The organism is Streptococcus australis, assembly GCF_019930045.1.
Lineage (GTDB): Bacteria > Bacillota > Bacilli > Lactobacillales > Streptococcaceae > Streptococcus > Streptococcus australis_D.
The window spans coordinates 1-42327 of the sequence record NZ_JAHZQQ010000013.1; the positions used below are offsets into that span (position 1 = coordinate 1).

The following is a 42327-nucleotide window of genomic DNA, read 5'->3' on the forward strand; positions in this document are numbered from 1 at the left end:
AGCTAGCTCAAACAGCTGGAAGAACACTCGCTTAATCAGAGGAATGACTTTGTTGCACTTGACTTGACAATTGGGGGATTGCTTCTTCTTAAAATCGCGCTAGATTATTGTTCAGTTTGTTGTGTTACAGCTGGTGTGGTAGCATTCGAAACCTGAGGAACCTCATTGGACTGATACTGAGGGACTTCTGCGGGAACGACTTGTTGAGGTTGACCTGTTTGGCTAGCTTGATTCGTATCAGTTGATTGAGTATTCTGATTGGTCTGCATTCCGTAATAGTCTACAATGTACTGAATACGAGCTTGAAAGGCCTGTTTCTTGGTTTCGTCCTTCACTTTTTCTACAGCCTCTTGCGCAGCGGTTAAGGTTTCTTGAGTTGCTGTGGTTTCAAAATGAGCAACTGCTCTTTCAGCCGCTTCAGCGATTTTCGCTTCCTCTTCTTCTTTGGCTTTTTTAGGGTCTTTCTTCTTAATAGGAAGAGAACCTGTTTTTTTGGTTTCTTGCTTCACTACTGTAACTTGGTCTGCAGAATTTTTACGAACCGTATAAAGCCCACCGACAAGAACTCCTGTCAAGATGAATATCGTTGCCAATCGAAGCCACAGGGGACTACGATCAAAACGGTCTAAAATTGTTTTCATTTTCCTTTCTCCCTCTCCAGCCTTAGTTCTTATCGAAAATATTTCCGATTTCTACATCAATTTTATTTTCTGCTACATCAATGTTGGTCACACGTAGAAGTGACTTGTGATCGAATAAATCTTTACTTCTAGCCGAAGCATTGTCCGCAAAAATAGCGACTCCTGCCAACTCTGAATCGAACTCAGCTAAGAGGCTAACCATCCCACTGATCGTTCCCCCTCCTTTAAGGAAGTCATCGACAATCAAGACACGGCTTCCAGCTTTCAAACTACGTTTGGATAGGAACATTTTCTCAATCCGATCGCCACTGGAACCAGATACGTAGTTGACACTGACCGTTGAGCCTTCTGTAATTTTCAAATCGCGTCGTACAATGACAAAAGGAACATTTAAGACATTGGCTACCGCGTTTGCTAATGGGACACCCTTAGTGGCTACCGTCATGACAGCATCGATTTTTTGATCTCGGAAGGCCTTGGCAATAATGCGACCAATATTATTTAAGATTTTTGGATCACTTAGCAAATCCGAAAGGTAGATATAACCACCTGGTAAAATCCGGTTACTTTCTGACAATTGATTGCACAAATTTTGGACGATTTCTTTTGAATCTGCATCCGAAATCGATGGTGTAAAGATGACCCCTCCACCTGCACCGGTAAGAGTTTCAATGCTTCCAATTTCCATTTCTTCAAAGGCCCGTTTAATAATGACAATGTCCTCAGAAATAGATGATTTGGCAGATTCGTATCTTTCGGCAAATGTATTTAAACTCGTCAATTCGTAGGGATGATTAATCAAGTAATTCGAGATTACAACCATCCGCTCACTTCTTCTTAGCTTCATTTTCTCTCCACATAGTTTTTTTATTGTATTATACCATATTATACCAAAAAACGAACATTGTTAGTCTCACAACATTCGTTTTTGGTTTTTTTACTAACAAACCAAGAGCAGGTTATTTAAGGCCAGTTTATTAGGAATCTTTTAAATTTGGCTTATAGAAGGAGCGATTGTCCAAGGCAAAAATCTTATTGGTCATTTCACCAGGGCCTACTAAAGCTAAGGCAGAAGTCATCATCATCATTTCTGCATCTAGGTTATCAATCATATGGATGATCTCGGCTTCCATGATTTTTGGACGAACCGGGCTACCATATTCTAGTAAACCATGGTGACTCAAAATCACATGGCGCAACACAATCACATCTTCTTTTTGATCGTAAATCTTTAACTCTTGTAAGACCTTGGTAATTTCTTCATCGATGAGAGCGATGTGCCCGATGAGGTTCCCTCGAACTGTATACTCTGTATTTTCAGGCCCTGATAGCTCCAGTACCTTGGCAAGATCATGGAGCATGATGCCGGCATAGAGGAGACTCTGGTTTAATTGAGGATAAACCTGAGAGATGCTCTCAGCCAAACGAACCATGGTGGCTGTATGATAGGCTAAGCCAGTCTCAAAAGCATGGTGGTTGGTTTTGGCTGCAGGATATGAGTAGAACTCTTTGTCGTACTTGCTGTATAGCGCCCGCACCACACGTTGCCAAACTGGATTTTCTATTTTGAAAATCATTCCCGATAGGTAATCTTTCAAATCGACTGGATTTACCGGAGGTTTTTCCTTAAAGTCTGCTGGATTTGATGGCTCCCCACTTTGAGGTAAGCGCAAGGTTAACTGATTGACCTGAGGCGTATTGTTGTAGACCTCCCGACGGCCACTCATATGAACCACACGCCCAGCCTGAAATTGCTCCACATTATGTGGCTGAGCATCCCACAATTTTCCTTCAATCGTGCCTGTCTCATCTTGGAAGACAAAGGCAAGATAGTTCTTTCCAGCACGTGTCTGACGAACATCTGCTGACTTAATGAGGTAGAAGCCTTCAAATAATTCGTCTTTTTTCATTTGATTAATTTTGACCATCATCTTCTCCATCTTCTAAATTCAATAGGCTTGCTATATCTAGATTCTCTGACGTTTCAATGTTTCGGAGTGTGCGCTCGATAGCATTTGTTCTTCGGTTTAAGAGGTCATCAATGTTGCCAGAGGCATGCTTCAACTGCCGTTGGGTCTTTTCTAAAACGCCTCCAAATTTTTGGAACTCCGTCTTGACGGATGCAAGGACCTTGCTAATATCATCCGCACTTCGTTGAATATTCAGGGTCTTAAATCCAACCGATAGGGAATTCAACAAGGCTGAAAGCGTACTTGGCCCCGCGACGACGATCTGTTCCTCTCTTCGGAGGCGATCAAAGAAGGCTGGATCGCGGACCACTTCTGAATAGAGGCCTTCCGTCGGTAAAAAGAGAATCCCAAAATTAGTGGTAGCAGGCGGATAGAGGTATTTTTGATGAATGTCCTTGGCAAATTGTTTGATACTAGCCAATAGGAGCTTGCGACAACGCTCAATCTCCTCTTTCTCTCCACTTTCATAGGCTTCTTCCAGTCGGTAATATCCCTCCAGAGGAAACTTAGAGTCGATTGGCAGATAGACGTATTCCCCTCTTACCTGACCAGGCATCTTGATTGCATACTCGACGCGTTCGCTGGAATGGGGAACTGTTACGAACTCTCTCTCGTATTGGGCGGGAGTTAGGATATCTTCGATGATCTGGCCCAGTTGGAGTTCTCCCATAATCCCACGGGTTTTGGTATTGGAGAGGACCTTATTGAGACTCCCCACATCTCTAGCGACCGTCTGCATTTCCCCAAGGCCTTTATTGACCGATTCCAATTGTTTGGAGACCGTCTCAAAGGAGGTTTGGAGACGACTGTGCAAGGTTTTTTCCAACTTTTCTTCGACCGTTTGACGCATCTGCTCCAACCGCAAATCATTGGAAGCTTGAATCTGTTGCATCCGCTCGTCCGTTTTGTCACGGTTTTTAGTGAAGTTCTCAGCAAGTTCTGTTCGTAAAGCAGTCGTTTGCTGATGCATTTCTGTCCGTAATTCCATTAGACGGTCACTGATCGCCATCTCTATCTGCTGGCCAGTGATTTGCTGAGCTTGTCGCTCTCTCTCAAATCGGTAATCCAGCTGATCCGAAAGATGATCTTCTTGATCCTCCAGTAAGTCACGGACCTGTTTGTTATCAGCTGTCCGTTGCTGGTAGAGCAAGAAGAGCAAGACAAGATTTCCCACTCCTAATACAAAAAGGATTAATTCCATCTTATTTCCCATCCTTGCTATAAATAATAAGGGCGTAGCCTCGATCAACGGTTAAGGTAATCGGCTGATTGATAAACTCGTTGGAACCATAAATAGCCTTTTTAAAATAATTGGTCTGATTTAGGGGATACTTGGCTCCTTCAATCTGGAAGGAAGCTCCCTCAACTGGCATAAAAGCTACATAGATATATCCTGCTATAGGCAGAATGGTATGGCAGCCTACTGGACGATAGCAGAGATAATTTTGTTGGTCCATCAAGTAAAGTTGCGACATAAAGGGTGCAATCTCTGGATCGCTGGGCAAAAAAACGCTGGCCAAGTGGTGATCCAGGCGACCACCAAAGGCTCCAAAAATTAGGATTTCCGCTTGAGGCCAACGTTCTAATACTTCCTTAATCGCTAATTCCAGATCCGTATCATTTTTTTCTGCTACCGAGGTCCGTAATTCATGAGCCGCAGATTGAATACTCTGGAATTCCTCTGGCTCGACAGAGTCAAAATCTCCAACTGCTAAAGATAGTTCCAATCCTTGCTCTAATAGGAAAAGGCAACCTGCATCCACTCCGACATAAACATCCAAGTCTAGCGGAATAGCTTCCACTCGGCCTCCAGCTACAATCGCAACCTTAGTCTTGGATGGCTGCTCGAAGGGTTTGAACTCGTTCATTCACATCTCCATTAAACACATAGGAACCTGCTACAAAGACGTTTGCTCCTGCTTCTTTCGCAGCGTGAATCGTCTTATCATCAATTCCCCCATCGACTTCAATATCGAAATCCAAGCTTTTTTCTTCACGCAATTGAACCAATTGACGAATCTTATCCATGGTTTCTGGCAGGAAGGCTTGCCCACCAAATCCTGGGTTGACAGTCATGACAAGTACTTGGTCTACCAAGTTCAAGATGTGTTGGATACTTTCAACAGGGGTCCCTGGATTGATGACCACACTTGGTTTTACCCCTGCCAAGCGAATTTTTTGAAGGGCCCCATGGATGTGTGGAGTCGCTTCTACGTGAATGCTAATGATATCTGCCCCGGCACGCGCAAACTCTTCAATATGTTGCTCAGGATTGGTAACCATCAAGTGGCAGTCAAACACTAGCTTGCTGTGAGGACGCATACTAGCAACTACACCAGCTCCAAAGCTGATATTAGGCACAAAGTGGCCGTCCATCACATCGATATGAGCGTACTCCGCACCAGATGCTTCTAATTTTTTCAATTCACTTTCAAAATTTGCATAATCTGCACTCAAAATAGAAGGGGCTAATTTCATTGTTTTCATATGTCATCCGTCTCCTCATTTAGGTAATTTTTTTGATACTTTTTTATAGGTTTCTCGCCTATTTTCTATCTCACTCAAAAACTGTAAGTAATCTTCAAAGCGGAAAGAAGCAATCCTACCTTCTTCCACTGCAGGTTTAACCGCACAGGATGGTTCATGGGTATGGGTGCAAGTCCGGAACTTACAATCCTGACTCACCTGGGCAATATCTGGAAAAGCATGATTAAGATCTTCCGCATTATCCACTTCATAATCTAAAGAGGAGAAGCCAGGGGTATCCGCAATTTTTCCTCCATTGAGATCATAAAAGCTGACCGCACGTGTCGTATGACGGCCTCGTCCGAGACTGTCAGAAATCTCTCCTGTTTCCAACTCCAACTCCGGAGCCAAGGTATTCAAGAGGGTCGATTTCCCCACTCCTGTTTGGCCCATAAAGACCGTCACCTGATCCTTCAAGAGAGGCAAGAGCTCTTCCTTGTCCGTGACAAAGTCATAGCCCATTTGGCGGTAGACTTCTTGAAAAGGAAGCATCCCAGCTGGTTCTTCTAGTAAGTCCATTTTGGAAATATAAACAACCGGATGAATCGCCTTTTGCTCCAAGAGGACCAAAAAGCGGTCCAATAAATTAACATTAAAATCGGGCTCTTTGGCAGACATGATGACAACAGCCTGGTCAATATTAACAATCGGTGGGCGGACTAAGCTATTCTTTCTTGGGAATATTTTTAAAATATAGCCTTCCGAATTTTCTTCGGCTGAAAATTCTACCTTATCTCCAACATAGGGAGTTTGTCCCTTTTTCCGGAAATTTCCTCGGGCGCGTGTTTGGTATATTTCCCCCTCGCACTCCACATAATAAAAACCGGCCAAGGCTTTAACAATCGTTCCTTGCAACTAGCACTCCTTTAAAGTTAATACTACCATTATATCAAAAAATATACGATAGCGCTTGCTTACTTGGGGATGAAAAAAGAAGTCCATTCAGTTTTTTTGAGCAAGATGCAGACAAGGGGTTGTAAACGTTTTCAGATAGGTTTATAATAGAGGAGACGGACATAATATATATGCCTATCGTGGGAAGTACAAACCATTTTATAGAAAGGAAGTGACGGAGACTGATACATTTCTTGACGAAGCTACCTGATTAGTAATGAAAGAAGCCCTCTTTTTGGTGCCTGATTTCTGACTTTCATACTAATCCCTGCCAGTTATAAGGAGGTCCTTTATGAGTTTTTCATTTCTTTCTAAGAGTAACCCTCTCGTTTCTAATGTAAAGAAAGGGAAGTTCTTAACCCCTTGGTTTTTAGCTCCCTTTATTCTCTATTACATCACCCAGTACATGTCTCCGATCAGTACTGCTTCCACAAACTTCTTTTTGAACAAACAAAGTTGGATTCCCGACTGGTGGAATATTCTGGATCTTTTGTCCTTCCTCTACACCATCATCGCCTTCTTCCTCTGGGTGAAACTCATTGAAAAACGACCGGTTCGAACCATGGGCTTTTCCAAAGGAAATGGTCTCTCCGAATTCGCTAAGGGGGTCTTGGTCGGCGCCATTATGATTACCACGGTATTAATCGTCTTCTTTATTACTGGTGATGTTCGTTTCGATCGCATTCAATTTAGTCTTCCTTTCCTCGTATCTTGGATCTTGGTTCTGATTGGCTATATTTTTCAAACGGCAGCAGAAGAAATTTATATCCGTGGTTGGTTGATTCCGATTATTTCTTATCATAAGAATGCTTACTTAGCTATCCTCATCTCTTCTACCATGTTCTCCTACTTCCACTTGAACAACAACGGAGCTTCTTGGCTCTCAACGGTTCACCTCTTTGTTTTCGGTCTCTTCACAGCTGTCTATGCCTTAAAGAGAGGAAATATCTGGGGACCTTGTGGCTTCCACTTCGCCTGGAACTTCATTATGGGCAATGTCTACGGCTTCCATGTCAGTGGCTTTGATAGTGAATCCTCTCTGATGTACTTCACGACTTCAAACCGGACCTTTATCACAGGTGGTGAGTTTGGACCTGAAGGCGGGATCCCTGGCTTAGTCGTCTTTCTCCTTGCTCTCTTATGGGCCATCTTTATTCTCAAAGATACCTCTGCAGAACAAGAAGAACTCTATCCTCAACTGAGTTATGAATAAGTAAAAGAAAGAAAAGGCTGGATTTTCCCAGCCTTTTTCTGTTTCCTCTATAGGTTCGATAAAAAGAAACATGCTATTTTTTCTTGGCATTTCTTTTAAAAAGAGTATAATAGAACTATGCGGAGGTGGTGGAACGGCAGACACGCATGCTTCAGGCGCATGTGCCCCTTCGGGCGTGAGGGTTCAAATCCCTTTCTCCGCATCTTGGAAAGGTGGCTCAGCTCGGTACAGCACCGGACTCGAAATCCGGCAAGTGGATTTTCTTCACGCGCGGGTTCAAATCCCGTCCTTTCCTTCTATCACTCAAAAAGACATGGGCTTTGTAGTCCATGTCTTTTCTATTATTTTATCCCTGCATCAAGAAGGCCATCTGCCAAGCGGGCGAAGTCTTCTAAGCTAAGTGCTTCTCCTCGTACAGAAGGTTGCAAACCGGCTGCTTGGATCCCGGCTTCCAGTTTGGCTTTGATTTCTTCGGTCTTGCCAAAGCGACTGGTCAAGTTGTTCCAAAGCGTTTTGCGGCGGTGGACAAAGCTAGCCTTGCTGACAGTGAAGAAGAAATCTTCATCCTTGACGGTTACTGCTGGTTCTTCACGACGCACCATCTTGAGGATAGCAGAGTCGACATTTGGCGCTGGCACAAAGACGGTACGTGGTACGATAAAGGCCACCTTAGCCGTCATATAGTATTGGACAGCAATGGACAAAGACCCATAAGCCTTGGTATTAGGTTCGGCTGAGATGCGGTCTGCCACCTCTTTTTGCATCATGACCACAAATTCTTGGAAAGGAATTTTAGACTCAATCAAGTGCATGAGGATCGGAGTCGTGATGTAGTATGGAAGGTTGGCCACTACTTTGATCGGAAGCTCTGGATTTTTAAACTCTGCGATGTACTGGTTGAGATCCACCTTGAGGATATCTTGGTTGACCACCGTTACATTGTCAAAATCACGCAAGGTATCCGCTAAGATAGGCACCAAGCGGTCATCAATCTCAAAGGCCATCACTTCTGCGGCATTTTCTGCCAAAAACTCAGTGAGAGCTCCAATTCCGGGACCGATTTCGATGACATTGACTTGCTTATCAATCTCAGCAGTATCGACAATCTTTTGAAGGATATTAGTGTCAGTCAAAAAATTCTGACCGAAGGATTTTTTAAAGGTGAAGCCATGGCGTTCAAGGACTGCCTTGGTCACACTATAATCTGCAATTCTCATTTTTTCTCTTTTCTAATCCGTTTAGTGTGAGATATACTCTCTCTTTTTTCTCCGCAGGCTAATCTAACAGTCTTCCACAAAGGCATTCTGCTCCGCTTGATAAACATAAGCCTCCCCGTTCTTATCTAAGATGGTTTCCAACAAGGGCTCCATTTCCAAGGCGTCTTCAAGACTGATAATGGTGATCTTAGATGAATCATCCAAATCTTCCTGGGACTCAAAGCCTGTAAAGAATTGCCAACCACTATCTTGTGGATGATGAGGGGCATCGTGAATCGCCCAATTAATCTCACGTCGTAGGAAGCAATCCTTGGTAATCATGGCTCCTTTTTGTGTATCAAGATTCAGCGGAGGAACCATCAGGCTTGCAATATGTTCCCGTGCAAAATCCAGCTCATCTCCAAGCTGGATGGAGGTAATATAAGCGGGTTGATTGGTTAAACGTCCTTTGAACTTCCCATCGTGGATTTCAGTGAGTTCGACCCACATACGCTCTGCTCGACACCCATTCTCCAAGACTGTATCTAGCACAAAGATGAGGCGAACCTGATCCCCAAGCTTCAATTGGTTGATTTCTTCTTGGCTCGGAATCAAAAAATGTCGCGGGTTCTTTTGGTGCTCTGCTTGAACATTCTCCAAAGAAAAGCCTATCTCTTTTTTCTTATCTTTAAATAGGTCGAACAATCCCATCTTCTACCTCTATCTCTTTTTTAATAACTGGCCATCGTTTCTTCGACTTGCGCCAAACAAATTCCAAACAACTCCAAGCGTTTGAGCAATTGCTTGCCATTACAGTAGCCGATACGCAAGGATTCGCCTAGATATTCCCGTCGTTTGCGACTGTCACTCCCCATCAGCAGACCGAGCCGCATCAAGTCCGACTTGGTAATATCAAAGAAATGCTCATCTTCATAGGAGCCCACTAGTCCAGATAGGGCCTTTTCTAAGTCTTCAAAGCTAGCATGCTCTACTCCCAAGGAACGGCCCTTGGTTTTGGATTTGGGTACTGCTTCACCACGATTTAAAAAGGCATGCTTGGCTTGTGGAATTTCTTGCATGATGACCTTACGAATGCGCTCCCCATTGTAGTCTGGATCCGTGAAGACAATGACTCCACGCAACTCTTGCAAGATAGCAATTCGTTCGAGATCATCTTGATCGATCGCAGAGCCTCGGGTTTCATAAGTATCTACTTCATAAAACCGACGGAGATTAGCTGTGTCGTCCTTGCCCTCCACGACAATCACTTCGGGTATTATTCTTTTCTCAGTCAAGGCCAAATACCTTTCTCGCATTATCATAAGTTGCTTGAGCCACTTCTTCTGTCGTCAAGCCACGTAGTTCTGCAATAAAGTCTACTACATAACGGGTGTAGGCTGTTTTATTTTCTCGACCTCGCTTAGGAACTGGAGCTAAATAAGGAGCATCTGTTTCGACCAAGATTTTGTCCAAAGGTAACTCTTTGGCTGCCTCCTGAGTGTCTGTCGCTTTTTTAAAGGTTACCACTCCCGAAAAAGAGATCATCATTCCCAGATCCATGAAGCCTTTAGCGTCCTCCAAAGTCCCTGAGAAAGAATGCATGATCCCACCGCGTGGACCCACTCCTTCACTCTTGATAATGGCATAAGTGTCTTCTAGTGCATCACGGGTGTGAACCACAAAAGGTAAGTCCAGTTCCTTAGACAGCTGAATCTGACGACGGAAAACCTTTTCTTGAATGTCTTTTGGTGCCGTCATCCAGTGGTAGTCCAGACCAATTTCTCCTAGAGCAACGACTTTGGGATGTTTCAACTGTTCCAGTAGATAGGCCTCTACCTCAGGACTATAATCGGCCGCCTCAGTGGGATGCCACCCAAGCGTCAGATAGAGTTCTGGGTACTGGTCTGCCAATTCTAATGCTCGCTCAATGGTCGGTTTGTCAAAACCAACGATATTGTGAGCTACAACCCCCATTTCCTTGGCTAAGTCGAGTTCTTCTTGTTCTTTTCCTGCGAATTCTTCCACATTGAGATGGGTGTGGGTATCAAAAATCTGCATGATCTTCCTTTTCTTCCGATTTTTTCTTCTTTCTATTATAGCAGAAAGCGCCTCTAAATTCACTTTCGGACAAAACAAAAACCAGTAGTCTCGAGTTTCTACTGGTTTTTAGTTTTTTATCTTAATTAAGCAGCCAAAACTTTGCGTCCTTTACGACGACGAGCTGCCAATACGCGACGGCCATTTTTAGTTGCCATACGGTGACGGAAACCATGTTTGCGCGCACGACGAAGTTTACTTGGTTGATAAGTACGTTTCACGATGAATACCTCCTCATAGATTTTGTATTCGTTTAGCCGGCTAGTTGTGATCAGTTACTAAACATACTTTACTATTCTATCTGATTCGACTCTATTTGTCAATAGCTATGGCAAAAATGTTGCAAATATAGGCTAGACAAGACTTGCCTATCCTTGACGCGTCGCTAGATAATAGGGTTCTAGTGCTGTCATCGCGCTCTGGAGTTGATCCAAGACATCTTCGATAGATCCTACCTCAACTAAGGGAATGTCGTATTTGACCAGAACCTTGCGAACTACTCCATCTGCTACTGCTTGGAGAAGAGAGAGGCGATTCTTTTCTATTCCTTCGATCCTTCGACTCTCTCCATTTTCTTGAGCAAGATAATAGACTGGCTGAGAAATGGGAAGGGTGAGAACCTTGTGTTGCTTTTGAAGGCTCTGCTCATCTTTTTTTCGCTCGATAAAGCTCACCTCTAAGGAAACACCAAAATCAGCTGCATCTCCATAGAGCCTCAAGGCATACATGGGCTCTGCCAGAGTCCCTTCTCCTTTTAAATAGGCCCAAAAATGAGGCCTTAGGACCTGTGCCTGGTTCATCCACTGGCTGGTTCGCTCCTGCTCTAAGTAAGAATACCGTTTTTGAAAGGCTGAGACCAAATCCGTAAATTCCTTACGAGCCGCCTGTCCCATTGCGCGGTACTGTTCCATCTCTTGGGCTAACACTCCTGCCTTCGCTGGTGACTGGTATTTGATTCCTTGAAGCTTTAAAAACTCTCGAATCGCTGCAAATGCCATCTGTTTCCTTTCTACTCCTAACAAAAAGAGAGAGCGGTTCTATCCCGTCCCTCTCTCATGGGCAATAATAGCTAGATTATCCTTCGATGTCCACAACTACATAGCGGTTTGGTTCTTCCCCTTCAGAATAGCTAGTGACCCCTTCCATCTTGGAGACAATTCGGTGAATGATTTTACGTTCACTATTGGACATTGGATCGGTCTGTTGGGCTTGGCCATCCTCGAGGGCCCGTGTTGCTAACTTCTGAGCATAGCTTTGGAGAACTTCTGCACGATGCTCTACATAGTCATTGACATTAATGGTAATGTAAAAATTCTTTGAGTAGCGGTTATAGAGATAGTTTTGTGCCAAGAGTTGAAGAGCTTTCAAGACTTTACCATGGTAACCAATCACGCGCCCTGGCTCATTGGTATCGATCTGCATATTGACCATACGACGGTTATGGCTACTTGAAAGCGTTGCATCGACATCCATCTCATCAACAACAGTTTGAACATAAGCAGTTACATCTGTGACAACTTCTTCGATGTCGTAGTTTTCTTCTACTTCAATACCAAGATTTGAGAAATCAGACTCGTTTGCTTCTTTTGCGACTGGTTCTTTAACCTTCTCAAGAATATGTTCATGCCCTTTTTCTTCCAGAACGGTGTCTGCTTCTTTGTCATGTTTGAGGATTTCTGTCTTGATTTCTTCAGAGACAACTTCTCCTTCTTCTTCGACCTTTTTGATCGCTGCAACGACACGTCCTAAGTCAACTGTTGCTTCGCTTACGGTCTTAACCGGTTCGTTTTGCGCGTTGATTTCTTCTGGTACACCCTTTACAGCTTGTTGATTGGCTTTGACAACTGTTGTTTCTGCAATCGGTTCAATCTCTACTTGGGCTGGTTTTTTACCAAATAAGCCAAGAAAACCTTTCTTCTCACGAGCCACAACCGTAATATGTGCCTTCATACGGGGAATATCTAATTCGTTCAAGCCATTTTGGATAGCTTCTTCTACAGTTGCACCGGTATATAGGACCATATGTCCACCTCTTTCTTATTTTCTTTTTTTCTGTGCTTTCTTTAAGGCACGACGTTTTTGTTTTTCTATTTCTCGAGTAGCTTGCTCTTTTGCTTCACGCTCTGCGATAATCTTGAATGGGTTGTTCAAGAGATAGGTTTGTACGACTTGGTAAGCATTTGAAGTCACCCAGTATAGAGCAACCCCGCTGGCTGAGAACAAGGCGAAGAAGAAAATCATCACAGGCATCACATACATCATGGTTGTCGCACTCCCGTTACGCTCTGGCAGGGCTTTATTGGTCAACCAACTGCTGAAAAATGTAAAGAGGGCAGCAAGAAGAGGCAAGATATAAGTCGGGTCAATCGCTCCAAGGTCCAACCAAAGGAAGTGACCGACTTTAAGGAATTCCACACGGCTCAGCGCTTGGAATAGGGCCATCAAGACCGGCATCTGGATCAAGAGAGGAAGGAAGGCTGAAGATGTTTTGACACCTTTTTCCTTGTAAAGGGCCCGCATCTCTTCAGAAAGCTTGGTCCGACTATCTAGATCCTTGCCAGGATACTTGGCTTGCAATTCCTTGAGTAAGGGTTGAATTTCCTGCATCTTGCGGGTTGAATTCATTTGATACTGGAAGAGAGGCAAGAGGACCGTCCGGATGACAATGGTAAAGACAATAATCCCAACACCGATACTGCCACCAAACGACAAGAAGCGGATGGCTTCTGCAAAGAAGTAGACGAAGCGTTCCCAACCACCTGTCGAGTCGGCTGTCACTTGAGACGTCCCACAAGCTGTCAAGACCAATAAGGCCGCTCCTAATAATCCAGTTAACTTCAGTTTCTTTTTCACATTATTCCCTTTCTTGGTAGACATGCGCTAATTTTAAGACATGTACGAGATTTTTCTCTACTTGATGGAAGTCGAGCTCCTCCACTCCTTTACGAGCAATGACGACAAAATCATCGGTCGTAAGGCAGGCTTGGTGCTTGATCAAAACATGGCGAATCAAACGTTTGATGCGATTTCTAGTCACAGCATTTCCTAGTTTCTTACTAACAGACAGGCCGACTCGAAAATGCGGTTGGTCTTTGCTCAGACGGTAAATAACGAATTTCCGATTGGCAACATTTTGACCACTTTTAAAAATAGCATTAAAATCTTTGTCACGTTTGACGCGGTAGCTTTTTTTCAAACCTCCACTCCCTCTATTAAATTTATTCTATTATACCACATTTTTAAAAAAAACCAATCTCCCTTAGGAAATCGGCTGCTACTGGAATACGGATAAAAGCAATGGCAAGGTATAATAGAGATTGAGCAAGATATGGCCTAAAATCGGAGAAAGAAGCGCCTTGCTCCGATAATAAAGAGTCCCAAAAATCAAACTCGGTAAGAGATAAATAATAAAAGCTCCTAGCGAAAAAGGATGATGGACAAAATGTAGCCCACTGTAGATGAGGGCAGGGAGCCAAATCTCTGCATAGATGGGCCAACCTTTAAAATAGGCATTTACCAAGGCCCCACGAAAGATCAGCTCTTCTGTCACAGGCCGGATAACGACCATCGCGACCACTAGGATGACTACCCCTGTCGGGCTGATTTCTCGAGGAAAGAGACTCAAAACGGCTGCACGCCCCTGAACAAAACCACTGATAAAGTAGTCCAACCAATAGACCAAACAAGCCGCAAAGATAGCTTCCAGCAAGGATTGAAGCGAGTTCTTCCCCCATAAAAACTGGGACTTCTTGGAAAAACGGTAGACCAAAAATCCTGTAAAGACTGCATAGATGGTCTCCAAGCCAAATAAGGTCCAATAATAACTATTTGCGCTCGCTAAGCTATTAGAAACATATTGGGCCAAGGGACGAAATTGGGGCCGGATATAAAAATAAAACAAGAGGAGAAAGAGGGGGTAAAGCAGAGAGAGCTTTTCTTTAATAAATTTCATAGATACCTTTCCTAGAGCATGACAGATCGTATAGTGCATCTTACCATAATCATAACAAGGTTTCAACGAAAAAGGATGCCGTCCTAGTCTCTAAGATAAACCACATATCCCCCCAATACAGCGACTAAAATCAAGAGACATAGAAGAGTTTCCATCCATACGAGACCTGTCAAAAAAGGAATCTGTAGCAGACCTTGAGCCATTTTCAGAGAGGTCGCTGTGATAACGGTTGGAAAGGTCAAGGCTGAAAAAGCAGGTTGAAAGCCTTCTTTGATCATTCTAGGGAGGCGCGTCAAAACAAAGAAATAAAACCCTTGCGAGACCACCACCATGATCAGTAAGATCCAGGTAGGAAGGCTTGCTCCACCCACACGAACCAGGGCAGCTAAAAGAAGAGAAAAGGGAGCACAATAGATTCCTTCTTGTCCCAATAAGTGGCTCGGTAAGGGATTGCTTTTCAAATCCTGATAGATAAGCGGGTACAGATACAAGGTCAAAATAAAGCCAAACCCCAGGGTAAGATAGGCTAGCTCCATCACTCCTACCACCGGATAGGTCAAGGCTGCCACTGCAATACCCACATAGAGAACCGTCCAACTCGGAGTAGCCTTGGCCCTTGGTCGCGCCATGACATGGGTCTTAGTAAAATAGAGAATCAGACACAGATCCAAAAGGAAAGCGAACCACCAAACCAACTGAGATAGACCTCCAAAGGCGGGAAAGAGGCGAAAAAGATAAGTGGATAGAATCATCCCTGCCATGGGAAAGGTCGCCATCCCAGATAACAGGGCTGGCTGTTGGAGTTCTCTCTTGCTTTCTTGCCAGCGAATCACATGATAAACTAAAAAGAAAAACCAGAGCAATAAACCTGTTAGACTGAAGGCATGACCCAGAAGGGGTAGCGAGTCTGCAAGAAGGTTTCCAGCACCACCCAAACCTAACAGACAACCTGAAAATACTAAAGGAATCTTTTTCATATTGATCTCCCATCATTTTGTCGCTTTCAGTATACCATAAAAGAGAGGGATGCATGATAAAAAAAGAAGTTGGAGAATACCAACTTCTTTTAGAATGTAATCTACCTGTTTCTTACATAATACAACCTAAATGATACTTAAAAATTTAAAAAGATATCAACTATTAGGCTCACTTAGACATCTACTGAAACTTTCCGACGTGAGATAAGTGCTAGAAACATTCTTGTTTCTAGCACTCGGGATTTTTGGAACCTTAGGTCCAAAACTAAGTCATGGAACTTCCTCGAAGTTCGCTGACGTCCGTACTCACCTAAGGAAAGTTTATAAGATGACTCTATCTACAATTTGAAAGAAGTTGGAGAATACCAACTTCTTTTATACATTCTATTAGAAACTAGGCCTGTACGACCATCATATAAAGAAACAAGGATAGGAGAAAGACGATACTAACAACCAGGGTCGCTAACTTAAGCCCTCGGTGGGAGCGCCAATAGCTTGGTTTTCCTAAGTTACTGGTTGCATCTGTTGACAAGGACTGTTGTTGACGCGGTTGCAGCGTAATGAGGACTACTAGCGCCAACGATAGGAACGCGACGACAATCGCAAATACCATTTCCATATTAGGATCCTCCCAACACTCTCAAGAGGGTAAAAATAACTCCCAGCAAAATGACCAAACCAATGACCACATTAAAGATGACATTGATTTTTTCAGAACGCGTCGTCTTTTCTTTCTCGGCTGGACGGCGTTTAAGAGACTCCATCCGGCCTTCTACTTCTTTGTAAAATAAATCTTTCTTACGATCACTCACTGTGTCCACCTATCCCTTCTTGCAAGCGAGCTTTAAAATCAGCTGGCTCGATGCTACTTGATTGGGCAATTTGTTGTGCCACTGCTTCTCGATAGCTATCAACTGATTGGTAGATTTCCTTGATACGGGCTACCATATCTGCTTCTTTTCCTTGATCAAAGATATTGGATTGCGCTAGGAAGTGGCGGTCATGCAGGGTATGGCTAAAGGCAAGAATGACTTGCTGGTGTTCAAAGGCCTTGCGGACAATTCCTTGCACTTCTGCATAGTGATTGATATCTAGATAAATACTAGAGACCTTGAGCAATTCTTTGATCCGTTCTTGGCTGATGTTTTGATACAAGACTACATTTGGATAGCGGACCATGGACAAGAGACTCGCAGACATCTCTGTCAAAGCCGCTACACGGAAGGTCACATTTGGCAAATTCTCTACTAGGTAGGTCAAAGCTTCAATCTGATCCGAATTGGTCAAGACAAAGGCGTCTTTACGGATATCGTCTTTCACCTTATAGTCATACAAGTAGCCAAGGGGACCAAAATAGCTATGCTGGTCTTGTGAGGTCAACTGCAAAGCGCGATGATAGGTCGCATTTTGTGGAATCAAGATCTTCTTGGTCCGGATTTCTGGGCTATTTAGAATCAACTGCATGTTGCCTGGAAGACTATCATGAAGAGGTTCTTGCCATACCAAGACGTCGCGCCCTTTGATCCCTTTATTGCCCAACTGAAGACTAATGCTAAAGGAGGTGGCAAGGGTATTGTAGACCAATCCATCCAAATCAAAACCACGATGCTCTAGATAAAAGACAAAATATTCTAAGCGATTCTTGAAAATTCGCATAGGTTGATGGTCCAAGGTCAAGATCAAATCCCCTGTTTGGTGATTCTCTGTCAAGCGCTCGATGTCCCCTTCAAAATAAGTGGTTACCAATTGCTGGCCTTGATCGCCACAGGTTGTCACGGCAATCTTACGACCGTATTGGTCATAGCGCTCGATCATGACCACTTGCCCCTTGTCATCCAACCACTCCAGGCGCTCAACGATGCGTTTATAGGAAGCAGCATGGTAAGCAATCCGAGCCTTTTCTTGACCATAGTAGGTCACTTTTCCCGAACTGTTATCCCCAGAAACTTCCCAGAAATCAGGCACTGGTACTTCATTAAAGTAGCGACCGCGCTTCTCCCCTTTTGGTTGACCCAAGAAATAGATAAAGGGAGATTCAACTCCATCCGGCAAAAAGCCATTCGGCTCCAAAATGACCGTTGGATGATCAAAGCCAGATTCTTTCATAGAGTGGAGCAAATCCTGGCTCTCACGAGAATAGCTATCAAATACGTTCAGCATGTGTCACCTCTTCTATCAATTGTGTCCAAGCTTCTTCTACTCGGCTGGTCAAAAAGTCTTCTGCACGCGCATAAGATGCTTGACGCATGCTGGCTAGATCATCTTTTTTGTAAAGCTGGATGATTTTATCTGCAAAGGCAGAAGCGATCTGGTCGACCACTTGGTCTGCTGAAGGCGGAATGAGATAGCCATTTTTACCTTCTGTGACAAAGGTCTGGTTGCCATAAGGAACGTCAAAACCGATAATCGGTAGACCCGAACCGATCGCCTCCATCAAGGTCAAACCAAATCCTTCACTGGTCGATGCGGACAGGTAAACCTCATAGTTCTTATAAATTTCCTCGAGATTGGCATGCCCTTTGAGATGGATATAGTCTGTCGCACCCAATTCATCAATCAGAGAGCGCAACTTGCCTTCTTCTCCACCTTTTCCATAGATGTCAAAGGACAGCTCTGGCAATTCTTTTTTGGCCCGAACCACTGCTCGCACCAACCAGTCAATATGCTTTTCAGTCGCCAAACGAGAAGCTGTAATCATAGAAAATGGGGTACGATTTTCGTTTTGTGGCAAGCTGGCAAGGCTTCCAACTGGAATGGTATAGATAGCAGGCTGATGGTTGGTGTATTGGGCAAATTGCTCCGCCAAGATTTCTTTTTGACGGTCGGTCGCAACAATAAAGAAGTCCACCTTGTCTGCATTGGTAAATTGGTACTCGTAGTAGTTGTTCCACAAGATATACTGATCGTCAACATTATTGGCACTGAAGTGCTCTGCGTGAACGACCACGCCTAGACGCGCTTTTTGCGCTTCTTCAAAAATGGGCTGCCCGATATTGGTTTCGCGATCCAAAATCACCAAATCTTGTTTGGTCAATTGAAGGGTCTGCATGAAGTAGCGGATCAATTCTTGGCGACCAACCAGATAACGATCTGGGAAACGATAGATTTCGCGGCCATCTGCCATCTGCATGCTGTAGGCAACCGTCCCGTCTTCATTGTAAAAACGGCGCTCAATCAAGTTGGCTTGGTTGTTCTTGGGAATGAAGTACTCCGTACAATAGCGGGCATAGGAGAAATAATCCTTTCTCACCAATATCCCTCTAGACACGTACTCGCAACGTTCGACATAGGGACTGTTTTCTGAGCGCAAGTAGCAGGTCAAAAAATTGTCCTGGTCCTCATAAAAGAAGCGCTTGATCTTGCCATCGACTTCTTCGCGCGTCGGCTTCCCGGCAAAACCTGCTAAGACCTGGTCAATGGTATAGGTCGTTGGTGCAATTTTTATATCTGTAAAATGGCTGTAGAGCCAGATGATTTCATCATTTTTAAAACCGATATTTTCTGTTAAATGTTGGATATTATCGGCTAGAATCATATCCATAAAGACAAATTTAGCTGGTTGATGGATATTGCGTAACAACTGGGCCCGGTAGGCCTGGGCGTACTCAACACCACTGCTGGCCCAACCGATTCCAAGGTTGATATTGTATACTGTCATAATGTCCTCTTTTATGGGAAATGCAAGACAATTTCCCCTTTTTTATTGATTTCTACTCGACTCAGTAAAAGATTGCGGACCATTTGTTCTTTGGCCGCCCCTTTCATTCGATCAAAGGATTGGTAGGCTTCTTGGAAAAATTCTACCAAAGGATTTTTCTGACTGGTGTACTGACCAGAAAGAGCCATCCGCAATTGTTGCAGATAGTCTACCTGCTCGACCCAGTTTTCATCAATGGCTTTTAAGACAGCCATGCGTTGGAATTGCGCGATCACCTCATCGGTGCCCAAGATCTTATACTTAGCCTCTAACTCGCTCTTCGCGATCTCCCACAAGAAATTCCCTTTGGTTTTCTTGCTACGGAAAGTTTGGTGGGCCTTTTCAGGATCCACTTGGTAGCTAACATTGTCTAAAATATAGCGATAAAAAGCTACCGGTTCCTTGTATTCTTTTTTATGGACTACGCTTGAAAAGACGGAACGAAGCGCTTTTTCAACGACGTCGTCCAAGCGCCCCTCTTGTTTGATCAAGCGGTCACGCTCTTCGTAGACGATGGCACGCTGAATGTTCATACTCTCCGCAAATTCTAGCGTCATCCGTCGACTAGCCTGACCAGAACTTTCACTAGCATTTTGAGCTCTTTCCACCAAGTTTCTATACTTGCGTTTGGTCAGAGCTTTGGCTGAACCAATTCGCTCATCCACATCATAGTCTTGATAGGTATCCTGGATCCAGTCTGGTCCCCAGTTTTTCATCAAATCGTCTTCCAAAGAGACAAAGAACTTGGTCAAACCAGGATCTCCTTGGCGACCTGAACGTCCCCGAATTTGAAGGTCAATCCGCTGATTCATCATCCTCTCAGTTCCTACAACCACCAAGCCACCTAACTCAGCAACTCCTGGCCCCAACTTGATATCGGTTCCCCGACCAGCCATGGAAGTCGCTACGGTCACGGCTCCTTTTCGGCCTGATTCTTTAATGATTTGGGCCTCCCGAGGTGCATTGTTGGCATTGAGGAGATTATGAGGAATTCCTTCACGCAAGAGAAGATTCGAGTAAAGGATCGACATCTCAACGGAGCCAGCAAAGACTAGAATCGGATTGCCCTTTTCGTGGATTTTCTTCACATAATCCAAGGACGCCACGATTTTCTCCGGTAAGGTTTGATAGATTTCATCCGGCAAATCCTTACGGATCTTCTTGCGATTGGTTGGAATCTTGATCACTGACATGGCATAGGTATCGAGAAACTCTGCCTCAGCGACCTTCCCAGTCCCCGTCATGCCTCCCAACTTCCTAAACATCTTAAAGAGATTTTGGTAGGTAATGGAAGCCATGGCCCGTGTTTCTTGAGTTAGCTTGAGACCTTCTTTGGCTTCAATCGCCTGATGGAGTCCTCCTTGCAAGCGGGTCATTTCCATCAAACGTCCTGTTGCCTGGTCTAGCAAGACAATCTCAGGTTGTCCTTCGACATTGGGATGGATGACATAGTCCTTATCCTTAATAAAGTTTTTATTGGCCTGCAGGGCTAGGCTGATATGGCGAACCAAGTCCCGGTATTGGGGATCATAGAGATTGGGAATGGCAAGAAAAGCTTCTGCTGCATGAGCTCCCTTTCGAGTCAACCAAACCCGTTTCTTTTCTTCGTCAAACTTGAAGTCTTCCCCCTCTTTGAAGGTTTGGATCAAGGTGTCAATAATCCCATAAAGGTTGGACTGAACCCGAGGAGAACCAGAAATAATCAAGGGGGTCTGAGCACTATCTAGAAGCACCGAATCAATCTCATCGACAATGGCGTAATTGAAGTCTGCCAAAAATTGGCCATCTGCTGAAGCCGTCAAGTTCTCTGTTAAATAGTCAAAACCCAAACTGGTATTAGTCGTATAAATGACATCTGACCGGTAAATCTCCCGTTTGACTTCTGGATCTAATTCCTCGTCTTCAGATTGTTTCAAGGGAACTCCAACAGTCAAGCCCAAAAAGCGGTAGACCTGTCCCATCTCTTCTGCATCCCGGGTTGCCAGATAGGTATTGGTCGTAATAACCATGACCCCTTTGCCCTCTAAGGCATTGAGATATACAGGCATGGTTGCCGTCAAGGTTTTTCCTTCACCGGTATTCATTTCAGCGACATTCCCCTGGTGTAGGACGATTCCTCCCATGACTTGCACGTCATAAGGAAACATACCCAAGACCCGTTTATCAGCTTCTCGCGCAACCGCAAATGCTTCTGGCAAGAGATCATCCAAGGTCTCTCCCTCTGCTAGACGTTCCCGAAATTCTGCAGTCTTCTCCTGCAGCTGACGATCCGTCAAACGGGCCATGTCATCCTTCCAGCTATTGACTTCTTTTAAGATTTTTTTGATGTTTCTTAATTTAACGTAATCCAATGTAATCCTCTTTTTTTGCAGTGATGTTCGTCTATTCGAGAACTTCTGCTCCCTCAGACGATATTGGTTGAATCGTGAAATAGTGGAAGGTAAACTCTTGCAAACCTGCACTAAGCAAGCGTACTTCATAGGCGTATGCTTGATCTGGATAGGTAAACGGCAAGCGACCTTCTGCAGTTACTCGACGGTCAATAACGTCTCCAAAGCGATCTTTGAAGACGATTTCTACCATAACGGTATGAGCAGGAGTTGATTCGATTTCGATTACCAGTTCATAGTCCTGCTCTCGTTTGAGCAGTGGCAGACTAGGAATTTGACGTGTTGCACCAAAATTCGTCTGCGAGTGCCAAGTTTTCAGCACTTGACCAGATGGCATGAGGGGATTCTGAAATTGAACGCTACCTTGGGCAGTTGCCTGAATGGTCGACCCCCAAAGATAATCTGCTAAAACTGTATCACCCCAGTAGATCCGTCTACTTTCATTTTCTTTCATTTTTATCATTGGCTTTTTCCAAAGTCTCTTTCCATGATTTCATTGTACTGGGTCATAAACCATTCAATGATTGGAGCACTCGCGTCATTGTGCCGACCGGCGCGACTGGTACTAATAATGCGAACCGGTAATTCATACAAGGCTTCTAAAATATCTGGATAGGCCTGCTGGTCGTAGTCATCATCTCTCATATAGGCAAGGGCTAGAATCGTATCCTTAAAGTCCGCCTGTTTAAATCGTTCCCAGAAACGTTGATTGAGCTGGCCGATCCCTTCTTGTGACACTTGACCGATGATCAACTGCATCATATCTAGAGACGTTCCAAACTCATCTGGACGTCTAAATTTCAGGTTAGCAGCGACATCCCCCAGGTTGACAATAGGTTTACCGACTAAGATCGCATGTGGGCAGTATAGTGCCCCATAATAAAGAGCACCAAAGGTCCCCATGGACAAGCCTGAGAAATTCATATCTTTGGGCTCAAATCCGAGCAAGTCCAAGTGCTGGTCAATAAAGGCAGTGATTTGATTTTCCAACTCTTCTGAACCCATATAGAAGGATCCACCTTCTAACCTAGGGTCCGAAAAGAGAATAAAGGGACTACCCATAGCACGCATCATCCCAAATCCTTCAAATCCTTCGGCCGGACGATACCCAGAAAAGTAAATGTTTAAAGGGGGCTTCATATCGCCAGGATGGAAATAAGCAAAGATCTCTTGGCGTTTTTGGTCCCGTAGAGTCTGAGCCCCTACTGTCATGCCTCCTAAGGGACCATGTGACAAGCGCTTGTGTAGAGCTCCTATCGTAAGCATCCCCTCTCCTTTTGCTTCCAGCGAAAAGGCTAGGTAATAAGGTTCTGCGCCGTCCAATTCTAGTGGTTGCTGCATTTCTTCTTCTGAAAAAACCGCATCTTTGACCCACTCTCCCAGAGCACCAAAGTGGTAAAATTGGATCCGCAATTGCAGCTGACAGCTTGGATCTTTTTCGTATTCCAACCAAAAATTGATGGGGCGACTAGCATCATACACATAGTTGTAGACCCACTGAGCAATTGGTGTAAACTCTTTACCGTATGGTCCATCTAGCTTAAGAAAATGTTTCCCCAGCACTGTTTGCTGACCAGCAAAATCAGGTCTCACTCGCAGGTCACGAACCGTAAAGGCATCTCCATATTGATTGTCGTATAAAAAGCGCTCTAAGACATAGAGAAATTGATGCTTGTTTGAGAAGTCCCAGGGTCTCGCTTGCTTGAGACTTAAGAGGTGGGCTAACTCTTCAGAAGGTGCCTCTACCCCATGGCTCTCATCATAAAAAATAGTATAAGGTTGAAAATAAGTCAGGTCTTCTCCTAAAGCCAACAAATCTTCTGGATTCTCTAGGATCAAGGCTTTAAATTTAGAGATTTCCTCTTCTTCCATATAGGCTTTGAGCGATGGAAGAGCGGTGGCTTGAAAAAAGTGCCAGCCTAGTCCAGCAGGAAGTTCCACCTGATCCTGCCAACTGCTTGATCCGATTTGGAGAATATGGGGAATTTGTAGTTTTTTATCCATGACGTTCTTTCATCCATCCTTCCCATTTCTCGATCAGGCGCTGACCGGTGTATTCTTGAATTTTTTCTATCGAGTAGACCAAGGCTTCATTCCATGGCTTCAATTCCAATAAGAAGTGCGTGATTGCCTTTTCTAATTCCTTGTCTCCCTTTGATAAGACATAGCCGTTTTTCAAATGATCGACATATTCTGTCTGGACGCGGTTGACCTGAGGAATCCCCGCAGAGATCCCTGCAATCTGCGTATAGAGGTTGGGTTCCTCGCTTAAATCGACAATCAAACGTGTTTTTTCCAACTCTTGTATAATGTCATTTTCACTTGAAAAATTCTTAACCACAAAACGGTAATTCGGTGCGTCTTGTACAGACTCTTCATCAATGATCTGGTTTTCACCAAGTCCTTCTGACTGACTTGGCGACTGAACAAGATGCAAGTCCTGCTCACTAGCGATTAACTCCTCGAGTTGTTGTTCTAGCTCTTTCACCCGCTCTGGTGAACCATTATAAAAAGAAAAAACAACTTCAAATAAGGGATATTGCGCCAAAATTTCCAGAACCTTCTTGAGCTGGCTCTTACTTGGAAGCTCGCTTTCATTGACATAATAGTAAATCTTTGATTCCTTGCGCTCCTGACTAGAGCCCAAACGGAGACGGGAGTCAAAAGAGGTAATCCGATGTGTCTTCTGAGCCAAACTAGGAGAAAAGACCGCAATCGCTTCTTTGGTTTTTTCACTATCTGTAATCAAGAGCTGGGCATCTATCATATCAAAATAGAGGGCAAAGTTTTCAGCAGACAGGGGCTGGCGGTCCCCATAGAAAGATAGGACTTTCTTAACTCTACTCGCTGTATCTTGTAAAAAAGCCAAATTAGCTGGGTGAGCGGCCAATACCAACTGATCTCGCCCTGGGACTAAATTCAGTAAATGTTCCTTCATTTTTTCAGAAACGACTTCGCCCATATCGGCATAACTTTCTTTTTTGAATGCATGGTGGAAAGCCTCATTAACCAGTACAGATCGACTTTGATCGGTTAGCAATTCCCTCAGTATCCATTGCCCATCAAAATGGAGATATTCTTGAAAATAAGGTTTCTCATCCTTATAGTAAACTCTACTAGAGATAAACCCGCGGTCATCTAAATATTCAACGTAGAGGATTTCGTCCTCCTTATAACGAGTCAAGGTAAGGATATTGCCGTCCACTCCCGTGTCAATTTTCGCTAAACATTTCCCTTTTCGAAACGCCATCACCAAAAAGGGAGTATAGGAAAATGTAGTCTCACTTGGCCATTCAACATCCTGGAGCTGGACCGGGCGCATGACCAAATCAGACGGAACTCCTTGGATCTCATCAAAAACCGAAAGGACATCTGTCTCAAGTAAATCTTGGCGATGTAAAAAATAACGCAGCTGGGGACTGTATTGAGGTAACAACAATGTTCGATCCATTCCCGCTTCTTGAAAAATACGAACTTGATTAATGGTATCATCAAATTCAATGGACTCTCGCATCCAGTACCAAGGGGTAGCTGTCTGCTGCCAGATACGATCAGTTCCATACCAGGCTGGTACAAAATAATACATAGTCTCTCCTAGAATATTCTTGTATAACGTTGGTTCACGCGAAGGGCGCGAATTTCTTCTCGGATATTGTAAATCATTCCGACAAACATGAGAAAGGTCCCTGGGATCATGGTCAAACGTAGAAGCTCTTTATCCCATAGCAAGATAGAAAAAGGAAGCGCAGTAAAGAGGATCAGATACAAGGTTCCAAAGACTGTCAAGCGTAGCACAATACCATTGATGTAGCGACGTGTATCTGCTCCAGGATAGACATGATCGATATACTCGGACGCTTTCATCATCTTATCTGCAATTTCTTCTCCGTTCACATTGACAAAGGCGAAAGCAAAAGAGAGAAGGGCGATCATCAGAATGTATAGAAGAATCCAAATCGGATCTCCCATGACCAATCGCTTGGCTAGATGAGCAGCCCATTTGGCATTAGGATCCATTGATAAAACCAACAGCATGGCATATTGAGGAATCGATACCAAGGTCATAGCGTACATGAAGGGCATACCTCCTGCTGGATTGATCTTGATATCTAAAAAAGTATAACTTTTAAGATTATTATGGATGCCTAGTTTATTGACAGGAATCTGATACTTGGAATATTCAACTAAGACGGCTACATAGACAAAAATTAAGAGGAAAATCACGCCCAGAACATAAGCGATTCCCGGAATATTATTGACATTTGAAAGGGCCTGCATTACATCTTCTGGAAGGTACATAACCATTCCCGCCATCATGATGACGATAGAATTTCCAAGCCCCAAAGCAGCATTTAGATCGGATAACCAAACTAAAAAGAAAGCACCAGCTACCATAATCATGGTATTGACTGCAATGACAAGGCCTGAATTCAGTCCTGTTTTCAATGGCAAATACATAGCCACTGCCAAGGACTGGACGATGGCGAGCACCAAGGTCACGTACATCTTTCGCCGCTCCACAATCTCCGAACTGGTTTTTTCGAGGTTAAAGCGTTTTGAAACGGTAAACATCCTCCACAAAATCATGGAAGACATCCATGGGGATAGACCGATCGAAAAGATCGACATCCCACGGAGATTCCCCCCCATCACAGCACTTGAGAGCTGTAAACCGGTTGTCGTTCCCTCATTGAGTCTCAAGGCCTTTGATAAGTCAACAAAAGGCAAGGAAATTTTACTTCCCAAAACATAAATAAAGACGAAAAATATCGTCCAACAAAATCTCTTTCCTACTTCAGATCGTTTTAACATTTCTTTTAAACTTTCTCTTACTCATTTTGGCTGGTTCACTTGAGAAATAGCCTTTAAAGATGTGTGTCTATAGTACATTATCTCAACTTATTTTACCATAATTTGCTTATTTTCTAAACATATTTGTCACTAATCCTTAATATTGTAAAAAAATATGAATTTGATACCGTATTCAATAAAAAATTCTTCAGATTTATGTCTGAAGAATTCTTTTTTATCCTATTTATTTCTCTAAAGCCATAATACTATCAATAAATAATTTCTTTGTAAAATAGCCATTGCGGATCAAATAAGAAGTATATTGAGCCTTTTGGACCATTTGGGCATACTCTTCTTCTGTGCAGTCTTGAACCAGACGATTAGCTTCTTCAAGACTAGATGCTACAAAGCCAAGCCCTTTTTCTCGAATATAGTCTGCATTTGACAAATAGTCTGGCACTACTACCGGAAGACCTGCAGACAGATAAGTCGATAATTTGTAGGAAATATTTTCTTTGTAGTAATCCCGCTCATCCTCAGGATTCTCTGAATTTCCCCAGACAAGTCCAAAACCACCCTTAGAAAGCTCCAAAAGCAACTCTTGCTTGGTCCGCCAGCCTTCAATATGGACCTTAGAATAATCAACTCCTTCAACTGGTTCGGTATAGACATGAAGGGGAGTATCATATTTCCAGTCGATGATATGAGGGAAACGCGAAGGATTTCCTGAGAAGATCAACTTTTTCTCAAATTGCGGAGTGTAGAGTTCCAAACTGTGGGTCAAATCCCACAACTTTTGGACCACATATTTTTTAACTGTAAGCCCTTCTGATACTAGACGATGGTACATCTGTTCTGATGGGACAACAACAAGGTCGCTCTTATTATACATCTCAATATAAGCAGGCATGAGATAATAATTACTTTCAAACATGAGAGGTGGGACATCATGGATGAACATGACTAGTTTCGTCTGAAGAAGTTTTAACTTATCCACCAAACGATTATCCCACTCAATTCCGTTCCAAGAAGGTGATTGAACGAAGACGATATCTCCAAAAGCTACACCTGCTAAAATACCATCCATCCGTGAATTCAACTCACCAGCCGGTTCATTCGTTTGATCATAAAAATAGATTCCAAGTTCATTGACCCCAAGTTCACGAACCACATTCATAATATCATTTTGCGCCATCAGAGCAACACTTTGCGAAGATTGCCCGAATAAATTTGTAAAATGGATTTTCATTTCTTCCCTCTAACTCTTCTTTTTGATCTATATTCGTAATTCCATATAGCAGGGATAAACTTTCGCAAATACCCTTCCCTATATCGTTTTACCGAAAACTTCCTTGACCATTATAACATATTTTACAACTTCTTTAACCTTTTTAATCAATAAAAGACCGGTGGTATCCCGATCTTTTATCATTACATTTAATACCTTATTTGCTATCTTTTTTCCGGAAGCCAAATAGAGCAAAGCCTGAGAGGAGAAGTGAAACTATCCTAGCAAGGATACTAGATGAAGAAACTGTTCCTGTCTTTGGCAAAGCAGATTCTGAAGTATGTAACGAACTTGGCGATCCATCCTCTGAAAGGAATGTCGTATGAGGTGTATTCTTTACAATTTCCGAATGGCTTGTCACAGGAGAGAAGCTAGACGCATAAGATACGTGGACCCATTCAGAAGTTTCATGCAACAGGGATTGACTCTCCAACGCCAATGTGCTTATAGATTCTGAAGAGCTGGTCAAAGGTAATTCAGATGTTGACACTAAAGATTCTGAATGAGATGTCCATTGTGAAGTAGATAGGCTCTCAAAAATAGATTGAGAGCGAGAGTTCGATCTGGACTCTTGGAACTGCGATTTTAATTGACTAGCTGAAATCGATTCTTGAACCTGAGATTCTGATTGACTGGCTGAAACTGAGGCTTGTACCGAGGAATCGGACTCACTCGCCGAAACTGATTCCTGAATCAAGGAATCTGATTGACTTGCAGAAACTGAGGCTTGAATCAATGAGTCTGATTGACTGGCCAAAACGGATTCTTGTACCAACGAGTCTGACTGGCTTGCGGAAACTGATTCCTGAACCAACGAATCTGACTGACTGGCCGAAACGGAGGCTTGAACCTGAGATTCTGATTGACTTGCAGAAACTGAGGCTTGAATCAATGAGTCTGATTGACTGGCTGACACGGATTTCTGAACCAAGGAGTCTGATTGACTGGCGGAAACGGACACTTGAATCAACGAGTCTGACTCACTTGCAGAAACTGATGCTTGAACCAAGGAGTCTGATTGACTTGCAGAAACAGATGCTTGAATCAATGAGTCTGACTCACTTGCAGAAACTGATTCTTGAACCTGAGATTCTGATTGGCTGACTGAAATGGAGGCTTGTACCAAGGAATCGGATTGACTTGCAGAAACTGATACTTGAATCAATGAGTCTGATTGACTGGCTAAAACGGATTCTTGTACCAACGAGTCTGACTGACTTGCGGAAACTGATTCTGACAGCTTTTTGCTCATCGAAATAGATTGTGACAAGGAAATCAGTTGAGAAACCACTTCCTCCGATCCAACCGCTGATGTCGACTGCGATTGAGACACAGAAATTGATTTGGATACTAAATTCGATAAGGATTCCGACTGACTCAACGAAACTGATTTCGAGGCTTTTTCAGATTCACTCTTAGATACTGATACTGCCTTTGATTGTGAATCTGATTGACTTGCAGAAACCGACTCTTGAACCAGAGACTCTGATTGGCTAGCCGATACAGATGCCTGAACCAAGGAGTCAGACTGACTGGCTGACAAAGATTTCTGAACCAAGGATTCTGATTGACTGGCGGAAACGGACGCTTGAATCAACGAGTCTGACTCACTTGCAGAAACTGAGGCTTGAACCTGAGATTCTGATTGACTTGCTGAAATTGAAGCTTGGACTTGCGATTCGGACTGACTGGCGGAAATTGATTCTTTAACCAGCGATTCAGATTGACTCGTAGATGTTGAAGCTTGAACTAACGATTCGGATTGACTTGCAGATACAGATGCCTGAACCAAGGAATCAGACTGACTTGCAGAAACTGAGGCTTGAACCTGAGATTCTGATTGGCTGACTGAAACTGAGGCTTGTACCGAGGAATCGGACTCACTCGCCGAAACTGATTCTTGAACCTGAGATTCTGATTGACTTACAGAAACAGATGCTTGAATCAATGAGTCTGATTGACTGGCTGACACGGATTTCTGAACCAAGGATTCTGATTGACTGGCGGAAACGGACGCTTGAATCAACGAGTCTGACTCACTTGCAGAAACGGAGGCTTGTACCAACGAGTCTGATTGACTTGCAGAAACAGATGCTTGAATCAATGAGTCTGATTGACTGGCTGACACGGATTTCTGAACCAAGGATTCTGATTGACTGGCGGAAACGGATGCTTGAATCAACGAGTCTGACTCACTTGCAGAAACTGATGCTTGAACCAACGAATCCGACTGACTAGCCGAAACCGATTCCTGAACCAACGAATCCGACTGACTAGCCGAAACTGATTCTGACAGCTTTTTGCTCATCGAAATAGATTGCGACAAGGAAATCAATTGAGAAACCACTTCTTCCGATCCAACAGCCGATGTTGACTGCGATTGAGACAAAGAAATTGATTTGGATACCAAATTAGATAAGGATACCGACTGACTCAACGAAACAGATTTCGAGGCTTTTTCAGACTCACTCTTAGATGCTGATGCGGTTTTTGATTGCGAGTCTGATTGACTGACAGAAACAGATTCTTGAATCAAGGAATCGGACTGACTAGTTGAAACCGACTCTTGTACCAAGGACTCTGATTGGCTCGCAGATATTGAAGCTTGAACCTGTGATTCGGACTGGCTGGCAGAAATTGATTCTTGAACTTGCGATTCTGATTGGCTTGCGGAAATCGAAGCTTGAACCAACGACTCTGATTGACTTGTCGAAACCGATTTTTTAACCAACGATTCTGACTGACTCACAGAAATTGATTCTTGAACCTGCGATTCGGACTGACTTGCTGAAATCGAGTCTCGTACTTGCGATTCGGACTGGCTGGCAGAAACTGATGCTTGAACTTGTGACTCAGATTGACTTGCTGAAACGGACTCTTTAACCTGTGATTCAGATTGACTTGCTGAAACCGAAGTTTGAACCAAGGATTCTGACTGACTTGCTGAAATCGATGCTTGGACTTGTGACTCAGATTGACTTACGGAAGCCGAAGCTTGAACTTGTGACTCAGACCGACTTGTCGAAACTGAGGCTTGAACCAACGAGTCTGATCGACTAGCTGAGATTGAAGCTTGGACCAACAACTCAGATTGACTTGCCGAAGTCGAGGCGTGAACCTGTGACTCAGATTCGCTTGCTGAAATCGATGCTCGGACTTGCGACTCTGACTGACTTGCTGAAATTGAAGCTTGGACTTGTGACTCAGATTGGCTTGCTGAAATTGAAGCTTGGACTTGTGACTCAGATTGGCTTGCTGAAACTGAGGCTTGAACCTGTGACTCAGATTGGCTTGCTGAAATCGATTCTCGGACTTGCGATTCTGACTGGCTGGCAGAAATTAATTCTTGAACTTGCGATTCTGATTGGCTTGCTGAAATCGATGCTTGGACTTGTGACTCAGATTGACTTACGGAAGCCGAAGCTTGAACTTGTGACTCAGACCGACTTGTCGAAACTGAGGCTTGAACCAACGAGTCTGATCGACTAGCTGAGATTGAAGCTTGGACCAACAACTCAGATTGACTTGCCGAAGTCGAGGCGTGAACCTGTGACTCAGATTCGCTTGCTGAAATCGATGCTCGGACTTGCGACTCTGACTGACTTGCTGAAATTGAAGCTTGGACTTGTGACTCAGATTGGCTTGCTGAAATTGAAGCTTGGACTTGTGACTCAGATTGGCTTGCTGAAACTGAGGCTTGAACCTGTGACTCAGATTGGCTTGCTGAAATCGATTCTCGGACTTGCGACTCAGATTGACTTGCTAAAACGGACTCTTTAACCTGTGATTCAGATTGACTTGCCGAAACTGATGCTTGAACCAACGATTCTGATTGGCTTGCTGAAATCGATGCTCGTACTTGCGACTCTGACTGACTCGCGGAAATTGATTCTTTAACCAACGATTCTGATCCGCTTGCTGAAACCGACTCTTGTACCAAGGACTCAGATTGACTCGCGGAAATTGATTCTTTAACCAACGATTCTGATCCGCTTGCTGAAACCGAAGCTTGAACCAAGGATTCTGACTGACTCGCAGAAAGTGATTCTTGAGCTTGTGACTCTGACTGACTCACTGAAAGCGATTCTTGAACCTGTATCTCAGATTGGCTCACTGAAAGCGATTCTTGAACCAAGGATTCAGATTGACTCGCCGATTCTGAGGATTTAACCAAGGATGTCGATTGGTTCGTAGAAAGCAATTCTTGAGCCAACGATTCCGATTGACTAAGGAAAATTGATGTTTGAACTAAGAAATCAGACTGGCTCGCGGAAAGTGATTCTTGAGCCAAGGACTTCGATTGACTCGCAGAAAACATAGCTTGAATTAAAGAATCAGACTGGCTCGCAAAAACCGAGGCTTGAACCAAGGATTCTGACTGACTCGCAGATAGCGATGCTGGGTCCAAGGATTCTGATTGAGATCTTGAAATAGACTCAAAGGTTGGTGACTCACTCTCAGAGATGGAAGATGAAGTTGAAAAACTTTGAGACTGTGAGGCAGACTCAGATGCCGTCATCTTCCGATAATAGTAGTTCACACTCGTCATTGGATTAGCATAATAGTTATCCTTAATCGTATGCTTGAAACGAGAGAAGCCATCGGCTCCTTGAGGAGTCGCATCTTCTCCTACAACCATCGTTGTATTTTTTGAAAGGGAAGATGATTTTGGAACAGCTGTGAATGGTTTTGGAACCGTGTACGCTATTCCCGTCTTTTCATCAGTATAGGTCACTGTTTCATTGGCGGAAAACCAACCTGTTACGTCCAGTTCAAAGTTATGTTCATCCACACGTCTTGGAGTAACGTTTAGGAAATAATCCTTATTTTTACTTTCAATTTTACGCGTTCCACCTAAGTCAGACAATTGGCCTGGAACGTCGTGTTTAAAAGTTTTTTCATAAACAAGAGTATACTTATCAAATACTAGTTCATTTCCTGTATCCCGAGAGGTCAATGAATATATTTTAGAAGGATCCAAGACGTAATAGCGAAGAATGTAGTCCCCATTTTGATTCGTTGGGACAACTTCACTTCTTATGAAATGCTCACTCGCATTTCCGTACAATTTTACACGTCGATCTCCAACTGTACTATTATCAAAAGTCCCTGTTCTTGCATTTTGAGACGAGCTTACAACTGGAACCTGTACGTATCCTGCGATATCACGCGCATTTGAAGCCGTATACTGTTGTCCCTCAATCCCAGATTGCCTGTATTCAGCAAGGATCTCTTCCTCACCAGTTGGTTTATACAGTCCATTTTGCCATTCACCCTTTGGATCCACCAAACGATACAAGGTAGACTGTTGAGACCACATGGTTGGTACTTTAACCTGGAAGAAATCATTTAATATTTGACCTTGACGTGAAGGTTCCATGACATCATAGACATCTCGAAGCATAACGCTTCTGACTGGAACCATAAGACTAGGAAAAGATTGTAGGGTCACATAAGGAGGTTTACTTGCGTCTCCGAAAGAATAGATAAAGTTGTTGCCTGCTGGAGAATCTGCAATCAAAACTTCTTTAGGAAGTCGTATAGGGCTATTCAATCTCTCATTAGGTTGGAATGTTTGAGAAAAGACTTCTGATCCATCTGATTCCTTCACAATTCGGAAATAAACATTCTTCGGATCACGAATATCTGGATTCGTTTCGCTACGATCAACAGATAGTGTCGCATAGTAGCCCAAGGATTTCTCATTTTGGTCAACAAATTCCCAAATTGCAAAAGTATAACGGTTCAAATCGTGATCTTTTGAATACTTTGCAAGCTCTTCTGGAGTTAATAAAGCATTTTTATCTAGGTTCGGGTCTTTGGCAACATCCGAAGTTGGTAGTGGCGCATCTACCACATTGGCGCCATGGCGATCATCCATCTCGGGTGAGATGGATAGATCTTCATCACTACTTCTAGCCTCTTCACTAATTGGAGCCAATTGAGCAGAGATCGCAGGTTTTCCATCTACATTTGTATTTCCCACAAAACCCGCAGCTGTCAAGGTGGTCATCATCTCATCAACTGCTTTGCCCAAGCGATCGCGTTGCTCGGCATAAGCTTGCGCACTGGCATTGGTATGGATCAAGTTATTGCTTGCAATCACTTCAGCCTGCACTTTGTTAATGACCGCTTCGACCACTGCTTGACGATCAGTGTCCGTCATTGTAGATGCGTAATCCCCTGCAATTTTTTGGAGCAATTCAGCTTCAGAGGTATTTTGTTCTAAAACAGTGGCTTCTTCTAAACTAGTCGGCTCTTCAATACCTGCTTCTGAATCTAGAGCTTGAGAAGACTCACTAAGTGCAGTTGACAGTGCAGTTGATCCAACTTTGCTCAAGGACAAAGAAGCAGATTCACTTATTGAAGTCGACGCACTCTCAGATGTAGAAAGGCTAGTGGATTCTGAAACAGAGATAGATTCTGAAGGCTGGCTTGAAGTTTTCGCTAAGACCACACTGTCCACTTCTGCCAAGGTTTCCTCTTTTGTTTCAGAAACCGTTGGTGCAAGTGATGTTGCATCCTCCGCCTTAGCAGTCGTAGCAAGCACAGCGCCACCAAATATCGTTCCTACCGTAATCAAACCTTTTAAAAAGGTTGGACTATTCTTTTGACTTTCTATTTGATCTTGCTGCACGTTAGCAATGATGGCCTCCTCCACTTGTCCACGTACCACACGAAAGAGACCTAGAGCTGCTGTTGATGCTCGAAGCCAATTTTTTCCTGATTTAATTAATTTGAAGCGTACGACACGATCTGTTTCACGAAAGTTTCCTTTTGAACGCTTAAATTGCATGATATTCCCCTTACATTGTAGTCATTATTCATTATACAGGAATACTACGTAGATTCAAGTAATTTGCTATGAAAAACTTATTTATTGTTGTTTTTGTTTTCGAATTTTTTGCAAGAAATTAAAAACACTTCATTCTACTAGTAAAAAAGAGAGTGGGACAGAAATCGGTAATTCGTTAGAATTCGATTTCGTCGTCCCACCTCCGCACAGTTGAGTAGGGCTATAAAAGCTGATGAAATCAGCGTAGTAGAGCCCACTCAACCACTGCGTCTTGCTCAACAATGCAAAGACAATTGAGAGACTGGGACTTTTGTCCCAGCCTCTCGAAAAAATGATATTTCCTACTAGATCAGTTCCCCTTCTTTTTACGTCGGGTCAGTCCAGCAATTCCAGCTAACCCTGTAACAACCCCAAGAAGAGCTGATGTCACAGATCCTGTTTCGCCAGTATTCGGAAGTGCCACAGATTGGCTGTGTTTTTGTGATCCACTTGCTGATTCTGATGATGATACTGACTCTGAATGAGAAATTGATTGGCTCATTGAGTTAGAGTATGAACCACTACCAGATATTGATACTGATTGAGATTGACTCACTGAAACCGACTCGGATGTTGAGACTGACTCAGATTTCGATACTGATTCAGACGTTGAAATTGACTCGGACGTTGATACGGATTCTGACGTTGAAACCGACTCGGATGTTGACAACGATTTAGATGTTGAAACTGACTCAGACGTAGACACCGATTCAGATGTAGACACTGACTCAGACGTTGAAACCGATTCTGATGTAGACACTGATTCGGACGCTGACAATGACTCAGATACAGAAACCGACTCGGATGTTGACAGTGATTCAGAGGTTGAAACTGACTCAGACGTAGACACCGATTCAGATGTAGACACGGACTCAGACGTTGAAATCGATTCTGACGTTGAAACCAATTCAGATGTAGACACTGACTCAGATGTTGATACTGATTCTGACGTTGAAACCAATTCAGATGTAGACACTGACTCAGAGGTCGATACTGATTCAGAGGTCGATACTGATTCTGACGCTGACAATGACTCGGATATTGATACTGACTCAGACGCTGAGACTGATTCTGACGTTGATACCGATTCTGAACTTGAAACTGATTCTGACGTTGATACCGATTCAGAACTTGAAACTGACTCAGACGTTGATATAGACTCAGATCTAGAAACCGACTCGGATGTCGATACTGATTCTGACGTTGATACTGACTCGGATGCTGACTCAGATATTGATTCTGACTCTGATACTGATTCTGAGATTGAAATCGATTCAGAGGTCGATACTGACTCAGATGTTGATGCTGACTCGGATGTTGAAACCGATTCTGAGGTTGAGACCGATTCTGAAGTCGACACTGATTCAGAGGCTGATACTGACTCAGATGTTGACATCGATTCTGATGTTGATGCAGATTCAGAGGTTGACACTGATTCTGACGTTGAGACTGATTCTGAGGTTGATACTGACTCGGATGCTGACACCGATTCAGACGTAGACACTGATTCAGATGTTAAAACTGACTCGGACGTCGAGACTGATTCGGATGTCGACACCGATTCAGATGTTGATACTGATTCTGATACAGAAACCGACTCGGATGTCGACACCGATTCAGATGTTGATACTGATTCTGATACAGAAACCGACTCGGATGTCGACACCGATTCAGATGCTGACAATGACTCGGACGTTGAGACTGATTCAGAGGTAGAAATCGATTCAGACGTAGACACTGACTCAGAAGTTGAAACTGACTCAGACATAGACACTGATTCAGACGTAGACACTGACTCTGACGTTGAAACTGACTCGGACGTTGAAACTGACTCGGATGTCGAGACTGATTCAGACGTTGATACTGATTCGGACGTTGACAATGACTCGGACGTAGACACCAATTCAGACGTTGAAACTGATTCTGAAGTAGACACCGATTCAGATATTGACACTGACTCAGACGCTGAGACTGATTCAGATGTTGACGCTGACTCGGATGTCGACACCGATTCAGACGTTGACGCTGACTCGTACGTTGAGACTGATTCAGAGGTAGAAATCGATTCAGACGTAGACACTGACTCAGAAGTTGAAACTGACTCAGACGTAGACACTGATTCAGAGGTTGACACTGACTCGTACGTTGACACTGATTCAGACGTTGACGCTGACTCAGAGGTTGAGACAGATGCTGAAGTCGATAATGACTCAGAGGTTGAGACCGATTCTGAAGTAGATACTGACTCTGATGTTGACACCGATTCAGAACTTGAAACTGACTCGGATGTCGATACTGATTCAGATATTGAGACCGATTCTGAAGTAGATACTGATTCTGAGATAGAAATCGATTCAGACGTTGATACTGATTCTGAGATAGAAATCGATTCAGACGTTGATACTGATTCTGAGGTTGACACTGATTCAGACGTTGATATAAACTCAGATGTAGACACTGATTCAGATACAGAAACTGACTCGGATGTCGACACCGATTCAGACGTAGAAACTGATTCTGAGGTTGACACCGATTCAGACGTTGATACTGATTCTGACGCTGAGACTGATTCTGACGTTGAAACCGATTCAGATGTTGACACTGACTCAGACGTTGAAACTGACTCAGATGCTGAGACTGATTTTGACGTTGAAACGGACTCGGATGTAGACACTGATTCTGAGGTTGACACTGACTCAGAGGTTGAAATCGATTCAGACGTTGAGACCGATTCTGACGTTGAGACTGATTCAGAACTTGAAATTGACTCAGACGTAGACACTGATTCTGACGCTGACACCGATTCAGATGTTGAAACTGATTCTGAGGCTGATACTGATTCAGATGTTGATATTGATTCAGATACAGAAACTGATTCTGACGCTGAGACTGATTCTGACGCTGAAACCGACTCGGATGTTGACAGCGATTCAGATGTAGAAACTGATTCTGAGGTAGACGCAGACTCAGAGACTGAAACTGATTCTGAGGTTGATGCAGATTCAGATGTTGATATTGATTCAGATACAGAAACTGATTCTGACGCTGAAACCGACTCGGATGTTGACAGCGATTCAGATGTAGAAACTGATTCTGAGGTAGACGCAGACTCAGAGACTGAAACTGATTCTGAGGTTGATGCAGATTCAGATGTTGAGACTGATTCTGACGTTGAGGCCGACTCAGACGCTGAGACTGACTCGGATGTTGAGACTCACTCTGACGTAGACATAGATTCTGAAGTAGAGACTGACTCTGATGTTGACACCGATTCAGATGTAGATACTGATTCAGACGCTGATACTGACTCAGATGCTGATGCTGACTCAGATGTTGAGACTGACTCTGAAGCAGATACTGATTCAGATGTTGAGACTGACTCTGAAGCAGATACTGATTCAGAGGCTGAAACCGATTCAGACGTAGACACCGACTCAGACGTTGAGACGGACTCTGATGTTGACACTGATTCGGACGCTGACAATGACTCAGAGGTCAATACTGACTCGGATGCTGATTCTGATGTTGAGACTGATTTAGACGTTGAAACCGACTCGGATGTTGACAGCGATTCAGAGGTAGAAACTGACTCGGATTCTGATACTGATTCTGATGTTGACACTGATTTAGATGTTGAAACCGACTCGGATGTTGACAGTGATTCAGATGTAGAAACTGACTCAGACGTTGAAACAGATTCGGACGTTGAGACTGACTCACTCAAGGATACTGATGCAGACTCAGACTGCGATTGACTCACTGATTTTGAAGCCGACTCACGAGTAGATTGACTTAGTGACTCCGATACTGACTGTGAAACCAATGCTGAAGCAGACTGACTCACTGAAACAAAGGCGCTCGTTGAAGCGGATGTCGAGCTTGAGATAGACTGGCTAACCACTTTGGATGCACTCGCTGATACCGAAGCAGACTGCAAGGCACTGACACTTGCAGAAACGGATTCCGAAACCTTCACAGATTCAGATTTTCTTGCCGATACAGATTGACTCGTTGAAGCGGATTGAGATTGAGAAATCTCCTTGCTCAATGATTGACTGCGAGATAGACTCGCTTGAGCGGATACACTTGCCGATGCTGATTGGCTTAGTGAAGCCGACAAACTTCGCGAACGAACCGAGCTCAGTGATTGGCTTAATGATACGCTCTGAGATTGCTTCGCACTTAAAGACTGACTGACAGATTGCGAAACTTTAGCAGATGCACTCTGACTAGTTGAAACAGACTGACTATGATCGCTATCTGATAATTTCACAGCTACGACATTCGTCGTGCTATCTTTATAAGTAATGGTAACTGCACCATCACTATTAACCGTATAGGACTTAATCCGGTTAGCCACCTCTGGATTAACAGCCGACACAGCTGCGATCACCTTGCTCTTATCTGCCTCTGTCAATGCAGTTAGGCTCGTCACCTGAATAGTGCTTGTTGGAGCAACACCTGGCGTACGATCAGCAAGACGTCCTTGGGTAATCCGAATTTCACCCAAACCATTTGGACGGTTCATATTAGACGCATTGTCAATAGCCGCGACATTGCGTTGCCAAGTATTCCGGTAAGAATGATAGAGATCATCCTTCAAATGAATGGTCGTTGTAATGGTTGCAGGGTTAGCACTGGTAGCCGTGATCTCTCCCGTGATAGGAGCAATATCGCCTGTTCCATACTGGCTGCCACCAAAGAAATTCCCGTTCAAGGCATTGTCGTTCAAATCTGCCCGTGCAACAACTTTCATTTCTTTCAACTTGCCACTGTCATCCGTAGCTGTAAAAGTCACAACTGCATCATCACCAGCGTAAATAGTATAATTCTTCCCACCACCTTCAAGAGGGGTTGATTTCGGTTCCACACCATTGACCGTTAACTTAGCCGTCACTTCAGGACGTGTGGCATCTGTTACAGCAACCATGTTACTTGCATCGGAATAAACCTCATGATCACCATACAGAATGCGAGCCTTAGCATTTACGCCACCGGTCTGCAAGGGAGCTTTTGGTGTCACAATCGCTTGCCCAGAAGCATCCGCTACTGCTGTTCCGATTTCATCATCATTGTTATACAAGACAACGGTCGATCCAGGCTCAGCACCGGTCACTGTTACAGGTGTTTGAGTATAGGCTTTCTCTAGTAAGCGAGTCTCAACCATCGGTGCTGCTAGGCGCTTAACAGGAGCGGTTACATCATTTGTGGTGTTATCTTTATAAGTAATAGTCACCACACCAGATGATGAAACCGAATAAGATTTAAAATCCTTTGAAGTGGCAATATTTGGGTTTGTCGCCTTAAAAGCCTCCCAAACCTTCTCTTTTTCAGCCTGGGCCAAGTTAGTAGTATCATTGACAAAAGTTGCCGTTGTCACTTCCTTAATCGGATTGCGAATGCCATCATTTTGTGGCAAAACCTGAATACGAAGCGTACGTGTCACTGACTGCTTAGCCGTATTAGTCACTACAAAAGAAACATTATAAATTTTCCCAGGCGTTACGACTTCTGTCTGGCCAACAGTCCCCAAAATATTAAAGGCGACTGCACTATTTTTTAGTGCCGATGTCTGAGGCACATTGATGCCATTCACACGGTCACTACCAGAAGCGTAGCCAATGCTTTTAATACTATTTCGTGTAGGAATGGTTTCAAAAACATTATAAGCATGATTGATATAATCTGAATTATAGACAGAAATCAAAGCATTGTTAGCCGGACCTAAATTATACTGAGGCGCACGAAGACTAGTATCCGAGTCGATACGGTTTCCATTTCGAGGGTCGCGCTGACCAGATGTCGCACGAAGCACCGCGTTGGCCAAGCGATTGCGAGCAATCTTTGCTTGACTTTCCACGGCATCGATTTGAATTGCCGGATTGGACAAGCCTACACGAATAGCCTCTAAAGCCAGATCTCCATTTTCAATAGCAGATTCTGTCCCCGGAATTTCCATAGCTTGTGCACGATAGGTGTATAAATCCAAAGCCAAGGCTTGGAGACGCTTCACCTGGTCTTCCGAGCGAGTGGTCTGAGCCGCTGCTTCTTTCTCACTCGTTTCAGGAGTAGCCCTGTGAATTGAATCGTCCTCAGAGGCACTGCTACTAGCAGTTTCTGATGTGGACTGACTTGTTGAATGACTAACAAGATGAGATTCACTCAAAGAAACCGACTGAGAAAGTGAACTGCTTTCTGAAATCAACTGACTGCCTGACTTCGAGAGTGATTCAGATTCGCTAGCAGACTGGCTCGCTGACACAGAATCTGAGTTAGAGGTCGTCCCCAAGACAAAACTATCCGAACCCGCTACACCAGTCGATGGGCTGATTTCAGACCCAACAGTCGTATCCATCCCATTTTCCTCTGCAAATACTGGGTTAGCAACTGTTGTTGCTCCAGCAAGAGCCCCTAGCACAACCATCCCTTTAACCAGATCCGCAGGCATCGAGTGTGATGTCGCTTCATATTGAACTACGATCTTTTCATCCACACCACCTCGCATGACACGAAATAGGCCTAACCGAGAGACAGATGCTCGTACCCAATTCTTTCCTGATTTGATTAATTTAAAACGTGTGATTCGCTCCGTTTCGCGAAAATCACCCTTCGAACGTTTAAAAAACATGTCCGCTCCTTAAATTTTAGATATCAAGTTATTATACCTTATTTTTTCCCTAATGTAACTAATTAAGACCATTTTCTGACACGAAAACAACATACAAAAAGAGAACCCGGAGGTTCTCTTTTTGGATCCTTTTTTCATTGACCACATACCTGAAATGATCGAATCAAATTAGGATAGAAGATTATTTTTCGTCTTCTTTTTTACGACGACCAAGTACAGCCGCTCCAGCAAGTCCTGCAACTGCTCCAAGAAGAGCTGATGTTACAGATGTTGTTTCACCAGTATTTGGAAGTGCTACAGATTCGCTGTGTTTTTGTGATCCACTTGCTGATTCTGATGTAGACAATGACTCTGAACCAGAAGCTGATTGGCTCATTGAGTTAGAGTATGAACCGCTACCAGATGTTGATCCTGATTGTGATTGGCTAACTGAAACTGAAGTACTTACTGATGTTGAAGTTGATTCAGATGCTGATGTAGACTCTGATGCTGACGCTGATGCGCTTGCTGACGAGCTTGCTGATTCAGATGCTGATACTGATTCTGAAACTGATGCTGACTCTGATGCTGACGCTGATGCGCTTGCTGATGCTGATGCACTCATTGATTCAGATGCTGATGCTGACGCACTCATTGATTCAGACGCTGATACTGATGCTGATGCTGATTCTGATGCGCTCGCTGACTCTGATGCTGACGAGCTTACTGATTCTGATGCTGATACTGATTCTGAAACTGATGCTGACTCTGATGCTGATGCTGACGCACTCATTGATTCAGACGCTGATACTGATGCTGATGCTGATGCGCTCGCTGACTCTGATGCTGACGAGCTTACTGATTCTGATGCTGATGCTGATTCAGATGCTGATACTGATTCTGAAACTGATGCAGACTCAGATGCTGACGCTGACGAGCTTGCTGACTCAGACGCTGATGCGCTTGCTGATGCTGATGCTGATTCTGATGCGCTCGCTGACTCTGATGCTGATACTGATTCTGAAACTGATGCAGACTGAGATGCTGACGCTGACGCGCTCGCTGACTCAGACGCTGATACTGATGCTGATGCTGATGCGCTCGCTGACTCTGATGCTGACGAGCTTACTGATTCTGATGCTGATGCTGATTCAGATGCTGATACTGATTCTGAAACTGATGCAGACTCAGATGCTGACGCTGACGAGCTTGCTGACTCAGACGCTGATGCGCTTGCTGATGCTGATGCTGAT

General features: G+C 43.8%; 31 protein-coding genes, 2 tRNA genes and 1 pseudogene. 3 read left to right on the top strand and 31 right to left on the bottom strand.

Features of this window, described 5'->3' with window-relative positions:
• Positions 1 to 104: 104 nt before the first annotated feature.
• The 7 genes from K1J10_RS04045 to rsgA all read right to left on the bottom strand — a co-directional run bounded on the left by K1J10_RS04045 (position 105) and on the right by rsgA (position 5992).
• Positions 105 to 641, bottom strand: coding sequence for a hypothetical protein (locus K1J10_RS04045; RefSeq protein WP_223355953.1), 537 nt, complete (start codon positions 639 to 641; stop codon positions 105 to 107).
• 22 nt (positions 642 to 663) lie between these two features.
• A complete protein-coding gene (purR, locus tag K1J10_RS04050; RefSeq protein WP_223355954.1) occupies positions 664 to 1488 on the bottom strand; it encodes a pur operon repressor in 825 nt (274 codons plus the stop codon).
• Positions 1489 to 1618: 130 nt separating this feature from the next.
• Entirely contained in the window at positions 1619 to 2569 is a 951-nt protein-coding gene (locus tag K1J10_RS04055) for a 3'-5' exoribonuclease YhaM family protein (RefSeq protein WP_223355955.1), read from the bottom strand.
• Positions 2556 to 3812: a DNA recombination protein RmuC gene (locus tag K1J10_RS04060; protein ID WP_223355956.1), complete on the bottom strand. Its 1257-nt coding sequence runs from the start codon at positions 3810 to 3812 to the stop codon at positions 2556 to 2558. The genes K1J10_RS04055 and K1J10_RS04060 overlap by 14 nt, the downstream gene beginning before the upstream one ends.
• A gap of 1 nt (position 3813) precedes the next feature.
• Positions 3814 to 4479, bottom strand: coding sequence for a thiamine diphosphokinase (locus K1J10_RS04065; protein ID WP_073690263.1), 666 nt, complete (start codon positions 4477 to 4479; stop codon positions 3814 to 3816).
• The gene (gene rpe, locus K1J10_RS04070; RefSeq protein WP_223355957.1) at positions 4439 to 5098 is read right to left on the bottom strand and encodes a ribulose-phosphate 3-epimerase; all 660 of its coding nucleotides are present in this window, start codon (positions 5096 to 5098) and stop codon (positions 4439 to 4441) included. The genes K1J10_RS04065 and rpe overlap by 41 nt, the downstream gene beginning before the upstream one ends.
• A 15-nt stretch (positions 5099 to 5113) precedes the next feature.
• Entirely contained in the window at positions 5114 to 5992 is an 879-nt protein-coding gene (gene rsgA / locus K1J10_RS04075; RefSeq protein WP_223355958.1) for a ribosome small subunit-dependent GTPase A, read from the bottom strand.
• Positions 5993 to 6323: 331 nt separating this feature from the next.
• Between rsgA and K1J10_RS04080 the strand changes: the two genes are divergently transcribed.
• The 3 genes from K1J10_RS04080 (at position 6324) to K1J10_RS04090 (ending at position 7539) form a co-directional block, all read left to right on the top strand.
• On the top strand, positions 6324 to 7244 hold the full coding sequence (locus K1J10_RS04080) for a CPBP family intramembrane glutamic endopeptidase (RefSeq protein WP_223355959.1): 921 nt from the start codon (positions 6324 to 6326) through the stop codon (positions 7242 to 7244).
• Between the two features lie 119 nt (positions 7245 to 7363).
• A tRNA-Leu gene (locus tag K1J10_RS04085) sits at positions 7364 to 7446 on the top strand.
• A 4-nt stretch (positions 7447 to 7450) separates the two neighbouring features.
• Positions 7451 to 7539 (top strand) — tRNA-Ser (locus tag K1J10_RS04090).
• Positions 7540 to 7585: 46 nt separating this feature from the next.
• On the opposite strand, the gene rsmA is transcribed toward K1J10_RS04090, so the two are convergent.
• The 24 genes and pseudogenes from rsmA to K1J10_RS04210 all read right to left on the bottom strand — a co-directional run.
• A complete protein-coding gene (gene rsmA / locus K1J10_RS04095) occupies positions 7586 to 8461 on the bottom strand; it encodes a 16S rRNA (adenine(1518)-N(6)/adenine(1519)-N(6))-dimethyltransferase RsmA (RefSeq protein ID WP_223355960.1) in 876 nt (291 codons plus the stop codon).
• Between the two features lie 63 nt (positions 8462 to 8524).
• Complete coding sequence (locus tag K1J10_RS04100; protein WP_223355961.1) at positions 8525 to 9151, bottom strand: immunity protein Imm33 domain-containing protein; 627 nt, start codon at positions 9149 to 9151, stop codon at positions 8525 to 8527.
• A 20-nt stretch (positions 9152 to 9171) separates the two neighbouring features.
• Positions 9172 to 9735: a ribonuclease M5 gene (gene rnmV, locus K1J10_RS04105; protein ID WP_223355962.1), complete on the bottom strand. Its 564-nt coding sequence runs from the start codon at positions 9733 to 9735 to the stop codon at positions 9172 to 9174.
• Positions 9728 to 10498 (bottom strand): TatD family hydrolase, encoded by a 771-nt coding sequence (locus K1J10_RS04110; protein WP_223355963.1) that lies wholly within the window; start codon positions 10496 to 10498, stop codon positions 9728 to 9730. Before K1J10_RS04110 ends, rnmV begins: the two co-directional genes overlap by 8 nt.
• A 125-nt stretch (positions 10499 to 10623) precedes the next feature.
• On the bottom strand, positions 10624 to 10758 hold the full coding sequence (rpmH, locus tag K1J10_RS04115; RefSeq protein ID WP_003003086.1) for a 50S ribosomal protein L34: 135 nt from the start codon (positions 10756 to 10758) through the stop codon (positions 10624 to 10626).
• 147 nt (positions 10759 to 10905) lie between these two features.
• Complete coding sequence (locus tag K1J10_RS04120; RefSeq protein ID WP_223355964.1) at positions 10906 to 11535, bottom strand: ribonuclease P; 630 nt, start codon at positions 11533 to 11535, stop codon at positions 10906 to 10908.
• Between the two features lie 76 nt (positions 11536 to 11611).
• Positions 11612 to 12559: an RNA-binding cell elongation regulator Jag/EloR gene (gene jag / locus K1J10_RS04125; protein WP_223355965.1), complete on the bottom strand. Its 948-nt coding sequence runs from the start codon at positions 12557 to 12559 to the stop codon at positions 11612 to 11614.
• A 15-nt stretch (positions 12560 to 12574) separates the two neighbouring features.
• The gene (locus tag K1J10_RS04130) at positions 12575 to 13390 is read right to left on the bottom strand and encodes a YidC/Oxa1 family membrane protein insertase (protein ID WP_223355966.1); all 816 of its coding nucleotides are present in this window, start codon (positions 13388 to 13390) and stop codon (positions 12575 to 12577) included.
• A gap of 1 nt (position 13391) precedes the next feature.
• Positions 13392 to 13733 (bottom strand): ribonuclease P protein component, encoded by a 342-nt coding sequence (gene rnpA, locus K1J10_RS04135; RefSeq protein WP_009731762.1) that lies wholly within the window; start codon positions 13731 to 13733, stop codon positions 13392 to 13394.
• Between the two features lie 78 nt (positions 13734 to 13811).
• Entirely contained in the window at positions 13812 to 14489 is a 678-nt protein-coding gene (locus tag K1J10_RS04140) for a CPBP family intramembrane glutamic endopeptidase (RefSeq protein WP_223355967.1), read from the bottom strand.
• Between the two features lie 83 nt (positions 14490 to 14572).
• On the bottom strand, positions 14573 to 15466 hold the full coding sequence (locus K1J10_RS04145) for a TDT family transporter (protein ID WP_223355968.1): 894 nt from the start codon (positions 15464 to 15466) through the stop codon (positions 14573 to 14575).
• A gap of 394 nt (positions 15467 to 15860) precedes the next feature.
• The gene (gene asp5 / locus K1J10_RS04150) at positions 15861 to 16085 is read right to left on the bottom strand and encodes an accessory Sec system protein Asp5 (RefSeq protein WP_009731765.1); all 225 of its coding nucleotides are present in this window, start codon (positions 16083 to 16085) and stop codon (positions 15861 to 15863) included.
• Position 16086: 1 nt separating this feature from the next.
• Positions 16087 to 16278, bottom strand: a complete 192-nt coding sequence (gene asp4 / locus K1J10_RS04155; protein WP_037613955.1) for an accessory Sec system protein Asp4 — start codon at positions 16276 to 16278, stop codon at positions 16087 to 16089.
• Positions 16271 to 17626: an accessory Sec system glycosylation chaperone GtfB gene (gene gtfB / locus K1J10_RS04160; protein WP_223355969.1), complete on the bottom strand. Its 1356-nt coding sequence runs from the start codon at positions 17624 to 17626 to the stop codon at positions 16271 to 16273. Before gtfB ends, asp4 begins: the two co-directional genes overlap by 8 nt.
• Positions 17610 to 19124: an accessory Sec system glycosyltransferase GtfA gene (gtfA, locus tag K1J10_RS04165; RefSeq protein WP_223355970.1), complete on the bottom strand. Its 1515-nt coding sequence runs from the start codon at positions 19122 to 19124 to the stop codon at positions 17610 to 17612. The genes gtfB and gtfA overlap by 17 nt, the downstream gene beginning before the upstream one ends.
• Positions 19125 to 19135: 11 nt before the next feature.
• A complete protein-coding gene (gene secA2, locus K1J10_RS04170; RefSeq protein WP_223355977.1) occupies positions 19136 to 21520 on the bottom strand; it encodes an accessory Sec system translocase SecA2 in 2385 nt (794 codons plus the stop codon).
• 25 nt (positions 21521 to 21545) lie between these two features.
• A complete protein-coding gene (asp3, locus tag K1J10_RS04175; protein ID WP_223355971.1) occupies positions 21546 to 22016 on the bottom strand; it encodes an accessory Sec system protein Asp3 in 471 nt (156 codons plus the stop codon).
• Positions 22013 to 23557, bottom strand: a complete 1545-nt coding sequence (gene asp2 / locus K1J10_RS04180; RefSeq protein WP_223355972.1) for an accessory Sec system protein Asp2 — start codon at positions 23555 to 23557, stop codon at positions 22013 to 22015. Before asp2 ends, asp3 begins: the two co-directional genes overlap by 4 nt.
• The gene (gene asp1 / locus K1J10_RS04185) at positions 23550 to 25139 is read right to left on the bottom strand and encodes an accessory Sec system protein Asp1 (protein WP_223355973.1); all 1590 of its coding nucleotides are present in this window, start codon (positions 25137 to 25139) and stop codon (positions 23550 to 23552) included. The genes asp2 and asp1 overlap by 8 nt, the downstream gene beginning before the upstream one ends.
• Positions 25140 to 25147: 8 nt before the next feature.
• On the bottom strand, positions 25148 to 26365 hold the full coding sequence (secY2, locus tag K1J10_RS04190) for an accessory Sec system protein translocase subunit SecY2 (protein ID WP_223355974.1): 1218 nt from the start codon (positions 26363 to 26365) through the stop codon (positions 25148 to 25150).
• Between the two features lie 223 nt (positions 26366 to 26588).
• Entirely contained in the window at positions 26589 to 27593 is a 1005-nt protein-coding gene (locus tag K1J10_RS04195; RefSeq protein WP_023919263.1) for a sugar transferase, read from the bottom strand.
• Positions 27594 to 27789: 196 nt separating this feature from the next.
• On the bottom strand, positions 27790 to 34428 hold the full coding sequence (locus K1J10_RS04200; RefSeq protein WP_223355975.1) for an accessory Sec-dependent serine-rich glycoprotein adhesin: 6639 nt from the start codon (positions 34426 to 34428) through the stop codon (positions 27790 to 27792).
• A 349-nt stretch (positions 34429 to 34777) separates the two neighbouring features.
• Positions 34778 to 41095: pseudogene (locus K1J10_RS10800) on the bottom strand (accessory Sec-dependent serine-rich glycoprotein adhesin).
• 181 nt (positions 41096 to 41276) lie between these two features.
• The coding region (locus K1J10_RS04210; protein ID WP_223355976.1) for an LPXTG cell wall anchor domain-containing protein at positions 41277 to 42327 on the bottom strand (1051 nt) is incomplete at its 5' end.

Bases quoted from the DNA above. Each gene is read 5' to 3' on its own strand.
- rpe (WP_223355957.1), bottom strand. From the start codon at position 5,098: ATGAAAACAATGAAATTAGCCCCTTCTATTTTGAGTGCAGATTATGCA.
- K1J10_RS04140 (WP_223355967.1), bottom strand. From the start codon at position 14,489: ATGAAATTTATTAAAGAAAAGCTCTCTCTGCTTTACCCCCTCTTTCTC.
- K1J10_RS04120 (WP_223355964.1), bottom strand. From the start codon at position 11,535: ATGGCATTTGCAGCGATTCGAGAGTTTTTAAAGCTTCAAGGAATCAAA.
- asp1 (WP_223355973.1), bottom strand. From the start codon at position 25,139: ATGTATTATTTTGTACCAGCCTGGTATGGAACTGATCGTATCTGGCAG.
- purR (WP_223355954.1), bottom strand. From the start codon at position 1,488: ATGAAGCTAAGAAGAAGTGAGCGGATGGTTGTAATCTCGAATTACTTG.
- K1J10_RS04055 (WP_223355955.1), bottom strand. From the start codon at position 2,569: ATGGTCAAAATTAATCAAATGAAAAAAGACGAATTATTTGAAGGCTTC.
- gtfB (WP_223355969.1), bottom strand. From the start codon at position 17,626: ATGCTGAACGTATTTGATAGCTATTCTCGTGAGAGCCAGGATTTGCTC.
- K1J10_RS04045 (WP_223355953.1), bottom strand. From the start codon at position 641: ATGAAAACAATTTTAGACCGTTTTGATCGTAGTCCCCTGTGGCTTCGA.
- K1J10_RS04200 (WP_223355975.1), bottom strand. From the start codon at position 34,428: ATGCAATTTAAGCGTTCAAAAGGAAACTTTCGTGAAACAGATCGTGTC.
- K1J10_RS04065 (WP_073690263.1), bottom strand. From the start codon at position 4,479: ATGAACGAGTTCAAACCCTTCGAGCAGCCATCCAAGACTAAGGTTGCG.
- K1J10_RS04145 (WP_223355968.1), bottom strand. From the start codon at position 15,466: ATGAAAAAGATTCCTTTAGTATTTTCAGGTTGTCTGTTAGGTTTGGGT.
- K1J10_RS04110 (WP_223355963.1), bottom strand. From the start codon at position 10,498: ATGCAGATTTTTGATACCCACACCCATCTCAATGTGGAAGAATTCGCA.
- K1J10_RS04080 (WP_223355959.1), top strand. From the start codon at position 6,324: ATGAGTTTTTCATTTCTTTCTAAGAGTAACCCTCTCGTTTCTAATGTA.
- K1J10_RS04195 (WP_023919263.1), bottom strand. From the start codon at position 27,593: ATGAAAATCCATTTTACAAATTTATTCGGGCAATCTTCGCAAAGTGTT.
- asp5 (WP_009731765.1), bottom strand. From the start codon at position 16,085: ATGGAAATGGTATTTGCGATTGTCGTCGCGTTCCTATCGTTGGCGCTA.
- asp2 (WP_223355972.1), bottom strand. From the start codon at position 23,557: ATGGATAAAAAACTACAAATTCCCCATATTCTCCAAATCGGATCAAGC.
- rsmA (WP_223355960.1), bottom strand. From the start codon at position 8,461: ATGAGAATTGCAGATTATAGTGTGACCAAGGCAGTCCTTGAACGCCAT.
- K1J10_RS04060 (WP_223355956.1), bottom strand. From the start codon at position 3,812: ATGGAATTAATCCTTTTTGTATTAGGAGTGGGAAATCTTGTCTTGCTC.
- gtfA (WP_223355970.1), bottom strand. From the start codon at position 19,124: ATGACAGTATACAATATCAACCTTGGAATCGGTTGGGCCAGCAGTGGT.
- K1J10_RS04100 (WP_223355961.1), bottom strand. From the start codon at position 9,151: ATGGGATTGTTCGACCTATTTAAAGATAAGAAAAAAGAGATAGGCTTT.
- jag (WP_223355965.1), bottom strand. From the start codon at position 12,559: ATGGTCCTATATACCGGTGCAACTGTAGAAGAAGCTATCCAAAATGGC.
- asp3 (WP_223355971.1), bottom strand. From the start codon at position 22,016: ATGATAAAAATGAAAGAAAATGAAAGTAGACGGATCTACTGGGGTGAT.
- secY2 (WP_223355974.1), bottom strand. From the start codon at position 26,365: ATGTTAAAACGATCTGAAGTAGGAAAGAGATTTTGTTGGACGATATTT.